This window comes from Accumulibacter sp., from assembly GCF_023806565.1.
In the GTDB taxonomy this organism is placed as follows: Bacteria; Pseudomonadota; Gammaproteobacteria; order Burkholderiales; family Rhodocyclaceae; genus Accumulibacter.
The window spans coordinates 1-57,475 of sequence record NZ_JAMTDV010000121.1; the positions used below are offsets into that span (position 1 = coordinate 1).

Sequence of the window (57,475 nt, forward strand, 5' to 3'; positions counted from 1 at the left end):
CTCGTCCAACAAACGGTTCAGATCGTGGCTGCGCACGATCTAACCTTACTCGTTATGCCTTATTGTCACGTTTACCAATGGCATCTTTTGCTCCGCCCGGCAACTCGGAAAACAGGTTGGCAACGTGCTTGGGTTGGGAAATCTGGTTATCAACAATGAGGTTGACGAGCCCAAATAGCGCCAATGCGGTTTTGGGTTGATCATCGATATTCATTTCTCCGGGATGAACCGCGTTGTTTCCGACAACCCTCACGACATCAAGCGCCTGCTGAACGCGAACGGGAAGCCCGTTCTTTACCAAGTGGGCAATGTCTTCGTTAATGTTCTTTCCATCTCCGCCAAGATGCACGGCAAGTTTTTGAACGCATAGCCGCAATAGGGCCGCCGCGCCGCGAGGAGACTTCTCGACGATGGCGCTGGCCTCAAGATAGTCTTTCATGCATTCAGGTGGTAGGTCTTCATTCGGGCGTGGCGCAATTGAGGAGCTTGGAAACACCATGAATTGGCCACCGTACTCTTCTTTATCTATCCATACCGAATCCCTATTGCACCGATGACAGGTTGCGACACTAAATGGCTTCCAATCCCGTTGCGCCATGAGTAAAGCCCATTGCATCGCGGCGAATGCTCCACAGTGCGGACAGGTGAATGCGTTTTTATTGAGTTCTGGTGATTCAAAAGCGACAGTCATAGGTCACCTGAATAAGGCATAACGTTTAGTGAACACCGATTTCGGTGCAGTTCACGCCCTCGGAAGGTGTGTTCCGAGGTGCAACTCCTGCAACCGGTCGGTGGATACTACGCCCATGTCCATGCACCTCGCTGATTGTCAAGGATTTTCTCGACATGAACACCCCATTCCCTCCGACGAATACGCCCCCGGTTCCCCAATATACACCCGGGGATACCGGAAATGCCCCTCGGAACCCAGGCTGCTCGACCAGTTGCGGGCTCGGATCCGCTTGCGCCGTTACAGCATCCGCACTGAATCACAGTAGGTGCAGTGGATCAAGCGCTTCGTACTGGTCCATCAGAAGCGCCATCCTCGAGAGATGGGGGCAGCGGGGGTCGAGGCATTTCTCGCGCGTCTCGCGGTCGACGGACAGGTGGCATCGGCGACGCAGAACCAAGCGCTCTCGGCGCTGTTGTTCCTCTACCGTCAGGTGCTCGGAGTCGAGCTTCCCTGGCTGGACGAGGTGGTGCGGGCCAAGCGACCGGCACGTTTGCCGGTGGTGCGCACGCGCAGCGAAGTCCAGCGGGTGCTGGAGCGAATGGACGGCGTCCATGGCCTGTTGGCGCGCATGCTGTACGGCACGGGGATGCGCCTGATGGAAGTGATTCGCTTACGGGTCAAGGATGTCGATTTCGCGCAAGGCGAGATTCTGATTCGTGACGGCAAGGGTGCGAAGGACCGCGTGACGATGCTGCCGGAGGCGATAGCTGGCGATTTGCGTGACCACCTCCGGCGGCGAAAGCTGGTCTTCGAGGACGATTTGCGGGCTGGCAAGGCCACGGTCTACTTGCCCGAGGCGCTGGAGCGCAAGTATCCTGCAGCGAACACGACCTGGCCCTGGCAGTACGTCTTCGCTTCCGGGAGTTACTCCGTCGATCCGCGCAGTGGAGTCGAGCGCCGTCATCATCTGGACGAGAAGCTGCTGCAGCGCGCGATGAAGAAGGCGGTCACCGCCGCCGGCATCGACAAACCGGCGACGCCGCACACGCTGCGCCACTCGTTCGCCACGCATCTGCTCGAAAACGGCTACGACATTCGCACCGTTCAGGAGCTGCTCGGCCACGCCGACGTGGCGACGACGATGATCTACACGCACGTGCTCCATCGCGGCGGTCGGGGCGTTCGCAGTCCGCTCGACGCGCTGCTCTGAGCATGTGTCCGCTTGAGAAAGAAAGGCCAGGCTGCTTGTCTCCCGGCGGGGGTTGGAAGTCTTCGGGAGGGATGGCGGTGTGCCTGGCAATACGCGCAAGCATTCGCGGGCAGATTTCTTCGCCGTCGTGAACAGCGAAGACTACGTCCGGCCAGCCTTCGCGGGGCAGTATGCGGTGGGAACGGGACTGCCGTTTCCGTCTCCGTCCAATGCCAACAGCACCGCGAGCACTCGTCTGGCTTGGATGGATGGCCACTGGCTCACGCGACGACGGGAAGGGAAAACTCGTTGCTGGACGAGTCTACGCCGAGGGCTCGCTACGCCGCGCCGAGCACCCGCCGCGGTTGCAACTTGCCCAGATCGTCGAGTTCGCCCAGGCCGAGCAGGCGATCCTCGGCGTAGACCCGGCATTTCCCCAGCGGGCCGTCGACCGTTACCGGATTGCCATGCAGGAAGCGCTGGCCTGCGGGATCGTCAAGGTAAACCGCCGGCAGGCTTTGCAGCAGGGCATCCGGCGGCAGCAGCCAGGCTTCCCGCTGCTCCTCGGAAAGCGCAACGAGCCGGTCCAGGGTGACCGCGTCGGCAATGCGCAGGGGGCCGACGGCGAGCCGGCGCAGCGCGGTCAGGTGCGCGCCGCAAGCGAGCGCAGCGCCCAGATCCTCGGCCAGGCTGCGAATATAGGTGCCCTTGCTGCAGGCGACCAGCAAACGGCAGCGATCGCCGGAAAAATCCAGCAACGAGAGCTCATGGATCGTCACCTGGCGCGCCTCGCGCTCGACCGCCCTCCCCTGCCGGGCCAGTTCGTAGAGCGGCCGGCCGTCGCGCTTGAGCGCGGAGTACATCGGCGGGACCTGTCGAATCGGGCCACGGAAGCCGGCGAGCGCGGTCTCCAGTTCGGCCCGCCCGAAGCCGACGGCGCACTCCCTGACGATGGCGCCGTCGGCATCGCCGGTGTCGGTCGTGACGCCGAATTGGAGTTCGGCCTCGTAGGTCTTGTCGGCCAGCAGCAGGTCGGCCGAGAATTTCGTCGCCTCGCCGAAGCAGAGCGGCAGCAGACCGCTGGCCATTGGATCGAGCGTTCCCGTGTGTCCCGCCTTGGCCGCCGAGAAGAGCCGGCGGGCGGTCTGCAGCGCCGCATTGGAAGACATGCCGCGCGGTTTGTCGAGGAGCAGGACGCCGTCGACCCGGCGCCAGCTCTTGCGCGGGCGCAACTCAGCTCTGGTCTGGCTGATCGTGATGATCCGAGAGCGCCGCCGCCTCGCCGATCAGCTTCGACAGCTCGGCGCCGCGCTCCAGCGACTCGTCAAAGACGAAATGCAGTTGCGGCGTCATGTGGATGCTGATGCGCTTGCCGAGCTCGCTGCGCAGGAAGCCGGAGGCCTGCTGCAGCCCTTCCAGCACGAGATCGACACCGGCGCGGCCCGCCAGGCTGCTGAAGAACACCTTGGCATGCGCGTAGTCGGGGCTCAGCTCGACCTCGGTGAGACTGATCATGCCGACCCGGGGATCCCGCAGTTCGCTGCGCAGGATCTCGGCGAGCTCGCGGCGGATCTGCTCGGAGATCCGGTCGCGGCGAGAAAATCCCCTGTTGGCCGGCATTTAGAGCGTCCTCGCGACTTCCGTCACATCGTAGGCCTCGATCTGGTCGCCTTCCTGATAGGCGTTGAAGTTCTTCAGCGAAAGGCCGCATTCGAAGCCCGCGCGCACTTCCTTGGCATCGTCCTTGAAGCGCTTGAGCGACTCGATCTCGCCCTCCCAGACGACGATGTGATTGCGCAACAGACGCGCGCGCGAACTCCGCTTGACGACGCCTTCGAGAACATAGCAGCCGGCAACGGTGCCGATCCGGCTCGCGCGGAAAACCTGCCGGATCTCGACCAGGCCGGTGACGTCTTCGCGCTTCTCCGGCGAAAGCATGCCCGAGAGCGCAGCTTTCACCTCGTCCACCGCGTCGTAGATGATGTTGTAGTAGCGGATATCGACCCCGGCGCTTTCGGCCGCCTTGCGCGCCCCGGCGTCGGCACGGGTGTTGAAGCCGATGATCACCGCTTTCGAGGCCTGTGCCAGGTGCACGTCCGATTCGCTGATCGCGCCGACTGCCGCATGGATGACGTTTACCTTCACCTCGGCGGTTGACAGCTTCTGCAGCGATTGCACCAGCGCCTCCTGCGAACCCTGGACATCGGCCTTGATGATCAGGGCCAGGACCTTGGCCTCGGCTTCGGTCATCTGTTCGAGGATGCTTTCGAGACTGGCTGCCTGCTTGGTGGCCAGCTTGACGTCGCGATACTTGCCCTGGCGGAAGAGTGCAATTTCGCGCGCCTTGCGCTCGTCACCGAGGACCACGGCTTCCTGCCCGGCGGCGGGCACGTCGGAGAGACCGAGGATCTCGACCGGAATCGACGGGCCGGCTTCCTTGATCACCTTGCCGTTTTCGTCGAGCATCGCGCGTACCCGGCCGAACACTTGCCCCGCCAGCAGGACGTCGCCCTGGTGCAGCGTTCCCGACAGCACCAGCATGGTCGCCACCGGTCCACGTCCACGATCCAGTCGTGCCTCGATGATCAGTCCCTTCGCCGGCGCCGTGCGCGGCGCTTTCAGTTCGAGCACTTCCGCCTGCAGCAGGACGTTCTCCAGCAGTTCGTCGATGCCGACACCGGTCTTTGCGGAAACCGCCACGAAGGGCGCATCGCCGCCATACTCTTCGGGCACCACCTGCTCGCCGACCAGTTCCTGCTTCACCCGCTCGGGCTGCGCTCCCGGCTTGTCGATCTTGTTTACCGCCACGACCATCGGCACGCCGGCGGCCTTGGCGTGGTGAATCGCTTCCCGGGTCTGCGGCATGACTCCATCGTCGGCGGCGACGACCAGGATGACCAGGTCGGTCGCTTTCGCACCGCGAGCGCGCATCGCGGTGAACGCCTCGTGACCGGGAGTATCGAGGAAGGTCACCATGCCACGGTCGGTCTGCACGTGGTAGGCACCGATGTGCTGCGTGATTCCGCCTGCTTCGCCACTGGCGACGCGGGTGCGGCGAATGTAGTCGAGCAGCGAAGTCTTGCCGTGATCGACGTGTCCCATGACCGTGACCACCGGCGCACGCGGCTCGAGCGGCACGTCCTTCTGCTCCGCCGCACTGTCGTCGAGGAAGGCATCGGGATCATCGAGCTTGGCCGCGAAAGCCTTGTGGCCCATTTCCTCGACGATGATCATCGCCGTTTCCTGATCGAGCACCTGGTTGATCGTCACCATCGAGCCCATCTTCATCAGCGCCTTGATCACCTCGGTCGCCTTGACCGCCATCTTGTGCGCCAGATCGGCGACCGAAATCGTTTCGGGGACGTAGACCTGATGAATCAACGGTTCGACCGGCAACTGGAACGAGTGCTGCTCCTCCTCGTCGCCGCCGCTACCGCGACCGGGTCGCTTGCCGTGCTTGTTTTCCCGCCAGCCGGTGCCACCGGTAGCGCCGCGCGTTTTCAAGCCGGGCCGCTTGCTGGCGCCTTCGCTCTTCCACTGGCCTTTCTTGTCGGGGACCTTCTTGTCCGGAGACTTCTTGTCGGCGACCTTCTTGTCCGTCGTCGCCGGCTTGCCCGCCGGCTTGTGCAGCGTCTTGTCCTCCGCCGGGCGATCGCTCGCCGTCTGCGCCGCGACCTGTTTGGCAGCGCCGGCCGCCTTCGCGGCTACGGCCTTCTCTTCGGCATCCTGCTTGAGACGCGCGAGGTCGGCGCTGCGCTGCTGCTTGTTCCGGAATTCTGCCTCCTGACGCGCACGCAATTCGGCGTGGCGTCGCTCTTCTTCGGCGCGCAGCCGCTGCTGTTCTTCGCCAATGATCGACGCACGCGTCACCACCTTCTTGGCGCTCGCTTTGGCCTCGGGCACCGCCGCTTCCGCCTTCGCTTCGACCGCACGCGCCACCGGTGCCTCCGGCGGTGGTGCCGCCACTTCGACGGCGGCGGGAGCTTTTGCCTCGACAACCGGTTCCTTCGGCAGTTCGCTGACCGGCTTCACCGTGACAATCTCCGGCGCCGGTGCAACCGGCTGGGCAGGCGCCGCCGGCGGCGGTGGCGGTTCGACGCGCACTTCCGGCGTGTCCCGCTTGACCAGCACACGCTTCTTGCGCACCTCGACCTGCACCGTGTGCGATTTGCCGTGCGAACCCTGCTGCCGGATCTCGGTCGTTTCCTTGCGCGTCAGGGTGATCTTGGTCTTGGCTTCCGGCTGACCATGCGAGCGACGCAGGTACTCCAGCAACTTCGACTTGTCCTGCTCGGACAGGACATCATCGAGCTGCCGTTTGCTCACACCGGCTCTCTGCAACTGCTCGAGCAGCAAACCAGCGGGCATCTTCAGCTGGGTGGCAAATTGGGCAACACTTGTTTGCGCCATATCGATTCCTTTTATTCCGCCTACTCGAACCAGTGCGCACGCGCGGTGGTGATCAGTTGTTTTGCCCGCTGGGCATCGATTCCGGTCATCTCGGTCAGTTCGTCGACGGCGAGATCGGCGAGATCGTCGCGCGTCTTGATGCCATGGCCGGCAAGCTTGCCGGCCAGCGGCTTGTCCATTCCTTCGAGGTTCAGCATGTCCTCGGCAACGTCGCCGATGTTCTCCTCGGTGACGATCGCCTCGGTGAGCAGAACGTTGCGTGCCCGCTCGCGCAGCTCCTGCACGGTTGCCTCGTCGAAGGACTCGATCTCGAGCATCTCGTGGAGCGGCACGTACGCAACTTCCTCGATGGTCGAAAAGCCTTCGTCGATCAGGATGTTCGCCACATCCTCGTCGACATCGAGCTTTTCCATGAACAGCACGCGGATCGCTGCCGCCTCGGCATCGACCAGCGTCTTCGCCTCTTCCTCGGTCATCAGGTTGATCGTCCAGCCGGTCAATTCCGAAGCGAGGCGAACATTCTGGCCGCCGCGACCGATGGCGATCGCCAGGTTCTGGTCGTCGACGACAACGTCCATGCTGTGCTTTTCTTCATCGACGATGATCGAGCTGACCTCTGCCGGGGCCAGAGCGCCCACCACGAACTGCGCCGGATCGGCCGACCAGAGGACGATGTCGACGCGCTCGCCGGCCAGTTCATTGGTCACGGCCGTTACCCGCGAACCGCGCATGCCGACGCAGGTGCCGATCGGGTCGATGCGCTGGTCGTTCGACTTGACGGCGATCTTGGCGCGCATTCCGGGGTCGCGAGCGGCCGCCTTGATCTCCAGAAGACCATCGTCGACTTCCGGCACCTCCAGCGCAAAGAGCTGGATGATGAACTCCGGTGCGGTGCGCGAGAGGATCAGCTGCGGGCCACGCGGCGAACGATCGATGCGCAGCAGATACGCCTTGACGCGATCGCCGATGCGCAGATTCTCACGCGGAATCATCTGGTCGCGCGGCAGCAGCGCTTCCATCTTGCCGGTCTCGACGATCGCGTTGCCACGCTCCATGCGCTTGATCGTGCCGGTCACCAGATGCTCCTTGCGCGCCAGGAAATCGCTCAGCACCTGTTCGCGCTCGGCGTCGCGAATCTTCTGCAGGATCACCTGCTTGGCGGCCTGCGCGCCGATCCGGCCGAAGTCGATCGGTTCGAGTGCCTCTTCCAGATAGTCGCCGACCTCGACGTCGGCATCCTGCGTCTGTGCTTCCGACAGCGGCACCTGCTGCTGCTCATCGAGAAAGTCCTCGTCGGCAACGACTTCCCAGCGGCGGAAGGTTTCAAAATCACCGGACTCGCGATCGACCGCGACGCGGACGTTGGCGTCGTCGTGGATGCGCTTCTTGGTAGCCGACGCCAGCGCCAGTTCCAGGGCTCCGAAGACGATGTCCCTGGTCACGTTCTTTTCACGCGCCAGGACATCGACCAGCAGCAAGATTTCGCGGCTCATTTCCTCATCACCTCCTCGACGAGCTTCTCACCCGACTTCATCAACCCATCGAACCTGGGCACCACCCGCGCTTTGTCGAGGTTGCCCCGATCGAATTCCATCTCGCCGGCAGCGGTCCGCAGGCGCACCTTGCCCTCCCGCAAACCCAGCAGGACGCCACTGAAGTTGCGCCGACCCTCCAGCGGCAGGCGCAGCCTCAGGGTGACCTCCGAACCCGAGAAACGCTCGAAATCGGCATCCTTCTTCAGCGGCCTGTCGATTCCCGGTGACGACACTTCCAGACGCTCGTAATCGACATTTTCCACGGTCAACACGCGCGAAAGCTGGTTGCTGACCAGCGCACAATCATCGATGTCGACCCCGCGGGGCTTTTCCGGCTTGTCGATGAAGACGCGCAACACGCGGCCGCGCGGACTGCGTTCGACGTCGACCAGCTCGTAGCCGAGGCCAGTCACCGTCACTTCGAGTAGTTCGTGCACATCCATGGCTGCAAACAAAAAATGGGCGAAATGCCCATCCCCGAAAAAATGCCCCCTGGGGGGCGAGCGGAAAACCGTTGGATTATAACGAAAATCCTGGCAAGCGTAAATCGCTGTGCGATCGTCGAGGATAGCTCAGGATTCGCGCGGTCGGCGGGGCGGGTGACCGCCTGCGGGCACCGTCATGCCGAACTCGGCAAGGAGCTTGCGAACTTCCGCCTCCGGCAATTCGCAGACCTGTCCGCGTTTCAGACCGGGCGGCAACAGGAAAGGACCATAACGCACGCGCATCAGACGACTGACCACGACACCGACTGCTTCGAACATGCGCCGCACCTCGCGGTTGCGCCCCTCGAACAGCGACACGCGGTACCAGCGGTTGGCGCCCTCGCCGCCGGCTTCCTGGAAACTGGCGAACCTGGCCAGTCCGTCCTCGAGTTCGATGCCATCGAGCAGACGCTGGCGTGCATCGTCGGGCAGTTCGCCGAGAACGCGCACGGCATACTCGCGCAACAACCGATAGCGCGGATGCATCAGTCGGTTGGCGAGATCCCCCGAGGTCGTCAGCAGCAGCAAGCCGCTTGTGTTGAAGTCGAGCCGACCGACCGCAACCCAACGGCCAGCCGCCATGCGCGGCAGCGAGGTGAACACCGTCGGCCGATGATCGGGATCGTTGCGTGACACGATCTCGCCCTCGGGCTTGTGATAGAGAATCACGCGCGGCAGGCGGTCGGAAAAACGCAATTGCACCAGCTTGCCATTGACCTTGACGCGGTCACCCGGGCCGACCGTCTGACCGACGCGTGCCGCCTCCCCATTGACCAGGATGCGCCCGGCAGCAATCAGTTCCTCCATTTCCCGCCGCGATCCGACGCCGCTGTTCGCCAGCAGTTTGTGCAGGCGCTCGGGCTTGCCGGCAGGCTCCGCACGGCGACCGCGTGCAGCCGACTCGCCGGGGTTGCTGCGCGAGGCCAGACCCGTGCCCGTCACCGACCGCCCGGGCGAGGCTGCCGGCGGCCGCCGGCCGGCAGCCGACGGCAACGGTGGGCGGGGCGACTCAGCAGCTCGGCGTCTTGGATTGCGCATCGGCAGGTTCCAGGTTGGGGTTGATCTGTTCGAGCGCCGGCAGCTCGGAGAGGCTGCGCAGGCCGAGGTCGTCGAGGAACTTCCGCGTGGTGGCGAGCAGAGCCGGCCGCCCGGGCGTGTCGCGGTGGCCGACGACGTCTACCCAGCCGCGCTCCTCGAGCACCCGGATCACCTGCGTGGCGACCGTGACGCCGCGAATGTCCTCGATGTCGCCACGCGTCACCGGCTGACGATAGGCGATGATGGCCAGCGTCTCGAGCACCGCGCGCGAGTAGCGTGGCGGTTTCTCCGGGTGCAGCCTTTCCAGATAAGGGAGGTATTCGGCGCGCGTGCGGAAGCGCCAGCCGCTGGCCACCGGCAGCAGCTCCAGCGGTCGCTCGGCCCATTCCGCACGCAGTTCGTCGAGCAGCGGGCGCAGCACCTCGGGCCCGATCTGGTCGGCAAAAACCTTGCGCAGATCGGTCAGCGTCAATGGCTCGCGAGTGCTCAGCAGGACCGCTTCGAGCACGCGCTTCAGTTCGGCGGGGGTGGCCGGCGCCACCGCCGGACTTCTATCGGGGTTCGCCGTACCCATCCGTCAATCTCAGGTAGATCGGAGCGAATGCCTCGACCTGGGTCATTTCCAGCAAGTGCTCGCGCGCCAGTTCGAGCAGCGCCAGGAAGTGAACGACGACGACTGCTGCCCCGAGCGTCGCATCGAACAGATCGACGAACTCGACAAATCCGCCCGCCGCGCGCAGGCGGCGCAGGATCGACCCCATGTGCTCGCGTACCGAAAGTTCCTCGCGCTGCACCAGATGACGGGTGTGCAGCCGCGCCTGCTGCAGGATGCCGCGCCAGGCATTCTGCAGGTCGACGGCATTGACCGCGGGCAAGCGACGCAGCAGGGTCTTCTCGACCCAGACCTCAACCCACTCGAAGTCGCGCTCGGCCTGCGGCAGCGCGTCGAGCGCATGCGCGGCAAGCTTCATCTGCTCGTAGTCGATCAGGCGGCGCACCAATTCGGCTCGCGGATCGCCTTCGTCGGCGCCGTCGCCGGCGACCGCTTTCGGTCTGGGCAGCAGCATGCGCGACTTGATCTCGATCAGCATCGCCGCCATCACCAGGTAGTCGGCCGCCAGTTCGAGGTTCTGCGCGCGCATCGCCTCGACGTAGAGCAGATACTGCTCCGTCAGCGGCGCCATCGGAATGTCGAGCACATTCACGTTGGCCTTGCGAATCAGGTACAGCAGCAGATCCAGCGGTCCCTCGAAGGCGTCCAGCATGACCGCCATGGCATCGGGCGGGATGTAGAGGTCATGCGGCATCTGCGCCAGCGGCTCGCCATAGATTCTCGCCGGCGGAGCGGCGACGCCGCTCGGCGGGACAGTCAACTGTTCGTTGACGATGTTCATCGCTGCCTGCCGGACTGCTGCATCGGTCAGCGGTAATCCAGTCCCATCGCCTGACGGACGTCGCGCATGGTTTCGCGGGCGAGGTGACGCGCCTTGCCGTTGCCGTCGGCGATGATCGCGCGTACCAGCTGCGGATCGTCGAGGAAGGGCTGCGCGCGCTCGCGCATGGGTGCCTGCTCGCGCAGGATGCCGTCGATCACCGGCTGCTTGCAGTCCAGGCAGCCGATGGCAGCGCTGCGGCAACCCTGCTGCACCCACGCCTGGCATGCTTCGTCCGAATACACCTGATGCAGTTGCCAGACCGGGCATCGGGCCGGATCGCCGGGATCGCTGCGGCGAATCCGCGCCGGGTCGGTGGGCATGCGCCGCAGCTTGTGCGTCACCGAAGCCGCATCCTCGCGCAGCGTGATCGTGTTGCCGTATGACTTCGACATTTTCTGGCCATCGAGGCCGGGCATGCGCGAGGCTTCGGTCAACAGAGCGCCGGGCTCGACGAGGATCATCTTGCCGGTACCTTCGAGGTGGCCGCAAAGCCGCTCGCGGTCGGCATGTGACAGATCCGGGACTTCGTCGAGCAAGGCGTGCGCGCGCTCGATCGCCGCCTGCTCGCCGTTCTGCTGAAAGCGCGTACGCAATTCCGCATAGCGTCGGGCGCGCCGCGACCCAAGCCGGCTCACGGCCTCGGCGACCTTCTCGGCGAAACCTGGCTCGCGGCCATAGAGATGATTGAAGCGGCGCGCCACTTCGCGCGAGAACTCGATATGCGGTACCTGATCCTCGCCTACCGGCACCTTGTCGGCGCGATAGATGAGGATGTCTGCCGCCTGCAGCAGCGGATAGCCGAGAAAGCCGTAGGTCGACAGATCCTTGTTCTCCAGCTTTTCCTGCTGGTCCTTGTAGGTCGGGACGCGCTCCAGCCAGCCGAGGGGGACCATCATCGACAGCAGCAGATGCAGTTCGGCGTGTTCGGGCACTTGCGACTGGATGAACAGCGTCGCCCGCGCCGGATCGACGCCCGCCGCCAGCCAGTCGATCACCATGTCCCACGAAGCGTCGACGATGCCCTGCGGGTCGTCGTACTGCGTCGTCAGCGCGTGCCAGTCGGCGACGAAGAACAGGCAGGGATACTGGTCCTGCAGACTGACCCAGTTCTTCAGGACGCCGTGGTAATGACCCAGATGCAGGCTGCCGGTCGGCCGCATCCCGGAGAGGATTCGTTCTGCGTACATGATTCGACGATTCAGGAAGGGAGTTGGAAAAGGGTCTCGACCAGCGCATCGACGAGTCCCATCACCGGCGTCAAGAGCGAACCGAGCACACCGGTGAACAGCAGCAGCAACAGGATCGGAAAACCAAAGCGTTCGAGCTGCGCGAAACGCCACGCGGCCTCCCGCGGCAACAGGCTGACGGCGATTCGCCCGCCGTCGAGAGGAGGCAGCGGAAACAGGTTGAGCACCATCAGCGCGGTGTTGATCGACATGCCGACCTCGGCCATCCGTGCCATCGGGAGGCTGAAGAAATTGAGCGGCAGCAGCCAGGCCAGCTTCATCAGCGCCGCCCAGAACAGGAGCATCGCAAAATTCGCTGCCGGCCCGGCCGCGGCCACCCACAGCATGTCGCTCTTCGGGTGCCGCAGGCGGCCGAAATTCACCGGCACCGGTTTCGCCCAGCCGAAGAGAATGCCGCCGGTCGATAGCAGCAGGATGATGATCGGCACCAGGATGGTTCCGATCGGATCGACGTGCTTGAGCGGATTGGCCGTGATTCGGCCCTCCTGCCAGGCCGTCGGATCGCCAAAATGGCGGGCGGCATAACCATGCGCTGCCTCGTGCAGGGTGATTGCCAGGATCACCGGCAAGGCGGCGATGGCGAGGGTCTGGATCAACGACTGCATGCTTCTTTCCTCAATCGAGACCAAGCGGAGCCAGGGCTCCGAGTCCGGCGCGAATCAGCACCGGCAGCGGGCCTGTGAGATCGACGACCGTGGTCGGTTCGACGCCGCAATAGCCGCCGTCGAGGATCAGTGCGAGCTGGCTGTCGAGCCGATCGCGGATTTCCCAGCCTTCGATCAACGGCGCTTCGTCCCCGGCAATGATCAGCGTCGAGGTCAGCAGCGGTTCGCCGAGAACCGCGAGCAGCGCCAGCGTGACCGAGTGCGCCGGCACGCGCAGACCGATCGTCTTCCGTTTCGGGTGCAGAACGCGTCTCGGCAGTTCCCGGGTCCCTTCCAGAATGAAGGTGTAGCTGCCCGGCGTCGTTGCCTTGAGCAGGCGGTAGCGCGCGTTGTCGACGCGCGCGAACTGCCCGATCTGCGACAGGTCGCGGCACATCAGCGTCAGATGGTGGCGCTCGTCGACCCCGCGCAGGCCGCGAATGCGCTCGACCGCCGCCTTGTCGCCAAGATGGCAACCGAGCGCGTAACTGGAGTCCGTCGGCAGGGCAATGACGCCGCCCCGGCGCACGACTTCCGCTGCTTTCTGCAGCAGGCGCTCCTGTGGGTTGTCGGGGTGGATCGCGACGTACTGTGCCATGACAGCCAACTTCAGAACACCTGCCAGACGGGCTGCAGACCCTCCGGCAGCGGCGGCAATCTGCCCAGATCGACGTGACTCTCCCCCGGTCCGTGGAAATCCGATCCGCGCGACGCGAGAAAACGGAATTCCCCGGCCAGGCGGCCGAAGGTTTCGACATGCTCCTGGGTGTGACTGCCGGACATCACTTCGATCGCCTGTCCACCGAGATCCTTGAAATCGCCAAGAAAGCGCCGCATGTCGGCACGCGAGAGCTTGTAACGCCCCGGGTGAGCCACCGCCGCGACGCCTCCGGCGCCGACAATCCAGCGCAGTGAATCGTCGAGAGTCGGCCAGCGATGGGCAACGTAGCCCGGCCGGCCGGGGACCAGATACGACTCGAAGACGCTGCGCAGGTCCTTGCAGACGGCAATCTCGACCAGGTACCGGGCGAAGTGCGCGCGGCTGATCAGGCTCGGATTCGCGGCATGGCGCATCGCGCCCGCGAAGGCGCCGGTGATGCCAACCTTCTCCAGTTCGGCCGACATGCGCCGCGCACGCTCGATGCGACCGGAGCGAATCGACTGCAGACCCTGGTTCAGCGCCGGATCGCCACGGTCGAAAGCGTAACCGAGGATGTGGATCTGCAAACTCTCCCACTCGATCGAGATTTCGACGCCATCGACGAAAGCCATGCCCAGCTCGTCCGCCACGAGACGCGCCGCCGGCAGGCCGGCGAGGTCATCGTGGTCGGTCAGCGCCAGCATATCCACGCCATTCGCCACTGCCCGCCGAGCAAGCTCCGCCGCGGACAGGAGACCATCCGAGCAGATCGAATGACAATGAAGATCGCAGTTGAGCATGTCCGCCGTATCGGCAATGGAAATAACCGCACATGATACCACAGCCAGATCTCCCCTTCAGGCTCGGGAAAAGTCAGCGGGCAACAGCGGCAGCGTGGCTCCTACGGGTACCCGAGCAGGCAGCAGCAGTCGTTGCGATTACGCACTGCCATCGCTTCGTGTCACTAGAGCTGGCCATCAGCTTCCAGAAGCCGGTTGCATGCGCGCAACTGCATCGAGAGCATCGGCCAGATTGCGCACCGTGCGGTCCGGATTGTGGAGCTTTTCCAGGCCGAAGAGGCCGATCCGGAATGTGCTGAAGTCGGCTGGTTCGCCACATTGCAGGGGCACGCCAGCGGCGGTCTGGACACCGACCGCGACGAACTTCCTGCCCGACTGAATTTCAGGATCGTCGGTGTAACTGACGACTACGCCAGGTGCCTGAAAGCCTTCGGCGGCGACGCTTCGGAAGCCCTTGCCGGTAAGCAGCGCGCGCACGCGCAGGCCGACTTCGAGCTGTTCTTGGCGTACCCGCTCGAAGCCGTAGTTTTCGGTTTCACGCATCACGTCGCGCAAGGCGGCCAGTGCGTCGGTCGGCATGGTCGCATGATATGCATGCCCGCCCATTTCGAATGCCTCCATGATCTGCATCCACTTCTTGAGATCGCAGGCAAAACTGGTGCTCACGGTGGCATCTATCCTTTCCCGTGCGCGTTCGCCGAGTACGACCAGAGCACAGCATGGCAGCCCCGTCCAGCCCTTCTGCGGAGCGCTGAGCAGCACATCGACGGCATTGGCAACCATATCCACCCACATCGCGCCGGAGGCGACGCAGTCGAGAACGAAAAGGCCATCGACGGCACGTACGGCTTCGCCGACCGCGCGCAGGTAGTCGTTGGGCAGGATCATCCCGGAAGCGGTTTCGACGTGCGGCGCGAAGACGACGGCCGGTCTGTCGGCATGGATGCGGGCAACGACTTCGTCGATCGGCGGCGGTACGAACGGCGAAAGTGGCTCCTCGCTCGTGCTCCGTGCCGCCAGGACGGTGTTCGCCGAGGCGATTCGCCCCATCTCCAGAATCTGCGTCCAGCGGAAACTGAACCAGCCGTTACGGATGATCAGGCACTGCCGGTCGGTGGCAAACTGACGCGCGATCGCTTCCATGCCGAAAGTGCCGCTGCCCGGCACCACGATCGCGGTCTTGCCGTTGTAGACGGTTTTCAGGATTCGTGCGATGTCCTTCATCACGCCCTGGAAACGCTGCGACATGTGGTTCAGAGAGCGATCGGTATAGACCACCGAGTATTCGAGCAGTCCATCGGGGTCAGGTTGCGGCAGCAGTGCAGGCACAGTTGTCTCCGGGTTGGTGGAAGGAATGCGTCCATTGCGTTGGCGGGAGCGATGGCGAGGATAACGCCTGTCGACATTCGGCGCCAGTCGCGCCAGAGCAGTCGCGCCACGGCCGTTCGCCCGGCACCGCCAGCGGGCGCCTCGAAAAGAATGGCGCGCAGCCGGGACGGACCATCGCAACCATGGCCCGATGCAGTGACGGCCGGATGCCCAAACTCATGCCGATAGGCTATCATGGCCACCATCTTCTTGCCCTGGACACGATTACCTGTCGCCGATCCGACGTCCGCACGGTGCGGAGCCAGGAAAGGCCGGCGTGGCATCGATCCAGCAAGAGAGTTGTTCCCGCCACCGCTTCGTCGCCAACAAAGGAGATCACCATGGCACGCAACAAACTGGTGCTCAGCATGCTCGCGCTGTCGTTCGCGGCGGCCGGTATCTGCGCAGAGTCCGCTCCCGCAGGTACCTCGCCGACCGTCGCCAACGCAGTTGACACCGCCTCGATTCAGGCGTTAAGAAAAATGGGCGCTTTTCTGCAATCTCTGCAGCGCTTTCAGGTGAGGACCGAACTGTCTTCGGAACAGGTTCTGGAAGACGGGCAAAAACTGCAGCAGAGTTCGTCGGCAGAGATCCAGGTGCAGCGGCCCGACAAGCTGCGTGCGTTGATGTGGAGCGCCCGCGCCGAGCGCGAGCTGGTCTACCGGGGAACGACGGCCACCCTGTACACGCCAGCCCTGAAGTACTACGCCACCGCCGAAGTCCCCAACAACATCCGTGGCTTGATCGAGCAACTGGCCACCAGGTACGGCGTGCAGGTACCAATGGCGGACCTGTTTCTCTGGGGGACCGACGATGCTCCGCTCGACGATATCGAGTCGGCAATGAACGCCGGCCAGGATTTCATCGGCAAGGATCTGTGCGATCACTACGCCTTTCGCCAGGGCAAGGTCGATTGGCAAATCTGGATCAGCGCCGGGGATTCGCCGCTACCCCGCAAGCTGGTGATTACCAGCCGCTTCGACGAAGCCCGGCCGCAGTCGGTTTCCTACCTGTTTTGGAACCTGAAGCCGGCCTTCAAGGATGCAATCTTCCAGTTCACGCCACCCAAAGACGCCCGCGCAATTGGCATCCGTCCGCTGGACAGCAAGTAAAGGAGGTCCCAACATGAAAAAATCATTCGGCAAATGGTTCGCGGTCCCCTTGAGCACCGTGCTTCTGGCCAGTTTCGTCCTTGTCCCCGTGGTCGAGGCTCGCGGCGGCGGCGGCGTTGGTGGTGGCGGTGGTGGTCGTGGTGGCGGGGCAGCAGCCACCGGTGGTGGTGGCGCTCGCGCTGGCGGAGGTGCAGCAGCCGCAGGCGCCAGTGGCGCCCGCGGCCGCGATGTGCAGGTAAACAACAGCAATCGGGATGTGCGCGCCAACGACGTTCGCAATACCAGCGTGAACAACGTCAACGTCAACCGCAACGTCAATGTCAATCAGGGCGGGGGCGGCTGGAACAACAACTATCATCCGGTCGCGACCGCCGCCGCAGTGACGGCCACCGTCGCGGTAACCGCCGCCGTCGTCGGCTCGATCGTTCAGACGGTGCCGCCAAACTGTTCGCCATACAACTACAATGGCATTGCCTACCAGCAGTGCGGCAGCACCTGGTACCAGCCGCAGTATGTCGGCAACCAGGTTCAGTACGTAGTGGTCAATCCGCCGAACTGACCGATCGCAGGGAGGATCCTGGCGAAGAGATCCGCCCACCGGGAGCAATCTCCCGGCCAGTCTAACGAAATCGGGCCGCATTGCGGCCCGATTCCATGGATCACCGAAAAAAACTTAATCGGGAATGGAACCGAAGAGGAAACAGGCTTCCAGGACGGGTCCCGGTTTGCCCAGAGCGCCGAACCAGTTCTGGAAGATCTCGCCAATCGCGCCGCTCCGGTAGATCTGCGACAGCGCCGCATTGACCGCCAGGCGAAAATCGTCGTCGCCACGTGGCAGCGTAATTGCATAGGGCTCGAATGACAGGTCTTCCAACAGGAGAGAAATCTTCTTCGGGTCCTTCGCTTTCGACCCCAGGCCCAGGAGCAGCACCCTGTCGCTGGCGAACGCATCGATCCGGCCCGCCTCGAATTCTGCCAACCCCTCTTCGCGTGTCTTGACAGGAACCACGATCGCGTTGATCACGCTGCGCTTGAGAGCGGCGTTAAGCGCGGCTTCGTTGGTCGTGCCCGGCATGACCCCGATCTTCTTGCCACCGAGGTCGGCAAGCTGGCGCACGTTCGAGTCGGACTTGATCAGCAGACCGGTCCCGTCCACGAAGATGAAGCTGGAGAAGTTGACCTGCTGCATGCGCGACAGAGTCACCGTTGTCGAACCGCACTCCATGTCCGCCTGGCCCTTCTGGATTGCTTCCATGCGCGATTGCAGAGTGACGGGCACCCACTTGATCTGAACGCCCTCGACACCGATCCGCTGCGCCAGGACGCTGACGACACGGCGGCAGAGATCAATGCTGTAGCCGGTCGGCTGCTTGGTTGCGTCGTCAATGAACGAGAATGGAAGGGCATCGCTGCGATATGCGATGGCGACCGTCTTGCTCTCCTTGATCTTCTTGAGACGCCCATCGCCCACCTGTGCGGAGGCAAATGCAGGGGCCAGCAAAAGTGCAATTACAAATGCGGCGGAACGGAACATGGGTTGGCTTTCCTTGAGATGGTGAAGGGACCGGATGTTTGGCGGCCGGCTGCAAGGCGGGCCAACTCGGGCGCGGAGTATATTTTGCGCCAGCCTCGTCAGTCAATCGCGGATTCGCACTTCCGGCCACGCATCATTCCTGCCGCTTGCCCACTTCAGGCCCACCCTCACCGTGGCGACTCGCCTGGAAGAAAAAACTGTACAAATATTCAGTATTCGGTTATTCTGGTTCCCATGGTTGTGAAATCCGATCAATTCAACCCGACAGAGGAGTCAATCGCCATGAACCGAATCCAGAAATGGCTTGAGCAGATTGCCGGCGCATCCCGGGACGAGCGCCATCGTTGGGCGCTTGCCCAGGAGATCTTCGTTGCGCAGCGCCTGGACATTTCCGCCTTGCAAAAACCCGCCTGCTGGCGCAGGAAGGGTCACTCAATCAGCGTGCGACGCTAGGCAAGGCAGGCGGCAATCACGTCGCTGATCCGCGGTAAAATAGGGCCGAGCATGGGAGGGAGTCATGATCGGTCGAGAAGCCGCGGGTAGCGAGCAGGTGTGACGGGTGAATGCCCGCGCCCGCCTGATAGTTTCTATCGTCGTTCTCGGACTGCTGATGACCGGGCCATTCCTGGTCACGGCAGTCCTGGTCTGGGCCAGCGCGCAACCGGCCGAACAGGCGCTGCTGCTCCAGCTGATTGCGCCACACCTTTCTCTCGGCGCGCTGATGACCGCCTTCGGCTTCGCTGTCGGCTTGCTGGTCATCCGCTACCTCTTCCGCGAGTACGTTCACGGCCTGCTGAAGATGGTGGAGAACCTGCGCCTGATGCTCTCGGCCAACCGCAATTTCCGGGTCACGCCCGAAGGTCCGCCAGAAGTGCAATTGCTGGCCATGGCGACCAACGACCTGGCGCAGCAGCGCGACGGACTGATGGACGATGTCGACGCGCAGATCGCTGCCGCCAAAGCGTCGGTAGAGGAAGAAAAGAACCGTCTCGCAGCGCTGATGTCCGAACTCGCGCAGGCGGTCGTGGTGTGCAACCTGGACGGCCGCATCCTGCTCTACAACAGCCGTGCCCGGCTCCAGTTCAAGGCGCTGGCACAAGGCAGCACTGCGGGTGTCGGTGGCGCGCTGATCGGCCTCGGCCGTTCGATCTTCTCGATTCTCGAACGCAACCAGATCGATCACGCGCTCGAGGTGGTTCGTCAGCGACTGCACAAGGGGACCGCGACGGCCATCGCCAATTTCATCACGTCGGCGCGGGGCGGCCAGCTCCTGCGCGTGCAACTGGTGCCCGTGCTGTCGACCGGTGAGGCTTCTGAGAAGCGCGAAATGAGCGGCTACGTGCTCACCGTGGAAAATATCACCCGCAGCCTCGAACAGGAATCGCGTCGTGACCAGGTGCTGCAATCGCTGACCGACGGCAGCCGGGGCAGCTTGGCCAACATTCGGGTAGCGGTCGGCAACCTGATGGACTATCCGGACATGGACGGGGAAATTCGCGAACGTTTTGTCGGCATCATCAGCGATGAAGTGGTGCGAATGAGCCAGCGCCTTGACCAGACGATGAGCGAGTTCGCCGATTCCCTGAAGACCCGGTGGCCGCTCGAAGACGTATTGGGAGGCGACATCATCGCCGCTGCCCAACGCCGCATCGAGCAACATTTGAAGCTGCCGAGCAAGACCGAGGAAGTCGATGAAGCGCTGTGGCTTCGCGCGGACAGCTTCTCGCTGGTCTTCTCCATGTGCTTCCTCGCCTCCCGGCTCGTCGATCACTACGAGATCAAGGACTTGCGCTTCCGGCTCATGCCCTCCGGCAAGCTCGCCTACCTCGATCTGATCTGGACCGGACACGCTATGTCGTCCGAAACCTTCTACACATGGGAAACCGACGCCATGCAGGTTGGCAGCGAGAGCTCTCCCCTGTCCTTGCGTGACGTGATCGACCGCCACGGCGGTGAAATCTGGTATGACCGGGAGAAAGCCGCGCATCGCGCTTTCTTCCGTTATGTCCTGCCGCTGGCCTCCCCCGAGAACATGGCGCCGGGAGAGACGATCGACGACATCGGTGTCCGGCCAGAGTATTACGACTTCGACCTCTTTCATTTCAGTGATCAGAACATCGACCTCGATCGGCCGCTCACCGACCTCGCCTATACCGTTTTCGACACCGAGACTACCGGCCTCCAGCCGGCCGCCGGGGATGAGATCATCCAGATCGGCGCGGTGCGCATCGTCAACGGCCGTTTGCTGGGCAACGAGAATTTCGACCAACTGGTGGACCCGGAGCGTTTTCTCCGGCCAGAGGGAATCCGCATTCACGGAATCACCGACGACATGGTGCGTGGGCAACCACATATCGACGTGGTTCTTCCAGCTTTCCACGACTTCTGCAGCGACACCGTGCTGGTCGCGCACAATGCCGCCTTCGATATGCGCTTCCTGCAACTGAAGGAAGCGCGTACGGGGGTAGTTTTCAACCAACCGGTGCTCGACACCTTGCTGCTTTCCGCAGTGCTGCATCCGAATCAGGACTCGCACCAGCTCGACAGCATCGCGGAACGCTTGGGAATCGTGGTCGAAGGCCGGCACAGCGGTCTGGGCGACGCCTGCGCCACTGCCGAGGTGTTTCTCAAGATGGTGCCCTTGCTGGCCAGGGCGGGAATCGTGACGCTGCGGCAAGCTCTGGATGCTTCCGAGAAGACCTATTTCGCACGAGTGAAGTATTGACGCTACCACACCCGCTTTCGTCCCACTGCCGGACCCTCCGTCGGTTGACCAGGCATTCGTTCGCACCCATTGGCACCAACGGCGAGTTCGAGAGGTCGCTGCCACGAGGCATGGCAACGGTTCCATGCGCGATCCGGTCCACGACGTCTACGGCAACTCCGGCCCTTGCGTCTTCTACCCGACCCAGGGCCGTGCTAATCTCGCGGGAACGGACGGCAGGCTCACAGGTATCAAGCCGAGGTGTCGCCGCTTTCCTTAAGGACCGATTCAGCAGCGTTCGGAGATAATGGAGGGCGGCGCCGATCGCCGCCGACGATGCCGAAAGCGGCGAGGAAGAGTATCATCGACGTCAAGTGTGGTTCCTGTCGCGCGTGCCGGCCCGGCCACGACTCCTGTTCGCAGATGGCATCCGGCAGCGCGTGGCAGTGAAAACTTGACGTTCAGATCCAGGGAGGATTCGCGAGATCACGATGAAGTTGCGCGACCAAATGTCTGCACCGGGCGACCGGAAGGCCGCGCGCCAACAGATATCGGCAACCGTGCTGTTCGCCGACATCTGTGGCAGCACCCGCCTGTTCGAAATCCACGGCGACTGGCAGGCGCGTCAGATCGAGAGCCGAGTGCTCGATCTGCTGAAAGGCAAGACCGCCGAGTTCGGCGGTACGGTGATCAAGACCATCGGTGACGAAATCATGAGCCGCTTCCCCAGCGCGGAGCGGGCCTTGAACGCCGCCTGCGAGATGCAAGCCGGTATCAAGGACGACCCGGCGTTGATGGAATTCAACATTGCCATCAAGATCGGCCTGCAGCACGGCCCCGTGCTGGTCGAACACGACGATCTCTTCGGCGACGCCGTCAATGTCGCAGCCCGTATGGTTTCCTTGGCCAAGGCCGAGCAGATCATCACCACCCGCGAGACCGTTCGCCACCTGCCAGCCGATCTCCAGCAGATGACTCGCAGTCTCGGTTGGTCGCGGGTCCGCGGCAAGCAGGACGAGATTGAGATCGTCGAGTTCATCTGGCAGGAATCATCGAGCCTGACGCAACTCGTCAGCGTCGAGCAACAGGAGGAGTTGCGCAGTCTGCTTTTCGCCCGACTGGTACTGACGCATCGTGGGACGACTTTCGAGGTCTTGCCCGACTCGCGCGTATTCACCCTTGGACGAGGCGAAAGGAACAACCTGGTGGTGGACCAGGACCTGGTGTCACGCAGCCATGCCGATATCGAGTTCCGTCAGGGCAGGTTCATTCTCGTCGATGGCAGCACCAACGGCACCTATCTCCTGCTGGAGAACGGTTCACGCTTCTTCGTGCAGCGCGAGGAGTTCACCCTGCACGACCGCGGGATCATCTGTCTGGGCCAAGTGGTCGTGGAAGGCGACCCTGACCTCATTTACTACGATTGCGTCAAGCCGTGACTGTGGCCCGCCATCGCCGTCATCCGAGCACAGTCTGCAGCAGCAGACCGCCGACGGCGCAGACAAGGATCACGTGGATGACATTCGTCTGATAGCGAAAGAGTGCGGTCGCCGCAAGCAGCGCAATCGACGCGGATAACCAGTCGAAGCTCCCGGCAAACCCCTTCGGCCAGAGAACATGGTAGCCGAAGAACAGCCCCAGGTTGAGAATCACACCGACTACCGCCGCCGTGATCGCGGTCAGCGGAGCGGTAAACTTGAGGTCATCGTGCGTTGATTCGATCAGCGGCCCGCCGGCGAAAATGAAAAGAAATGACGGCAGGAAGGTGAACCAGGTGACCAGCGAAGCCGCCACCGCCCCGCCCAGGAACAATGCATCGGGACCACACAGCGCGCGGGCATAGCCACCGACGAATCCAACGAAGGCCACCACCATGATCAGCGGTCCCGGCGTCGTCTCCCCGAGCGCCAAGCCATCGATCATCTGCGTCGGGGTCAGCCAGCCATAGTGCCCGACTGCCCCCTGATAGACGTAGGGCAACACGGCGTAGGCGCCGCCGAAGGTCAGCAAGGCTGCCTTGGTAAAGAACCAGCCCATCTGCGTCAGGGTGTGCTCCCAGCCAAGCAGGGTGATCAGCAGCCCCATCGGCAGCAGCCACAGCAGGCTACCAACGATCGCCACGCGCAGCAGGCCCGACCAACTGAAGCGCGCGTGCTCCGGAGGCGGAGTGTGGTCATCGATCAGCGCCGGACCGAAGGATCTGTCGGCCTGGCGATGCCCGCCGCCGGCCGTGAACCTGTCGGGCGCCACGCGCCCGCCGCAAAGCCCGATCAGCCCGGCGCATGCGACGATCGCCGGAAACGGCATGGAGAGGACAAAGATGGCTACGAAGGAAGCGGCCGCTACCGCCCACAGAACCCAGTTTCGCAAGGCACGAGTACCGATGCGATGCGCCGCCTGCAGCACGATCGCGGTAACCGCCGGCTTGATTCCGTAGAACAGACCGGCGACCAGCGGGGCCTCGCCGAAAGCGACGTATACCCACGACAACCCAATCAGGATTACCAGCGACGGCAGTACGAACAGCGTGCCGGCGACAATGCCGCCACGGGCGCGATGCATCAACCAGCCGATGTAGGTCGCGAGCTGTTGTGCCTCCGGCCCGGGAAGCAGCATGCAGAAGTTCAGCGCATGCAGAAAGCGTCGCTCGGACAGCCAACGTCGCCTCTCCACGAGTTCCTGATGCATCAGCGAGATCTGCCCCGCCGGCCCGCCGAAACTGAGGAAGCCAAGCTTCAGCCAAAAACGGATCGCATCCACGTAGCGAACGCCCGCCGGCGGCGTGCTCGGGACCGGGTCGTGGATCGATTGTGGTTCGCTCGTCGGCATCGCTACTCGAAAGTTTTCCGGCCAGGCCGTGTTTGCCACTCGTTAGACACGGCGAGCCGCGCGCATTGTAACGCAGCGCAACCAGACTGGCTCACCCTCTTGCTTGCCCTTCGAAATTCGCTATAATGCGCAGCTTGCGCGCCGCGAGATGTGGAACGGAGAACTGACACACCACGTTTCTCTACAACGTTTGACTTGGACGGCGCCCAGCACGGAGTGGTAGTTCAGTTGGTTAGAATACCGGCCTGTCACGCCGGGGGTCGCGGGTTCGAGCCCCGTCCACTCCGCCAGCATCCCTGACAAGAAGCCCGGCCCGCGCCGGGCTTTTTTTCGCCGCACGGCCTGCACCTTCCCGCTGCGGCTGGCAGGCCAGCAATTTTCTGCAAAATTGCCATCCACTTCGCCGAGGTCTTTGATCTATAATGGTCGGCTTGCAGCCTCACCATTCGACCAGGTGATCCCACGCAACCGGGATGAACTGGCGCCCACCCGAAAACGAGAACAGGATGTTACGGATGACGCCACGAATCGCGCTCGCTATTGCTTTTGCCCTTGCCTGCGGTGCTGCGTCGTCGGACGAAACGGCCAGTCAGCGTTCCGCTCCGAATTCCACCCCAAATCCCCGGTCGCCAGAGTCGGCTGCAACCGATGCCGCCTGGCGGATCGATCCCGGCGGAGTACTGCCGGTCTTCGAGCTCGTCACGCCGACGCAACTGCCCGAAACCATTGATCTGACTTCCGAACCCGAAGAGTTGTTCCAGCGCATACGGCGTGGCTTCTCGATGCCGAACATCAACAGTTCGCTCGTTCTGCATCATCAGCAGTGGTATCTCAATCACCCGGAATCGCTGCGCCGCATGGTCGAGCGCAGCAGCCGCTACCTTCACCATATCGTCGAAGAGATCGAGAAGCGCGGCATGCCGACCGAACTGGCCCTGCTGCCGATGGTCGAGAGCGCTTACAATCCAGCCGCCTACTCACGCAGTCATGCTTCCGGCCTGTGGCAGTTCGTGCCTTCCACCGGCAAGCAATACAAGCTCGAACAGAACTGGTGGGTCGATGAGCGCCGTGACATCGTCGCCTCGACCGCTGCTGCACTCGACTACCTGCAATACATCTACGATCTGCATGGCGACTGGCATCTCGCCCTTGCGTCGTACAACTGGGGGGAAGGCGCGGTCGGCAAGGCGATCAACCGGAACAAGGCGAACGGGATGCCAACCGACTACCTGAGCCTGACGATGCCCGAGGAAACGCGCAATTACGTTCCCAAGCTGCAGGCGCTGAAAAACGTCTTCAGCAACCCGAACATCCTCGCCAGCCTCAATATCCGCGGGGTCCCCAACCGGCCCTATTTCACCACCGTAACCAGCAATGGCAACATCGACGTCAAGCTGGCGGCGCAACTCGCCGAGATGCCGGTGCGGGAGTTCGTCGCACTCAACCCGGCGCACAATCGCCCGGTCATCAAGTCGGAAACGCCGATGGTCATTCCGGCACACAAGGTCGACACCTTCATCAGCAATCTCGAAGCGCATGAGGAGAGTGAAAAGCCACTGAGTTCCTGGCAGGCGTACACGCTGCGGGCTGGCGACAAGCTTGAAGAAGTGGCTCCACGCTTTGGCATGACCGTCGCCAATCTCAAGGCGGTGAATGGCATCAACGGCCGCATCAAGCTGGCACCCGGACTGACGCTTCTGGTCGCCGCACAGGAGGGGGCTGATCCGTCCGACGTCGCCGGACTGCCGGAAGCGCAGCCAGCTGCCGAACCGCCGCGCCTGCCGCAGCCTGAACCCGCGCCTGCGGTCGTCACGCGTACGCATACCGTGGCGAAGGGGGAAACCCTGCTCAACGTGGCACAGCACTATGGCATGAGTGTGGCCGAGCTCAGGCACCTCAACAAGCTGCACGCCAACCAGGTGGACGCCGGCACCAGACTGACCGTGACCGCGTCGGCGTCCGGCAAGCTGACGCTCGCGGCAGCCGAACCGAGCAGGCCGGCAGCCGGACATACGCCGGCTGACGCCGACGGCAAACGTATCGAGTCGCGAGCGGAAGCGGTGGTCGTGGCCGCCACACGCAACCACACCGTGCGCAGAGGCGAAACGCTGACCGAGATCGCCGAACGCTACGACATGAGCGTTGCCGACCTCAAACAACTCAACAAGCTGCGGACCAACCAGGTGAACGCCGGCAGCAAGCTGCTGGTGAGCGCACCGGAAAGCGCCAGGCCGGCCACCGCGGCGGCACGAACCGTCATCGCCGAGAATGAGCGGCCAGCCGCTGCTCCCGGCACGCGGACGCACACGGTACTCAAAGGTGAGACGCTGGCACAGGTGGCCAGCCACTATGGCATGACCGTCGCCGAACTGAAGCAGCTCAACAAGCTGCGCGCGGATCAGGTCAACGCTGGCAGCAAGCTCGCCGTGGCAGCGCCCGAAGCGGCGGCCAGACCGGCGAGCGGCAGGTCGCGCAGCGAAGTCGCAGAAGTGGAAAGCCGCCAGACCTTGGCACGAGCCGATGGCAGAAGGAAAGCCGAAGATTCCCCAGACCACTCCCGGCAGGCAAGCAAGAAATCCGCGAAACTCGCTCAGTACACCATTCGCCGTGGCGACACTCTGGTATCGATTGCCAAGCAATTCCGGGTCGAGAAGGATGACCTGCTGCGCTGGAACCGCATCCACGGCAATGACCTCAAGCCCGGACAGACGCTGACCATTCAACTCGTGCAGAACACGCTGTAGTCTCCCAACGGTGCCGAGAACGAGGACGTCGCGGGACGACGTCCCGGCCTAGGGATACAGGTGGCAGCTCACGCTATGCGTCCCCGACAGCGCAGTCTTCTGCGGATAGCGTGCACCACAGGTCACCATGGCTTGTCTGCAGCGCGGATGAAAATGACAGCCGGCCGGCGGGTTGGCGGGTGACGGGATTTCCCCCGGCAGGCGAACGAACTCCGGCTGCTCTTCCAGGCGAAGGCTCGGCACGGCTGACAACAGCGCCCACGTATAAGGGTGTTGCGGCGAGCGCAGCACCTCATCCACCGTCCCCTGCTCGACGATGCGGCCAAGGTACATCACCGCCACCAGATCTGCGAGATGGTCGACCACGGCGAAGTTGTGGGTGATGAACAGGTAGGCGAGTCCGAGTTCCACTTGCAGGCTTGCCAGCAGATTGAGAATCTGGGCCTGCACCGAAACGTCGAGCGCCGAGGTGGGCTCGTCACAGATCACCAGGTCCGGCTGCACGGCCAATGCCCGGGCAATCGCGATGCGCTGACGCTGCCCGCCCGAGAATTCGTGCGGGTAACGCTCGGCGGCCGCTGGATCGAGGCCCACCTGTTGCAACACGGCGGCGATTGCCGCCGCTTCGTGACGCCGATCGACAGTCGTCCCGAGCGCGCGCATGCCCTCGCCGATGATCTCGCCGACCGCCAGGCGCGGGTTCAGCGACGCGAAGGGATCCTGGAAAATCATCTGCATGCGTCGCCGCAGTTGGCGCAGCGCAGCGCGTGAGCAAGCGCCGAGTTCCTCGCCCAGCAAGCGGACGCTGCCGCCAGCGACCGGGAGCAGTTGCAGCACCGCCTTGCCGACGGTCGTCTTGCCACAACCGGATTCCCCGACCAGCGCCAGCGTCTGGCCTCGCGCCAGTTCGAGCGAAACGCCATCGACCGCACGCACATGACCGACGGTACGCTGCAGCACGCCGCGCCGGATCGGGAAATGCACGCACAGATCCGTCACCGAGAGCACCGACGGCGCCGGCGGTGAGCTGCCTGCCGGCGCCGACGCTACCGGCGAAGCGGCTCCGCCGATCTGCGCCGCCAACCCGTCGACTAGATGGCAGCGCACGCGATGAGCAGGTCCCACGAGCCGCCAATCCGGCGCCTCCTCGCGGCAGTGCTGCCAGGCATGCGCGCAGCGTGCCGCGAAACGACAACCAGCGGGCATCCCGGAAAGGGGCGGCACTTGTCCGGGAATCGTCTCGAGCCGACCACCGCGTCGCGCCAGATCGGGCAAGGCGGCAAACAGCTTTTGCGTGTACGGATGCCTTGGCGAGGAAAAGAAACTGTCGCGGGGTGCTTCCTCAACGATCTCCCCGGCATACATCACGCCCACCCGAGTCGCCAACTGCGCGACGACGCCAAGGTCGTGAGTGATCAGCAGCATGCCCATCGCACGTTCCACCTGCAAGCGGCGCAGGAGTTCCAGAATCTGCGCCTGCATGGTCACGTCGAGCGCCGTCGTCGGTTCATCGGCAATCAGCAGGCGCGGATTGGCGGCCAGAGCGACAGCGATCATCACCCGCTGCTTCATGCCGCCCGAGAGCTGGAAGGGATACTCGTCGAGCCGGCGCGCCGCATCGGCAATCCCGACCGCCGTCAGCAGTTCGAATGCGCGCGCGCGCGCCTCCGACCCCGCCAGGCCAAGGTGACGCACAAGCACTTCGGCGACCTGGTGACCGATGGTGAGCACCGGATTGAGGCTGGTCGCCGGCTCCTGGAAAATCATCGCCATGCCACCACCGCGCACGCCACGCATTTCGGTTTCCGGCAGCGCGAGCAGATCGCGACCGGCAAACGACACCTGACCGCCGACAATGCGGCCGGCGGCCGGCAGCAGGCGCAGCAGCGCGAGCGCGGTTGCCGACTTGCCGCAACCCGATTCGCCGAGCAGCGCCAAGGTTTCCCCCGTGGCAACGTGCAAGCCGACGCGATCGACGGCCATCAACAGCGAGCGACCGCTGGCAAAGGCGATCGAGAGATCGCGTACCTCGAGCAGCGTTTCCTTCTCCTGCGCGTGCGGCGCCCGGTTCATGCGGCCCCTGCCAGCCGAGGATCGAAAGCATCGCGAACGGCGTCGGCGAGCAGGTTGGCGGCCAGGACCAGCGTGAACATGAAGACGAAAGCAGCCGCCAACGACCACCAGACCGCCGGCTCCCGCGCCAGTTCCAGGCGAGCATTGTTGATCATCGTTCCGAAGCTGATCATCGTCGGATCGACGCCGATGCCGACGTACGAAAGCACGGCTTCCGCCAGTACCAGGCTGGAGAAATCCATGACCAGGGCGATGATCACGATGTGCATCAAATTGGGCAGAATGTGCCGCGCGAGGATGCGCAGGTCGGAAACGGCGAAGGCTTGCGCCGCCTGGATGTATTCGAGTTCGCGCAGCTTCAGCGTCTCGCCGCGCAAGAGGCGGCACAGGCCGGTCCAGCTGGTGACTCCAAGGATGAAGCACAGCGCCAGCAGACGAAGGTCGGCGCGTTCGGCGGCAGTCGCGAACCACTGTGGATGGGTGTCGATCACCACCTGCATCATCAACACGGCGGCGGCGATCAGCAGCACGCCGGGAATCGAGCTGAGGGTCGTGTACAGGTACTGGATCAGGTCATCGACCCAGCCGCGAAAATAACCGGCAACGACGCCGAGAAAGACTGCCAGCGGCAACATCACCAGCGTCGTCACCAGACCAATGACCAGCGCCGTGCGCACACTCTTGAGCACCTGATAAAGGACATCCTGTCCCACCTTGTCGGTACCGAAAACATGGTAATCGACGGCAAGCTGACCGAGCGCAATGCCCACCAGCAGCAGCGCAGCGATCACCGCGAGCACCGCGTTGCAGGCAAAACCGGTCTCGTTGCACCAGATGCGCCGCCAGGCCTCGACGTGCGAGCAGGCCTCGATGCGTGCCAGAGCGGTTGCGGTTGCCGCGGCCAGCGCCCACCAGACGAGCAGCGCGATCGCCAGCGCGCGCAGCAGTCGTTCGCCGATGTCGGCGTCGCGTCGCGTTTCGTCGGCGCCGAGATGGGCACCACCGTACTGCAACCGAGGGTAATCACGGATCTGGCGAACACGGCCACTGGCGTCGCGCAGCTCGATCGCTTCCTTCGCGTGCGCTCTCGTCGCCAGCGGTTCCGAGTAGGTTTTTTCACTGCGCGTGCGCAAGGGGCTGAGAACGGCGTCAAGCAGCGAGAGAACCTGCACCGCATACACCGCCGGCTTTCGCTCGCTGCTGGCGGCGATCTGCGTCTCGCCGCTTTCCAGACGCGGCCGGAAATGCAGCGAATCGAGCAGACCGACGCAAACGTAGAACAGCAGCACCGTCGCCGACGCCATTCCCGTCCGACTCCGGCCCACTCGCTGCCATGCAGCGCGCAGCAGCGGATTGCGCCGCGACCCCCAGGCGAACGCCAGTGCAGCGGCCACCAACAGCCAGATCAGTGCGTCCGACCAGAGAACGACCGGTGCCATCAGTGGAAACGAATCCTCGGGTCGACGAAGGTGTAGGAAATATCCGTGAGAATCAGCCCCACGATATACAGCACCGACCCGATGAAAACCATCGCACGCACCACGGCAAAGTCTTGCGCATTGATTGCGTCGATCGTATAGCTGCCGAGCCCGGGAACTCCGAAAAACGATTCGGTGAGCAGCGAGCCCATGAACAGCAGCGGAATCACCACCACGACGCCGGTCAGAATCGGAATCAGCGCGTTGCGCAGGACGTGCCGGAAAAGCACGGTCAGCTCGGACAGCCCCTTCGCACGCGCAGTGCGGACATAATCGCGTGCAATCTCTTCGAGAAAGATCGTGCGGTACCAGCGCGTCGAGGAACCGATCCCCGAGACGACTCCGATCACCACCGGCAAAATCAGGAACTTCCATGCATCCAGACCACCGCCATAGCCGGAAATCGGTACCAGCCGCCAGACCTTGCTGACCAGGTACTGACCACCGATGATGTAGAAGAGGCCCGAGATCGACATCATCGCGACGCAAAGCACGACACCCCAGAAATCGAGATAGCTGGCACGGAAGAAAGTCAGCAGAAGAGCAAGGGAAATCGTCACCAGCAGGCCGAGAAGGAACGTCGGCAGCGCGATCGCGAGCGATGGTCCCATGCGCGAAACGATCTCCCTGGCGATGTCTCGGCCGTCCTCGGCTCGCCCGAAATCGCCGGCGAACATGCGTGCCGACTTGCTGAAGAAAATGGTATCGGTAAACACCGCGGTACCATTGGCCGCCTCGTTGATGAACAACGGCTTGTCGTAGCCGCGTTCCGCCTTCCAGCGGGCAATCGCTTCCGGCGTCACGCGCTTGACACCGAGCTGCATGCGCGCCATGTCGTCCGGACTGTTGACCACGAAGAACAGCGCGAAGGTGACGAGGTTGACACCGATCAGGATCGGCAACGCATACAGCAGACGGCGAACGAGGTAGGCGAGCATGGTTGGCGAATATACCTCAAGGCGCGCCGGGCAGCGTGACGCTGCGCAGGAACGGGTTCATCCGCGCGCCGTGCGGCGTTCGCGGCGACGGTAGGCGATCACCGCCGGCAGGACGGCGGCGACAAGCGCGACGGCGAACACTGCCAGCGGCCAGAGCACCGGCCGATTCCACTGCTGCCGCAGCCGTAGTCGCTCGGCGACATCGATGCGCTGATACTTCAGAATATTGTGACCGACGTCGGTCGGCTTGCGATTGCGCAGCCAGACATGGCCAAGCGTGTAGCTGGTCGGATGGAAGCCGTAGATCCACGGCGCGTCATGTTGCAGCAGCGCCACCGCCTGGCGGATGATCGACAGCCGCTGGACCCCACGCGGTCCCTCGCTCTCCATGTTCTTCATCTGGTCGAAGAGGCGATCGAACTCCGGGTTGGCGTAGTTGGACGCATTTTCCCCACCTCTGGCAACCTTGCCTTCGCCACCGGCGAGCAGGAAAAGGAAGTTCTCGGGGTCAGGATAATCGGCGTTCCAGCCCAGATAATAGAGCTGCACCGCTCCCTTGCGAATTTTCTCCTGAAAGCGGTTGAAGTCGGTCGAGCGCACGACGAGTTGCACGTCCAGCTTGGCAAGCTGGCGGGTCAGCCAATCGAGCCGCGACTTGTCGCCCATGCCCCCGCTCGTCGTGTCCAGGTTGAGTACCAGCGGCTCGCCGGTCGTCGAGTTGCGGCCGTTTGGCCAGCCCGCTTCGGCCAGCAGCTTCTTCGCGACCTCGATCGACTTGCGCTGCGCCCGCCCGTCGACCCAGTCGTAGACCACCGGGTTGCTGCCCGCTTGGCCCTCGACGTACCCGAAAATCCCCGGCGGCAGCGGGCTGGTCGCGGCAATGCCACGCCCATTCATGAAGATCGAGATGAATTCTTCCTGATCGATGGCGATCGACAGAGCCTGGCGCAGCTTGGTTGGCTGCTCGGCAAGGCCGCCGACCACCGGATCGAGCATGTTGAAACCCATGTAGAAGATCGAAGCGCGCACACTGGTCAGCAGGCGAATCCCCTTCTCGCGCATTTCGTCGGTGAGCTGTACTTCACTGCCGACACCGAGCCGCACCGCCTGGTCAAAGCTGTCGGACGAAATTCCCGAAGCGTCGTAATAGCCTTGCAGGAACTTGTTCCAGTACGGGATGCTCTCCTTTTCGCGCGAGAACACCGCCTTGTCGATGAATGGCAGTCGCTTGCCGCAGTCGTCCAGCAGGCCGTCCAGCGCGTCTTGCGGCTCGCCCTGGCAAGGATAGGTCTCGCCATGAAAATTGGGGTTGCGCTCGAGAACCATGCGGCTGTTTGGATCGTTCCGCGTCAACATGAACGGCCCGGTGCCCACCGGATACCAGTCGAGTGTCAGATTCTTCGCGGCCATTCCCGGCAGGTGATAGAAGCGGTCGACCTCGCGCGGTACCGGTGCGAAAAATGGCATCGCCAGCCAGTAGACGAACTGCGGATACTTGCCGCGCAGCTTGATGCGGTAACGGTAGCGATCGACGCGGGTGACGCCGGTCAGCGGAAAGCGGTCGAGATCCAGCCAGGTACCCGGCGGCAGGCCGTTGGCTTCCTTCTGCAGCGTGGCGCCGAGTTCGCGCAGGCCGACGATGCGTTCCGCCATCATGCTGAAAATCGGCGAATGCACGTGCGGATGCGCCAGGCGCTTGATCTCGTAAATGTAATCGTCGGCGATCAATTCTCGGCTGGCGGTTCTGGCGAAGTCGGCAAGCGTCTCGATGCCGCGCAACTGCCCGTCAGCAAGATCCCGATAGAACGCCTGGCCGGTCTCGTCGACGGCGAAAGCGGGATGCGGCTGGTAATGAATACCCGGACGAATCCGGATTTCATAAACGCTGAAGGCGATCTTTGCCGCCGGCGCATCGGCCACCAGTTCGCGACCCTGCTCGTCGTAGTAGCGCGGCACCGGCACGGCGTCGCTGGTCAGGGGAATCAGCGTATACGGCCGCTTCAGGTAGTGGTACTGCAAAGGCGGCTCGTAGATTTGTGCCGTGAACACGATCTCGTCCTCGGTGTACGACTGCACCGGATCGAGATGCTTCGGACGCTCGGTGAATGCCGAATAGAGTATGTTCTGGCCGCGCTCGGCGTTCGGATAGGGATCATTCTGCTCGCTGCCACAGGCGACGAGCAGGACCAGCACGGGTAGCAAGAGCGAGCGAAGAGCCGACATGAAGCGAAGTGTAGCGCGAACTCGTCGGATCCGCTGCCGCTGCCCGCCCGCGCTGGCAGCCCTGGCGCCCGTCGCGCACTCCCGACGAATCGCCGGATCGTTCGGCAAATCCTTTATAATGCTCCGGTTAAGCTGATCCAAAAACCGCAACTCCAGCCAACCTTAGTCACGGAGAACTCATGGGATTCCTCGCAGACAAGCGCATCCTGATCACCGGCGTGCTCTCCAAACACTCGATCGCCTACGGTATCGCCAGAGCCTGCCATCGCGAAGGAGCTCAACTCGCTTTCACCTACCAGAGCGAGCGCTTCAAGGATCGCCTCGCCAAGTTCGCCAGGGAATTCGACAGCACGCTGATCTATCAGTGCGACGTCTGCGAAGATGCCGAAATCGATAATCTTTTCGCAGCACTGGCGGAGCACTGGGACGGCCTCGACGGCCTCGTGCATTCGATCGCCTACGCTCCCGGCGAAGCGATCGAAGGCGACTTCCTCGAAGGCATCACGCGCGACGCTTTCCGCATCGCCCACGACGTGTCTGCGTACAGCTACCCGGCGCTGGCCAAGGCAGCCCGGCCGCTGCTCCTGCGTGGTCACCACCCTGCCCTGCTCGCCCTCTCCTATCTTGGTGCCGAGCGCACCATGCCCAACTACAACACCATGGGCCTGGCCAAGGCCAGTCTCGAGGCGGCTACCCGCTACCTCGCCTTCTGCCTCGGTCCGCAGGGGATTCGCGCCAACGCCATTTCCGCCGGCCCGATCAAGACGCTCGCGGCATCCGGCATCGGCAACTTCTCGCGCCTGCTCGCCTACAACGCGCACAATGCACCACTGCGCCGCAACATCACCATCGACGAAGTTGGCAATGCCGCCGCTTTCCTGCTCTCCGACCTTGCCAGCGGGATCACCGGCGAGATCATGTACGTGGATGGTGGGCTGAACACTACTGCCCTCGGCAACCCGGAGCCATTGCCGGCGTGAACAGCTCGTCTACCGGGTGGGCTCGGGTCCACCCGGGGGAGCAAGCACTCAGCGGGCTCGATACGCAACCAAGCCACTGCCGCCCCCAGCAAACCGTTGTCTGGTCGGCCTCTCCTTGAGAACTGGTGGCATGGTCCGCAATTCCGGGAATTCCTGGAAAAACGCTTCCCGGTCGGCTTCTTCGAGAATCAACACGACCTCATCACCGATCGCAACCAGTTCCGACCTGGAATTGATCGTCGGAATCGCTTCCTTGGCATTCAGGTAGAACGCAAGAGTCGTGTTCTTCTTGCGGTAGAAAGCCAGCCGTCGATCATCTCCGATCTGCCCGGCCAGCGACAGTGCAAACGGTTTTTGCTGCCGGTAGCTGTCCGCTCCGGGAAGAACTAGGCCAAACACTACGGCCATTTCCAGTGCAGCGAGCAGCAGGGCCAGGGACAGCGGCGAGGGAAAGCGGGAATCGATGCAGGTCAGGTTCTGGAGGATCGCCACGCGATTCCTTCCCAGCAACGCGATGCCGGCGCCACCCACGCCGATTGCGGCGGAGCCGATCAGGAACTCGTTCGGCATCGCAACATCCCCCGCGTACACGGCAACCGCGAAGGGGAAGAGCAGCAGCACGAGCGCAATCACCAGCAGCACGAACACCGTTGCGATCATCGCCCGCCGGCGCCATGCATCGCTACTCGCCTCGTCCATGTAGGCGGCGACCAGAATCATGCAGAACGGCGTGATCGGCAGGATGTAGTACCAGCGCCTTGAGCCGGAAAGGGTGAAGAAAAGAAAAATGAGGACAATGGCTTGCAGCAGCCAGCGCAGGCTTTCATCCAGTTGCCTGTAGCGCGACGCGTAGCGTGCCAGAGCGGCGAAAAACAGAAACATCCATGGAAAGAGAATCCTTGGCAGTTCATACAGGTAGCTGTAGAAAGGATCGTCGTGGTCGAATGGTTGGAAGAATCGCACGATGTTCTCGCGGATCAGGAGATCGAGACCCGACAGGTGATTCCGCTGTGCCTGGACAGCCGCGGGCAGTGGCTGCCACCCGGCGAGCAGGTAGGGAAGCAGAAAGACGCCTGCGGCAAGCACGATGGCCAGCAAATGGGCAACGTTGACATGCTGTTTCCAGCGCCCGCCACGCAGCACGTAGGGCGCGACCACGAGGAGCGGTACGGTTATCGCCGTGAGTCCCTTCAACTGACAGCCGACGGCGCAGAGCAGATAAAAGATCAGATACGAGGAAAAATCGGCGCGATCCCGGCGATGCACGAACCAGGCAGTCGCAGCGGCGATCAATGCCAGATTGGACAGTTCCGCCGATGCAGTATGGGACCAGAACAGGAACCCGTAGCTGGTAGCGATCAGACATGCACTCAGCCAGGCAACACGAGCGCCGAAAAGATCGCGGGCGATCCGGTGGCTGCAGAACAGGGTCAGCAAGGCGGCGACTGCTCCCGGCAGCCTCACGACAAATTCGTTCAAGTCATTCGCACAGAGGGAAGCAAGGACGATCAGCCAGTACGACAACAGGGGCTTGTCGAAATATACCTCGCCGTTGATTACCGGGTGAAACAGGTCGCCGTGCAGCAGCATGTTTCTGGCAATTTCTCCCCAGCGGTCTTCGGATCCGGCAAGAGCTCTCTGGCCAAGAGAATGAAAAATCAGAAAGTAGGCAGACAACAGTAGGAACAATACGGTGCCAAGGGTCTGCAGCGACCACTTGTCTGCCGGCTGACAAGGACGATTCATCGTCATCTCCCGAGCTTCGACGGTCGCAGCTAGAGTTCGAGCTCGGCGATCAGGGGCGCATGGTCAGAGCAGCGCGCCCAAGCCAGACCCTGAGGGACGTGCATGTCGAGCACCCGGAAGCCGCGCACGTAAATTCGGTCCAGAGTCAGCCACGGGGCGAAACTGGGGAAGGTGCGCGAAACGCCAACCAGTGCGTCACGCGCCGATCGCCACGCCAGCAGGCGGCTCAGGAAATCGAGTTTCGATGGCGGTGGCGTCGCGGCGACTGCCACTTCATTCACGGCGAGCCGTTCGCGCAACAGGACGTCGACGCGCTGCTGCCAGTCGTTGAAATCGCCGGCGATAATCAGCGGCGCCTTGACGGGAACTTCGCGGTGCACGAAGTCGGCGAGATACGTCGCCTGGCGAAGCCGACTGCGCTTGATCAGTCCGAAGTGGACGCAGATCAGGTGCACTTCTTCCCTGCCCTTGCTGCGGCCCACCTGCGTCACGGCGTGCAACAAGCCGCGCCTCTCCAGCAGATGGTCGGAGATGTCGTGGTTGCTGGAGTTGACAATGCGATGACGCGAGAGGATCGCGTTGCCATGGTGACCGTGCGGATAGATCGCGTTCATCCCGTAGGCACGATGGGCGTAGGCACCGGTGGCGAGAAAATCGAGTTGCGTGCCGGAGACTGGATAGCCCGGCTTGCGCGCCAGACGTTCGTTGCGATCCTGCACCTCCTGCAGGAAGACGATGTCGGCATCGATCGCTTCCAGTGCCATGCGGACGTCGTGGATGCGCGGGCGCCCGCGGATTCCCGTCACGCCCTTGTGGATGTTGTACGTGGCAACCCTGAGTTTCATGGCCGTGCCCAGTGGCCGCCGGCTTGCGCGTGGATCACGGCAATTCCTCGAAATAGCGATCGATCAGCAAGGGATCGTCGAAATGACGACGTCCGACGAACGCCGTCGCGTGCCGGCCCCATTGCCGCATTTGCCCGGCGCTGGCGATCCCGGTCGGCCAGAAGTAGAAACGTTCGAGCCGCTCGCTGCCGGCAACCAGCCCATCGGGAGCAAAGGCACTGTGCGTGCCGCCTCCCGGCAATGGTAGCATCCTCAATTCCTCGTCGTCGCGCAACGCCAGGGAAAGACCTGCGTCGCCGGCCGCGGCAGCGATCTCGACCCGTTGCAGGTAATGGGTGCCGGGGGCCAGCTTCAGCACGACGCGTTCGTCCACAGCTGGCGCTGGCAGCGTCTGCGGAACGAACAGACCCTCATCGATGCCATCGGCCTGCGGCCGCGCCCGCACGTGCTCAGTGGGGATGAACAGGTGATAGCAGCCACAGGGATGGATCGTATCGTACAGCAAGGGAGTTCCGTTCTCAGCCACGGTGACGCGCCACAGCAAACCGTCGAGTCTCCCGGCAAGAACGTCGTAGGCGTGCGCCGACGGACGCGCCGGAAACCACAGAGTGTATATCAGCTGCAAGCGCCAGCGGCCACCGAAACGCGTCTGTCCACTGCGCACGTACAACGCCGGCTGGTCGGCGGCAACTCCGACTTGCCACCGCGTTCCTGCATCACGCTGCCAGACGAGAGCGCCGGGAAGATCGTCGTTGGTTGACGTGGCGATTGCGAACCGCGGGGCATGGCGCACGATCAGGCGGGCGAGGGTGTCGCGGGCAATCGTCGGCATGGCGGGTAGCGACAGGTCCCCGAACAGCGGCACATCTGCTGACTGCTCGGCGACGCCGTAGTGTACGCGCGGCGGACCCGGCGGGTCGCTCGCCGCGTGCGCGGCGAAGACGGCCAGCGTGTTGGTCTGCCAGTTACGGATTCCCGCGGCAAAAGCGTAGCGCGTCAACGGATACAGCCCAAGCAACCGCATGCTGCTGGAGTAGTCGTCGGGCACCTTGGCAGCGTCGACCAATGCGGGCAGATCCGCCTGGTCGGCGGCCGCCAGCAATTGCCGGCACTTGCCGAGCAACTCGATCGAAACTGCGGCATCGGGACCAGCGTTCAGCAATTCAACGCGCCGACCTGCCTCGTCCAGCGCCGCCAGCGCCTCCCGCCAGACCAAGATTTGCCGCGCATTCTGGGCGCCACTTTCCGCGACCAGCTCGGCAAGTACTCGATCGACTCGCAGGTGCGGAAATCCGGGCACGCGATGCGCCTGCACGTCGCGGGTGCCTGCCGCGTCGATCAGGAGATCACTGTTCTGAAAGAGCCGCGTGCAAACACCCACTTCGTCACTGCGTTGCAAGCGTTGCATGACAGGTGGAAGTCCGTAGGGATCGACACTGGCACAACCGGCGAGCAGGCACGATCCCAGAGCGACAACGAGAAAGCGCGCCATCCGGGTCAGTCACCGGCGTCCACGAGCGCCTGACGCCGCTCGATCTCGCGCAGCATCGCCGTGAACTGCTCGCGCATCGTGCGCCGCACTGCGGCGACTCCGAACAGCGAGCCGATCACGGTTGGCAGCGGCCGTGCAAGTTCGAACTGTGCATCGTAATCAAGGCGAACTCCTTCACGTCGCGAGAGAGAGATTGGGAGCAAGCGGTAGCGCCCAAGGAAGCTGCGCAGCGTCGGGTCGCCGACATCTGCCGGGTCAGCCAGGCGGGCCAGCACCATCGTGTAGGGAGTATGTTCCACCACCAGCCGAAGCCGTACCGGCAGGTCCATGAACAACACCGAGAAGACGCCGACCTGTTCGATGACCAACCGATCGCCTGTACGCTCGAGGACGCGGGCACGCATCACTCCGGGAACGAATTCGCGTAGACGCTCGTAGTCAGTCAGCGTGTCCCAGACGACGCGCCGATCCGCAGCCAGCCGGGCGCTGGCGTTGACGATGTAGGTTGCGCCGTCGAGCGAGACGTCGATCGCGGCGGCCATGCTTCCCTCCGCATCGGCCTGTGCCACCACCCGGCAACCGACGCCCAGCCAGAGCACAGCCACCAAGGAGGCGTAGTAGCGAAGGCGCTTCGTTCGCCGGGCGATGACAGACGGCCGGACAACCGTCGGGACGGCCTGCGGGGACAGGCGGCGCCCGCCAGCCGGAACGTACGAGCGGTCGCACGGCGGGTTGAGCACGGCTCCGGCCGTCTGGTCGACAGGCATGCTGAACGCTGGAGCGCAGCTCGGCCCTTGATTCACGGGTCAATGCGGGGTGGGAGTAGCGATCTGGACGATGGAGCTGCGATCGACACCTGCATTCTTGACGGCACAGAAGGCGGCCGATGGGCGATGCGCAGCGCTGGCACCAGGTCGGGGCGAGATACGCCGGTCACGGCAGCCGTACCGACGCGGCTTCGCCACATCACGAGCGACGCCGATGTGCGGAGTCACGCCTCGGCCTGACGTCGGCTTCTGCTCTCGACCAGATCGGCGAGCAGCGGATGGCGGTGCGGGTCGTCGTCCGCACGCAGGCCGTCGATGACACCGACGCGGTCGACGTCGTTCCGGTTCTGGCTCATTTTCCACTTGCCTTCTATGCGGCAAATGTGGATCTCGATGCCGATCAGCGCCCGTCGCTGCGCCGCGAGGAAATCGGCCGGCGCGTCTTCGGTTGACCATGGCAACGGGCGCCGCCCTTCGTGCAATCGGGTGAGGTCATCGATCTGCCGGCTCAGCCAGCCGTCGTCCGCCACCGTCTCGGGCTTTCCCCAAGCGTGCACGGTCGCATAATTCCAGGTCGGTACGACTTTCCCGTTGATCGACTTGGTCGGATACCACGACGGCGTGATGTAGCCTTCGAGTCCCTGAAAAACGACCAGGCATTCCAAACATTCCACCAGTTCCTTCCCGTGCGGATTCGCCTTCGCCAGATGAGCCCGGAGCACTCCGCGCTGGCCTTCTTCGGAATAGATCACGAACGGCACTGGAGATGCCTGCAGCCCCTGGGGACCATGAGTGACGAGCAGGCCCAGCGGGTGCGCCCGGATCAACCCGTGCATCTGGTCGACGCGCTTTTCGCGGAAAGCGGAAGGAATATACATGGATCTCTGCTCCGGGGTTCGGGAATCGGGCAATGCTCGCAAGGCATTGTAACTCGCGCAACGACGTGCGGGCGGTGCCGCGCTTCCGCCACGGACTCTGCCGGCGAGAGTCGAAGGCTTCGGAAAGAGGTGCCCAGTCGGAGAGGAATCGCACCCTGCTTCGGCTGGCGCTAGGCGACTCGCCGCGAGGCTCGCGCATTGGGGAGTGGCGCCGGACGCCTGCCTGCGCCGGCACGCCGAGGCCGCGCACTGATATACTTCGCAGCCCCGACCATTCCTGCCCCAATGACGGCCATCCATGAAATACCAAATCATCCCGGTCACTCCCTTCGAACAGAACTGCAGTATCCTGTGGTGCGAGCAAACCAAACGCGGCGCGATAGTCGACCCTGGTGGCGATGTCTCGCGCATCCTGCGCGCAGTGGAAGCCAAGGGCATAGAACTCGAGAAGATTCTGGTGACCCATGGGCATATCGATCACGCGGGCGCGGTGGCCGAACTGGCCGAACGCCTATCACTGCCGATCGAGGGACCGCAACGGGAGGATCAGTTCTGGATCGTCGGCATGCCTGCACAAAGCAGGATGTTCGGCTTTGCCAACGTGCGCGCCTTCACACCCGACCGCTGGCTCGAGCAGGGTGACAAGGTGCGCTTCGGAAATGTCGAGATGGACGTCCTGCACTGCCCCGGGCACACGCCGGGGCACGTGGTTTTCTTCTACGCACCGGGCCGGTTGGCAATTGTCGGTGACGTCTTGTTCCAGGGTTCGATCGGCCGCACCGATTTTCCGAAGGGGGACTTCGATACGCTGATTTCGTCGATCCGTAATCGGCTCTGGCCACTCGGCGACGACGTGGCGTTCATTCCTGGTCACGGACCGATGTCGACATTCGGTGCCGAACGCCGCAGCAATCCGTTCTGCGGCGACTAGACCTTTCTCGTCCTAGGCTTGAACAAGCCGAGCAGACCGATACCCAGAAGCAATAGCGACGGCGTAGCCGGCAACGGAAGCACCGCCGCGTTGATGGTGTACGAGAATCCCTCGAAAAAGAAACCGGTGGGCTGAAAACCGCTGAAGGCAATCTCATTGCCGCTGATGTGGCCAGTCAGTGAAGCGATCGGGCCGCTGGTAAATCCTGAACAGAGAGTGTCCGGGCTAGCAGGGAAGGTGCAAGGGTTCGCATCGCCGTCCAGCACATCGCCATTGACGCGAACAAAATAGTTTGGAAACTCAAAGCCATCAGGCGAGATGCTGCCAATCACACTAGGATTGATGAAGCGCGCCCAATGCGAATCGAAGACAAAAGTGCCAAGCGCCCCCACCGGGTCACCGTCCACGAAGTACTTCCACCAGTAATGCGAGAGCTCCACGTCGAAACTCCCGGATACCACAAAGGGTCCCGCCGCGTCCTGAAAAAAGGCAGGGATATAGCTGACGGTACTACCCGTTCCAATCGTGTAGTGTCGGACTTCGCTGTCAACGCCAAAGTCCGTGATGGTAAGCGCGTTGGCCATGCCAGTGGCCAGTACGCCAGCCACGATTCCACAGCGGCGCAAGTTGCGTGCCATAGTTCCAGTCATGTTGTTCTTTTCTTTCATGAAGTGTTAGAGACGTACGTCGCGCGTGGGTGATCCGAATTCGGAAATCAAAGAGGATAGAATCCCCCGTGATCGGGCTAGCGCGCGGAACGCAGCGACGTGGAGCAAAAAACATGCCGTTCGCCATGATCGACGAAATTTCGTCTGCTCATCAATCGCTTGGCGCCGCCGTCCGACCTCTATCAGGCGAGATGAGCCCAGCGGGTGTAACAATTCCCGACATCACCCACGAGACTCCTCGCTGCCGCAAGTCGCGTGCGCGTCCCGCGGTTTACCCTCAGGGCGATGCGATAAGAGCGCAATCACGAAGGCGACGGCAATAGACTGGCGACGTGCTGGGGAAGCGCAAGCGCCATGCACAGTCCGAGAGAGTCGATCAGGGTTGGTGCCAGAAAAGCATGGCGAGGCCAGAGGCACCCTCGCCGATTCTGACACCTGGACCGGAGAGCAGCGGCTAAAAGTGCAGCGGCCTCTTGTCACAGGCCAGAGCTGCTTCGTGCACCACCTCCGACAGCGTCGGATGCGCGTGGCAGATGCGAGCCAGATCCTCGGATGCTGCACCGAACTCCATCGCGACGACACCCTCGGAGATCAGCTCGGAAGCATTCGCGCCAATGATGTGCAGGCCGAGAATGCGGTCGCTCTGCGCGTCCGACAGCATCTTGACGAAACCGCCGGAATCGCCCATGCCGAGGGCGCGGCCATTTGCCGCAAAGGGAATCTTGCCGACCTTGTAGGCCACCCCTTCCGCTTTCAACTGTTGTTCGGTCCTGCCTACCCAGGCAATCTCCGGGCTGGTGTAAATCACCCAGGGGATGGTCTCGAAATTGCAATGGCCGGCCTGACCCGCCATCTGCTCGGCAACCATCACTCCCTCTTCCATCGCCTTGTGCGCCAACATCGGGCCGGCGACGACATCCCCCACCGCCCATACTCCGGGGAGGTTGGTACGGCAATGCGAGTCGACTTCGATCTGGCCGCGGTCCGTCAACTTGAGACCCACCTTGTCAGCGTCCAGGCCGTCGGTGTTGGGGATCCGGCCGATCGAAACGATCAGGCGATCGGCGTCGAGTTTCTGCTCGTTGCCGTCCTTGTCCGTGTAGTCGATCGAGACACCCTTTTGCGATATCTTGACGTCACCGATCTCGATGCCGGTGATGATCTTCAATCCCTGCTTGGCAAAAATCTTGGCGGCTTCCTTGGCGACATCGACGTCGCTCACCGACAGAAAGTCGGGCAGCGCCTCGAGGATCGTCACTTCGGAACCGAGGCGTCGCCAGACGCTGCCCATTTCCAGACCGATCACGCCGGCCCCGATGACCGCCAGTCGTTTCGGAACGGCGTCGATGTCGAGCGCGCCGACGTTGTCGCAAACGATCTCGTTATCGACCGGTACTCCCGGCAGATGCCGCGCCTTGGAACCGGTGGCAAGGATCACCTGCTTGGCCTCGACCAGATCCTCGCCCACCTTGAGCTGCCAGACTTCGTTTCCCGGCGACCCCTTGCAGCCAACGAAGGCGCCATGTCCGTTCAGCAGGGTGACCTTGTTCTTCTTGAACAGCGCCTTGATGCCGCTGGTCAATTGCTTGACGATGCCGTCCTTGCGCCCGATCATCCTGGCAACGTCGATGGTCGGCGCACCGATGCCGATGCCCTGACCGGCAAAGCTGTGAGCGGCTTCCTCGAAGAGATGCGACGTATGCAGCAACGCCTTCGACGGAATGCAACCGACGTTCAGGCAAGTTCCGCCAAGACGCGGCTCGCCCTTGGGATCGGCATAGGCATTCGACTCGCAGCAGGCAACGTTGAATCCGAGTTGCGCGGCACGGATGGCGGCAACGTAACCGCCGGGGCCGCCGCCGACAACCAGAACGTCAAATTGCTTGGACATGTTGGATTCCCTTTCTGACCGCGGAGACACGGCGGGCGCTAACGCCCGCGCTGCCTCGGTGGGGGGTGGTTAAACGCCGAGCAGCAGGCGGGCAGGATCTTCGAGCGCCTCCTTCATCGTCACCAAACTCAGCACCGCTTCGCGACCATCGATGATGCGGTGATCGTAGGACATCGCCAGATAATTGATCGGGCGAATCACCACCTGGCCGTTCTCGACTACCGGGCGGTCCTTGGTGGCGTGGATGCCGAGGATTGCCGACTGCGGCGGGTTGATGATCGGCGTCGACAGCATCGAGCCGAAAACGCCGCCGTTGGAGATCGAGAAGGTGCCGCCGGTGAGTTCCTCCATCGACAGCTTGCCGTCCTTGGCCTTGACGCCGAATTCCCCGATCTTCTTCTCGATGTCGGCAATCGTCATTTGATCGGCGTCGCGCAGGATCGGCACGACCAGACCACGCGGGCTGCCGACGGCGATTCCGATGTCGATGTAACCATGATAGACGATGTCGTTGCCGTCAACCGAGGCGTTGACTACCGGGAATTTCTGCAGGGCGGCGACGGCGGCCTTGACGAAGAAGCCCATGAAGCCAAGGCGAACGCCATGCGCCTTCTCGAAGCGCTCGCCGTACTGCTTGCGCAGCGCCATGATCGGCCCCATATTGACTTCGTTGAAGGTGGTGAGGATCGCATTGGTCGCCTGCGACTGCAGCAGCCGCTCGGCGACGCGCGCACGCAGGCGCGACATCGGCACCCGCTGCTCCGGACGTTCGCCCAGCGGCACTGCCACCGCTGGCGCTGGTGGCAAAGCGGGTGTTGCGGTTGGCGCCGGGGCGGCGGCAGCCGCTGCGGCGGCCACGGGCTTGGCCGCGGGCGCCTGCGCAGCGAGCGCATCCGCCTTGGTGATGCGCCCGCCACGACCCGTTCCGGCAACTTCGCCTGCGGGAATTCCTTTCTCTTCGAGGATCTTGCGGGCTGCCGGCAGCGCGGCGGCCGTCGCCGCTGCCCCTGCCGGCGCCGTTTCCGCCTTCGCGGATGCGGTTTTCGCAGGCGCGGCCTTGGCCGCCGGCGTGGCGACTGCACCGGCCTGAGCAGCGGTGTCGATGCGCGCGATCACCTCGCCGGCAACGACCGTGTCACCGTCGCCCTTGACGATCTCGACCAGCACGCCGCTGTCGGGCGCGGGCAGCTCGAGCACGACCTTGTCGGTCTCGATGTCGATCAGGTTCTCGTCCCGTGTGACTGCCTCGCCGGCCTTCTTGTGCCACGAGACCAGTGTCGCCTCGGCGACCGACTCGGAAAGCTGTGGAACTTTGACGTCGATGATCATGTTCTCTCCGTTCTAGGGCAATTTGTAGTACTCGATCTCACCGAACACGGATTCGATCAGAGCCTTTTGTTGAGCGTTGTGCTTGCTTTGGTATCCCACCGCCGGCGAAGCGGACGCGGGACGGGAGACGAGCAACAAATGCTGCTTTTCGCTGAGCGAGCGTGACAGGTGCTGGCGTGAGGCGATCCAGTACCAGGCACCCTGATTGCGCGGTTCATCCTGACACCAGACCACTTCAGTCGCTTTCGGATACTTCGCAAGTTCTTCCTGGAACGATTCCTGCGGGAATGGGTAGAGCTGCTCGAGGCGGGCGATCGCAACGTGCGCGACCTTTCTTTCGTGGCGTGCTGCGACCAGTTCGTAATAGATCTTCCCAGAGCAGAAGACCACTCGCGTCACCTTCTTGGCGTTGATCGGCTCGACTTCGCCAATTACCGGCTGGAATTCGCCATCGCTTAGTTCGTCCAGCGATGAGGTGGCGTCCTTGTGGCGCAGCAGAGATTTCGGCGAGAACACGATCAAGGGCTTGCGCTGGTTGCGTAGCGCCTGCCGGCGCAACATGTGGAAGACCTGCGCCGGCGTCGACGGTTGGCAGACCTCCATGTTCATCTCGGCGCAAAGCTGCATGTAACGCTCGATGCGCGCTGAAGAGTGCTCCGGTCCCTGCCCTTCGTAACCATGCGGCAGCAGCAGCACGAGGCCGCTCGCGCGCCCCCACTTGGCTTCGCCCGCCGCGATGAATTGGTCGATGACCACCTGTGCCCCGTTGGCAAAGTCGCCAAACTGCGCCTCCCACACCACCAGTTCGTACGGGTTGGCCGTAGCGTAGCCATACTCGAAGGCGAGCACGGCTTCCTCCGAGAGGACCGAGTCGAAACACTGGAAACCGGCCTGCCTTTCCTGCAGATTGGACAGGGGGTAGTAGGTACCGTGGTCCCAGTGCTCACGGTTCTGATCGTGCAGCGCGGCATGGCGGTGGAAGAAGGTGCTGCGACCAACGTCTTCGCCGGAAATTCGCACGCCATAGCCGGAAACCAGCAGCGAGGCATACGCCAGGTTTTCCGCCATACCCCAGTCGACCGGCAACTTGCCTTCGCCCATCAGGCGGCGATCCTCGATGATCTTCCTGACCCGGCTGTGCAGCGTGAAATTGGGCGGAATCGTCGTCAGTCGCTCGGCAAGGCGTCGCAGCTCGGCAACCGGCACCTTGGTGTCGCAGTTCTCGATGTACTTCGGTGAGAGGAATGGCGTCCAGTCGATGGTCATCGGATGCTTGTAGCCGGCCAAGACGGGGTTGTACAGGAGTTCGCCGCGGTCCAGATGAGCGCGGTACTCGGCGACCAACTCGTCCGGCCCCTCGGGATGCAAAACGCCTTCGGCAACCAGCCTGTCGGCATAGAGCTTGCGCGTCCCAGGGTGCATCTGGATCTTCTTGTACATCAACGGCTGCGTGACCATCGGCTCATCCTGCTCGTTGTGCCCGAGCTTGCGATAGCAGACGATGTCGACCACGACATCCTTCTTGAAAGTCTTGCGGTAGTCGACCGCGATCGCCGTGACCAGCGCCACCGCCTCGGGATCATCGCCATTGACGTGGAAGATCGGCGCCTCCGCCATCTTGAAAATGTCGGTGCAATACAGCGACGAACGATAGTCGCGCGGATCCGAGGTGGTGAATCCGATCTGGTTGTTGATCACGATGTGCACCGTGCCGCCGACACCGTAACCACGCGTCTGCGCGAAGTTGAGCATCTCCTGATTGACCCCCTGGCCAGCGACCGCGGCATCGCCATGGATCAGCACCGCCAGGACCTTGTCCTTGCCATCCTCGCCACGACGACGCTGGCGCGAATAGACCGAGCCGACGACCACCGGGTTCACGATTTCCAGGTGCGATGGGTTGAAGGCAAGGGTCAGATGGCAAGGCCCGCCGGGCGTCGAGACGTCGGACGAGTAGCCCATATGGTACTTGACGTCACCAGCGGTGAGTTCCTGCGCTTTCTTGCCCTCGAACTCCTCGAAGAGCATCGCCGGTGCCTTGCCCAGGGTATTGACCAGCACGTTGAGGCGACCGCGATGCGCCATGCCGACGACGATCTCGTCGACTCCGCCGGCACCCGCGACGCGAATCAGTTCGTCCATCGCGACAATGGCGGATTCGCCACCTTCGAGCGAGAAACGCTTCTGCCCGACGTAACGCGTATGCAGGTAGCGTTCGAGCGTTTCCGCGGCGGTCAGCCGCTCGAGCATCCGCTTCCGCTCCTCGGCGGTGTAGCTCGGCTTCGAATGAATTCGCTCCAGGCGATCCTGGATCCAGCGCTTCTCGGCCGTCATGCTGATGTACATGTACTCGACGCCGATCGAACCGCAGTAGGTCGCCTTCAATGCGTCGTAGATCTGGCCAAACGTGGCGCGCTCGGGGGTTCCCTTGAACGAGCCGGCATTGAACACCGTATGCAGGTCGGCGTCGGAGAGCCCGTAGTAGGCGGGATCGAGTTGCTGCACATCGGGGCGCGGGGTGCGCTTCAAGGGGTCGAGATTCGCCCAGCGGTCGCCGATGAAACGGTACGAGGTGATCATCTGGAGAATACTCACCTGTTTTCTGTCGTCCATCGGCGCCACCGCCGCCGCCCGGTAGCCTCCCCGCCTCGCCTGTTCGGCGAAGGCATTGATCACCGGCAGATGGGGAACGTCGCGGGCGACGTAACCGGGCAGTTGCGCCAGCTTGTCGAAATACTCGCGCCATTGTTCAGAAACGGATCCGGGATTGTCGAGATAGTTCTCGTACAGTTCCTCGACAAAGGGTGCGTTGCCGCCAAAGAGTAGGGAGTTACCAAAAAGCTGATTCATCATGGCAGTTACCTGTCGTCACCGTTCTGGTTCGAATTGAAAAGCCTGTGGCGGCGAGACCACAGCATGAAAAAAAGGGCGGCTACTGCCTGCCGCCCTTCGCTCCCACCGGCCTAGCGCTGGCCGACGGCAATCACATCGCGCCGGGCTGGGCCGATGTAGAGCTGGCGCGGACGGCCGATCTTGTACTCCGGATCGTTGATCATTTCTTCCCACTGCGTCATCCAGCCGACGGTGCGTGCCAGCGCGAAGATGCAGGTGAACATCGTGGTGGGGATGCCGAGCGCTTTTTGGACGATGCCCGAGTAGTAATCGACGTTGGGATAGAGTTTCTTCTCGATGAAGTAGTCGTCTTCGAGCGCGATCTTTTCCAACGCCATCGCCAGCTTGAACAGACGGTCGTTTTCCAAACCGAGTTCCTGGAGCACATCTGCACAAACCTTGCGCATCAGCTTGGCACGCGGATCGAAGTTCTTATACACGCGGTGGCCGAAGCCCATCAGCTTGAATTCGTCCGTCTTGTCCTTGGCACGCGCAATGTACTTGCCAACCCGCGACACGTCGTGTATCTCCTCGAGCATCTGCAGGCAGGCCTCGTTGGCGCCGCCGTGCGCGGGACCCCACAGACACGCGATACCGGCCGAAATGCAGGCATACGGATTGGCCCCCGAGGAACCGGAGAGACGGACCGTCGAAGTCGATGCGTTCTGTTCGTGATCGGCGTGCAACGTGAAAATCGTGTCGAGCGCGTGCACAAGCACCGGATTCGGCACGTATTCCTCGCACGGCGTGCCGAACATCATGTGCATGAAGTTGGCCGTGTAATCGAGGTCGTTACGCGGATACATGAACGGCTCGCCCATGTGGTACTTGTAGGCCATGGCGATGATCGTCGGAAGCTTGGCGACGATCCGGTTGAAACTGATGTTCTGGTGCTCCCGATCCAGGAAATTTTCCGCTTCGTGATAGAACGCCGACAAGGCACCGACGACACCGACCAACACGGCCATCGGGTGTGCGTCACGACGGAAACCTTGATAGAACCTCACGAGTTGCTCGTGCACCATCGTATGAAGCTTGATGTTCTTCTCGAAACCGCTTTTTTCGGATGCCGTCGGCAGTTCGCCATTCCATAACAGGTAGGCGACCTCGAGGAAGTTGCATTGCTCGGCGAGTTGCTCGATCGGATAGCCACGATACAGGAGCTCGCCCTTGTCGCCATCGATGAACGTGATCTTCGACCTGCAGCTTGCCGTCGACAGATAGCCGGAGTCATAGGTGAAATGTCCGGTCTTGCTCAGCAGGGCGCGAATGTCGATGCAATCATTGCCGTGGGTAGGCGTCATGATTGGGAATTCGACGGGCGCCCGCCCTTCGATGCTCAAGGTTGCCTTACGTTCCATCGTCATTGGTTATATCCCCGTTCAGGTGGTGAGATCACAGCTACGAACAGGAAGCTGTCAGATTATGGCAGCTTCCTTACTTAACTCTTACGTTGCGCAGCAAGGCAACGACTTCGGCCTGTATCGGATCCGTGCACTCGCGGCTGCCATTGATCAGCGGCCAGAGTTCGAGATCCTCGAGATCCGCGAGCATGACAAAAGCATCCGCCTGGGCAGGGCTCAGACTCGGGAAGACTCGATCGAGAAACTCCCCGAGCAAGAGATCCATCTCCAGCATTGCGCGACGTGTGCAGCGCCAGCGCAGGCGATTGAGTTTCTCCCGGTCCTCCATCAGATTGCGCGACGAACCATCATCTCCTTGATCTTGCCGATCGCACGCGTCGGGTTGAGCCCTTTCGGACAGACATCGACACAGTTCATGATCGTGTGGCAGCGGAAAAGACGATAAGGATCTTCGAGATCATCCAGGCGCTCGTTGGTCGCCTGGTCGCGAGTATCGGCAATGAAACGGTAGGCGTTGAGCAGACCGGCCGGGCCGACGAACTTGTCGGGGTTCCACCAGAACGATGGGCAGGAGGTCGAGCAGCAGGCACAAAGGATGCACTCGTAGAGGCCATTGAGCTCCTCACGCTCCTCGGGGGATTGCAGGCGCTCGCGCTCGGGACGTGGTCCCTCATTGATCAGGTAAGGCTTGATCGAGTGGTACTGCTTGAAGAACTGGGTCATGTCGACGATCAGATCGCGAATCACCGGCAGACCGGGCAGCGGCCGCAGAACGACCGGCTGCTTGAGATCCTTGATTTCGGTAAGACAGGCCAGGCCGTTCTTGCCGTTGATGTTCATCGCATCGGACCCGCAGATCCCCTCACGACACGAGCGACGATACGAAAGCGTGTCGTCCTTCGCCTTCAGCCGGGTGAGGATGTCCAGGAGCTTCCGGTCGATCGAGTAATCGACTTCGACCGACATGTCCTGCATGTAGGGAGCGGCGTCCTTGTCCGGATCGTAGCGGTAGATCTTGAACTGCATGGTACTTGTGGCCATAATCATTGACTCCTTGGCGCTCGATCAGTAGGAACGCGTTTTCAGCGCGATGGATTCGACGGAAAGCGGCTTCATGATCACCGGCTTGTAGCTGAGGCGATTTCCGTCACGGTGCCACAAAGTGTGCTTGTGCCAATTGACGTCGTCGCGGCCGTTCGGATTGGCGGGCGTGTCCGGAGCATCGTCGCGTACGTGGGCACCGCGCGACTCCTTGCGTGCTTCCGCCGAAACCATCGTCGCCTTGGCAACTTCGATCAGGTTGTCCAGTTCCAGCGCTTCCACGCGCGCCGTGTTCCAGACCTGCGACTTGTCCTTGATCTCGGTTCTGGCCACCGCCTTTTCGATGTCGAGAATTTTCGCGACCCCTTCGGCCAACATGTCCTTGAAGCGGAAAACGCCGCAGTGCTTCTGCATCGTGCGCTGCAGTTCGAGGCGGGTTTCGCTGACGTTGCTTCCCCCGGTCTGCGTATTCAGCCGGTGCAAACGCGCCAGCGTGCGATCCGCGTATCCGGACGGCAGCTCCTTGAGGCCAATGGCTCCGGACTTCAGATCGTCGATCACCGAGTCGCCGGAAGACTTTCCGAACACCAGCAGATCAAGCAGCGAATTGGTACCCAGGCGGTTGGCACCATGCACCGACGCGCAGGCGACCTCGCCGGCGGCATAGAAGCCGCTGACCGGAGTGCCGTCGTCGCCGACCACCTGCCCCTTGTAATTGGTCGGAACGCCACCCATCTGATAGTGGCAGGTGGGCACCACCGGAATCGGCGCCTTGATCGGATCGATGCCGGCGAACTGAATCGAGATTTCGCGAATCCCGGGCAGACGCTTCATGATCGTCGCCGGATCGAGGTGAGTGATGTCGAGCAGCACGAAATCCTTGTTGGGCCCGCAGCCGCGGCCCTCGTTGATCTCGGTGACCATGGCCCGCGAGACGACGTCGCGCGAAGCGAGGTCCTTGGCGTTCGGCGCGTAGCGTTCCATGAAGCGCTCGTTGCTCGCATTGCGCAGAATGCCGCCTTCGCCACGAACTCCCTCGGTGATCAGCACACCGGCACCGGCGACACCGGTCGGGTGGAATTGCCAGAACTCCATGTCTTCGAGCGCGATGCCGGCCCGCGCCGCCATGCCCAAACCGTCACCGGTGTTGATGAAGGCATTGGTCGACGAGTAGAAGATGCGGCCGGCGCCGCCGGTCGCAAACACGGTGGCCTTGGCGTGAAAGGCGACGACCTCGCCCGTCTCCATTTCAAGCGCGATCACCCCGAGCACCTGGCCGGAATCGTCGCGAATCAGATCGAGTGCCATCCATTCGACGAAGAATTGCGTATTGGCGCGCACGTTGCGTTGATAGAGCGCGTGCAACATCGCGTGGCCGGTGCGGTCGGCAGCGGCACAGGCGCGGCGTACCGGCTTCTCGCCGAAATTGGACATGTGTCCGCCGAAGGGACGCTGGTAGATCTTGCCTTCGTCGGTACGGTCGAAAGGCATGCCGAAGTGCTCGAGTTCGACCACCACCTCGGGAGCCATGCGACACATGTATTCGATCGCATCCTGGTCACCGAGCCAGTCCGACCCCTTGACCGTGTCATACATGTGCCAGTGCCAGTGATCTTCCTCGGAGTTGCCGAGCGAGGCGGAAACACCGCCCTGTGCCGCCACGGTATGCGAACGCGTCGGGAAAACCTTCGACAGCACGGCCGTCTTCAGGCCGGCTTCGGAAAGCTGGATCGCCGCCCGCAAACCGGAACCACCGGCGCCGACGATGACCGCATCGAACTTACGTACTGGAATGGTTAGCTTGCTCACTTACATTCTCCACAGAATCTGAACCGCCCAGCCGGCATACCCGACGAGCACCGCAGCCGTCGCAATCATCAGCAGCAAACGCAGGCCATCCGGCTTCACGTAATCCATCCAGATGTCGCGGACACCGATCCAGGCATGGTAGAAGACACTGACGAAGAACAGGAATGTTGCGAATTTCATGAAGCCGTTGGCGAAGATGCCGCGCCAGGCTTCGAACGAGTCCGGCCCGACGGCAGCGACCACGATCAGGAAGACGATGGTATATACCGCCATGACGACCGCCGTGGCACGCTGGATGATCCAGTCCTTGAGGCCGTAATGCGCCCCGACAAGAATACGATTTACCATAGCACTCTAGCTCCGATGATCAGGGTCAGTACGATGCTGACCGCAAAAACGATCTTGCTCGACAGGCGTGCCGCATCGAGTTCGACTCCCTTGTGCAGGTCGAGCAGCAGATAGCGGATGCCGGCGCAGAAGTGGTGCATGTAGAACCACAGCAAGCCGAGGAGTACGATCTTCGCCAGGGGATGAGCGACCACGCTCCTGATGCTGGCGAACGTTTCCGGAGAGACCAGACTACCCTGGAAGAGCCATAGCAGGAACGGCAGCAACAGGAAGATCCCTGCCCCGCTGACCCGGTGAAGGATCGAAAGAATACCCGGAAGCGGCAACCGGATAGTGGGTAAATCCAAATTCTTTGGACGCTTTTTCTTGATTGCCATCTCTGCCATGAACGTCATCCCTCATGTGTTATGCGGCCGAGTGCACACCACCCGGCCCCCTCGATACCACCCTCGATTATAAACCATCGAGGCGTGCCTGACTTGCCCGATCGCCCGTCTCCGGGAACTCACCCCAGTTCATTGTGATAATGATGATTGCGTGTCGAATAGAATCCCCGGCGCCATTCGACGGGTTTCTGACCATAGGTGAAAGTCACCCGCTCGACCAGCAGAAGCGGGCTGCCTTCTGCCACCTGCAGCCATTCGGCGCTGATCCGTTCGGCGGAAACGGCGCGCAGCCGCTCATCGGCACGGATCATGCGCACGCCATAACGCGTCTCGAACAGGCTGTACAGCGACTCCCCCGCCCGCAACACGTCGAGCGACAGGTCGGGAAAGAGTTCGCCGGGGAGATAGATTTCGTCGAAGACCACCGGCTCTTCGCCGAACTTCAGCAGGCGGCGAAGAATCGTGATCGGCGCTCCCGTGTCCAGAGCGAGGATGCGCGCGACGTCGGCGCCGGCCTTGGCCCGCCAGCATTCGAGCGGAATGCTCTGGGAAACCTGCAATTCCCCCTGGTTGGGCACCAGCCGGAGAAAGCGATAAAAGGAACCCGGATCCTTGTGCGTGGCGACGAAAGTCCCCTTGCCCTGCTGACGCACCAGGAGGTTTTCGGCAGCCATTTCGTCAATCGCCTTGCGCACCGTCCCCTGACTCACACCAAAGCGCGCCGCGAGTTCGGACTCGCTCGGGATGTGGTCGCCAGGACCCCACTCCCCCGACTCCAGGTGGCGCAGGATCAATTCCTTGATCTGCCGATACAGCGGGCTGAAGGTAGGAGACGGCAATGACGACGAGCGGCTCATGGACGGTCATTTCAGCATAGTTCGGCGCTCGCGTCCATCCTGTTCTGCCTTTTTCATATCTTATATAAAACATAAGATATGTTTGACACCTCGTGGGCTTAGCTCTTATGATCTTTCCGATTTGCCACCCCCGGCGGTTTGCTGCTCGCGGGGCAACGCCGATCGCATTCTGCCCACTTCTCGCTCATCACTAAGAACAGGAGCCGCATCATGTCCAAAGCCCCCATGCGCGTCGCGGTCACCGGCGCTGCCGGTCAAATTGGTTACAGCCTGCTTTTCCGGATCGCTTCCGGCGAAATGCTCGGCAAGGATCAACCGGTCATCCTCCAACTGCTCGACCTGCCGCAAGCCCAGAAAGCGTGTCAGGGCGTGATGATGGAACTGGAAGACTGCGCCTTTCCACTGCTTGCCGGCATGTTCGCGACCGACAATCCGAACGTCGCATTCAAGGACGCCGACGTCTGCCTGCTGGTCGGCGCACGCCCGCGCGGTCCCGGCATGGAGCGCGCCGACCTGCTGACCGCCAATGGCGCCATCTTCACCGTCCAGGGCAAGGCCATCGCCGAGAATGCCAAGGAGGACGTGCGCGTTCTCGTCGTTGGCAACCCCTGCAATACCAACGCGCTGATCGCCGGCGCTGCCGCACGCAAGGTCGGCCGCACCAATCCGGCCAACTACCACGGCATGCTGCGTCTCGACCACAACCGCGCGCTCTCGCAGCTCGCCGCCAAGACGGGCCGAGCCGTGACCAGCTTCAAGCAGCTTGCCGTTTGGGGCAACCATTCGCCGACGATGTATGCCGACTACCGCAACTGCACGTCCGATGGCGACAACGTCAAGGCACTGATCAATGACCCGGTGTGGAACAACGATGTGTTTCTGCCGACGGTCGGCAAGCGCGGGGCAGCGATCATCGATGCTCGCGGTCTATCTTCTGCCGCATCGGCGGCCAATGCCGCGATCGACCACATGCGCGACTGGGTTCTTGGCTCCGATGAATGGGTCACCATGGGTGTCCCCTCCGACGGCTCGTACGGCATTCCGGCCGGCATCGTTTTCGGCTTTCCGTGCGAATGCAAGGGTGGTTCGTTCAAGATCATCCAGGGAATCGAAATCGACGATTACTCACGCGACAAGCTGAACAAGACGCTCAAGGAACTGACCGACGAAGCCGAGGCCGTCCAGGGCATGCTCTGATCAATCGATCGCCCGGCCTCCGGGCCGGTGGAGGCCGCGGCAGGTCCGCGGCTTTTTTTCGCCTCTCTTTCTTCGTCGAACGTCGCTCCTTGCATCGCGGTAGAATGACTGCCCTGTCAATCCAGGAGGCATTGGACCCGCATGCGCCACCCGAACCAGGTTCTCTTCGCCGGCGAGAAGCCGTTTCTCATGATGCCCGCCGTCGACCACTACGCGGGCTCGGAAAAGCTGATGGGCAAGGCCCTCGATCTGCAGAACGAGCTCGGGCCGATATTCGACCTGACCTGTGATTGTGAAGATGGTGCAGCCATCGGCGCCGAGCGGGAGCACGCCGCAATGGTCGCTGCGCTGATTATGAGTGACGCCAACCGGCATGGACGCGTCGGCGTACGCATTCACGACATCGGCAACGCCCACTGGCGCGAGGATATCGAGATCATCGTGCCGCGCGCCGGCCAGCGCCTCGCGTTCCTCACTCTCCCGAAGGTCGCCAGCAGTGAGGATGTGCTCACGCAGCTTCGCGAACTGCGGCGCGTTTCTGCTGTCTCCGAGCTGGAGCGCCGGATTCCCGTGCATGTCCTGATCGAAACCCACGGTGCCCTGCGTGACGTCTGGGAAATCGCCGCGATTCCCGAAGTCGAATCGCTCGATTTCGGTCTGATGGATTTTGTCAGCGGTCACCACGGAGCAATTCCCGGTTCGGCGATGAAGAGCCCGGGGCAATTCGAGCATCCGCTGATCGTCCGCGCCAAGTGCGAAATCTCGGCGGCGGCGCTGGCCAACGGTGTCGTACCCTCGCACAACGTCACCACCGAACTCAGGAACCTCGACATCATCCGCGACAATGCTCGCCGCGCACGCAACGAGTTCGGCTATCTGCGCATGTGGAGCATTCACCCCAACCAGATCGTGCCCATCTTCGAAGCGATGCGTCCGGACTTCTCGGAAGTCGAAAGCGCCGCAGCCATCCTGCTCGCTGCTCAGGACAACGACTGGGGACCGATCCAGTACCAAGGGCAGTTGCACGACCGTGCCTCCTACCGCTACTACTGGGAGTTGCTCGCACGCGCCCGGGCAACCGGCATGTGCGTGCCCGGAGTCGCAGCGCGACGGTTCTTCACCGGATCCCGATGAGTCTGTCGGCGCTGAGCGCCCGCGTCATCGCGTTTCGCGACGAACGAAACTGGGCTCAGTTTCACAGCCTGCGCAATCTGATCGTGTCACTGAATCTGGAAGCCAGCGAGTTGCTCGAACTGACGCAATGGAAGAGCGATGCCGAAATTGCCGGGCTTTCCGCGGACCCGACGATATTCGAGGCATTGCGCGACGAATGTGCCGATGTCCTGATTTACCTCCTGCTGATCGCCGACAACGCCGGCATCGATCTCGAAGCGGCAGCGCATGCGAAGCTCGTCAAGAACGCCAGCAAGTATCCTGTCGAACGCAGTTACGGATCGAGCCGAAAATATTCGCAGTTCGACGAGCGGACGCAGACCTGTCCGTCCCCCGAGGGCGTTCAGGATTCCTGACCGTCGAGCGTAAAACCGGCGCCGGCGTCCTGCCCCAGCAGCTCGACGACACGGGGCATCACCTCCTGCAGCGTGGTCTGCAAGGTCCACGGCGGATTGACGACAAACAGGCCACTGCCGTGCATCCCGAAACCATCGCTGGCCGGCGTCCGGACACGCAAGGTGACGTGCAGCCAGGGCCCGCTCGGCAGCCGCTGCAGGCGCTGCGGCAAAGCCTGCGCCTCGCGCCTGGTGAGCTGTGGATACCACAGCAGATAGACACCACCCGGGAAACGCGACAGGCATTCCCGGAGCGAATGGACCACCCGATCGTAATCGCCCTTTTCTTCGTAAGCCGGGTCGATCAACACCAGCGCCCGCCTCGGCGGTGGCGGCAGCAAGGCCCTGAGGGCAGCAAAGCCGTCGGCCTCCTCGACGATTACCCGTTTGCCGGAATCTCTGAAATTCGCTCGCAGGCGCAAGACCTCGCGGCTGTGCCTTTCGTATAGGCGCAAACGGTCCTGCGCACGCATCGTCGATAGCGCCAAACGAGGAGAGCCGGGGTAGACGTGCAAACGACCATCGGCATTGGCGCCACGTACCAGGTTCACATAGTCAGCGAGAGCGGGCGGCAGATCCGCGCGGCCCCACAGTCGCCCGATACCGTCCCGATACTCGGCGAGCTTGCCTGCCTGCGCCGAATCCAGCGCATAGCTGCCGGCACCGGCATGCGTGTCGATGTACCAGAAAGCCTTATCCTTCTGGCCGAGGTAGCGGGTGAGCTGCACGAGCACGACATGCTTGAAGACGTCGGCATGATTACCGGCATGAAAGGCGTGACGATAGCTCAGCATCGATCAATTCCATCCGGCCGTGACCGTTGCCGCACGGCCCCCGGCCAGCGCACTACTCCGGCACGTTGATCTTGCCGTCGGTGCTGAATTGATAATCATGGAAGATGTGCTCGGCAGTCAGCAAACGATAGCTGCCGTCCGGCAGGCGGCGCGAGGTCTCCTTGAGACGGTACGCATAGTGACCACAGGTCCAGCAATCGAAATTGCGCATTTGCGTACACAAGCAGGTCTTGTCGATCACGGAGATCTTCTTTACGCCGGGATGTGCTGCCACCTCGCGGTTGTAGGCGCTGATATACGAACAATTGCCTGTGCTGTCGAGCAGATAACCATAGGCTTCGCAGTTGGGCCGAATCCCGTCACCGATCGCGGGACTATTGCTCAGCATGCGCATCGGATAACCGGTCGGCGAGATCTGGTTGACTTCGATGGAGTCTTCGCGAGCGTCGAAGTAGCGCTGCTTGACGTCCTCGGGCAAGCCGCACTCCTTGGAGACGGTGAAGCGCGTCGCCACCTGCACAGCCGCCGCACCCTGCTCGAGAAACGACACGGCGTCGCTGCCGGTGAAGATCCCGCCCGCCGGAATCAGCGG

Annotated in this window: 49 protein-coding genes, 1 tRNA gene and 1 pseudogene (1 of these 51 cut by a window edge); 13 read left to right on the forward strand and 38 right to left on the reverse strand. The window is 62.6% G+C overall.

Going from position 1 to position 57,475, the window contains the following annotated elements; all coding sequences use genetic code 11:
* Positions 1 to 52: 52 nt before the first annotated feature.
* Positions 53 to 691: a DUF4145 domain-containing protein gene (locus tag NFV80_RS14015; protein ID WP_295330549.1), complete on the reverse strand. Its 639-nt coding sequence runs from the start codon at positions 689 to 691 to the stop codon at positions 53 to 55.
* Positions 692 to 890: 199 nt separating this feature from the next.
* On the opposite strand from NFV80_RS14015, the pseudogene NFV80_RS14020 reads away from it, so the two are divergent.
* Positions 891 to 1,883, forward strand: a pseudogene (locus NFV80_RS14020) (integron integrase).
* Between the two features lie 317 nt (positions 1,884 to 2,200).
* Here the strand turns inward: NFV80_RS14020 and truB are convergent.
* The 13 genes from truB to NFV80_RS14090 all read right to left on the reverse strand — a co-directional run bounded on the left by truB (position 2,201) and on the right by NFV80_RS14090 (position 15,426).
* A complete protein-coding gene (gene truB / locus NFV80_RS14030) occupies positions 2,201 to 3,094 on the reverse strand; it encodes a tRNA pseudouridine(55) synthase TruB (RefSeq protein ID WP_295330551.1) in 894 nt (297 codons plus the stop codon).
* 1 nt (position 3,095) lies between these two features.
* Entirely contained in the window at positions 3,096 to 3,482 is a 387-nt protein-coding gene (gene rbfA, locus NFV80_RS14035; RefSeq protein ID WP_295330554.1) for a 30S ribosome-binding factor RbfA, read from the reverse strand.
* Entirely contained in the window at positions 3,483 to 6,272 is a 2,790-nt protein-coding gene (gene infB, locus NFV80_RS14040; protein WP_295330557.1) for a translation initiation factor IF-2, read from the reverse strand.
* 20 nt (positions 6,273 to 6,292) lie between these two features.
* Positions 6,293 to 7,765 (reverse strand): transcription termination factor NusA, encoded by a 1,473-nt coding sequence (gene nusA / locus NFV80_RS14045; RefSeq protein ID WP_295330559.1) that lies wholly within the window; start codon positions 7,763 to 7,765, stop codon positions 6,293 to 6,295.
* Positions 7,762 to 8,250, reverse strand: coding sequence for a ribosome maturation factor RimP (rimP, locus tag NFV80_RS14050; RefSeq protein WP_295330561.1), 489 nt, complete (start codon positions 8,248 to 8,250; stop codon positions 7,762 to 7,764). Before rimP ends, nusA begins: the two co-directional genes overlap by 4 nt.
* A 129-nt stretch (positions 8,251 to 8,379) precedes the next feature.
* Entirely contained in the window at positions 8,380 to 9,330 is a 951-nt protein-coding gene (locus tag NFV80_RS14055; protein ID WP_295330563.1) for a pseudouridine synthase, read from the reverse strand.
* On the reverse strand, positions 9,302 to 9,904 hold the full coding sequence (scpB, locus tag NFV80_RS14060; RefSeq protein WP_295330565.1) for an SMC-Scp complex subunit ScpB: 603 nt from the start codon (positions 9,902 to 9,904) through the stop codon (positions 9,302 to 9,304). The genes NFV80_RS14055 and scpB overlap by 29 nt, the downstream gene beginning before the upstream one ends.
* Entirely contained in the window at positions 9,882 to 10,724 is an 843-nt protein-coding gene (locus NFV80_RS14065; protein WP_295330568.1) for a ScpA family protein, read from the reverse strand. Before NFV80_RS14065 ends, scpB begins: the two co-directional genes overlap by 23 nt.
* Positions 10,725 to 10,750: 26 nt before the next feature.
* Positions 10,751 to 11,953, reverse strand: a complete 1,203-nt coding sequence (locus NFV80_RS14070; protein ID WP_295330570.1) for a tryptophan--tRNA ligase — start codon at positions 11,951 to 11,953, stop codon at positions 10,751 to 10,753.
* Between the two features lie 11 nt (positions 11,954 to 11,964).
* A complete protein-coding gene (locus tag NFV80_RS14075) occupies positions 11,965 to 12,618 on the reverse strand; it encodes a site-2 protease family protein (RefSeq protein WP_295330572.1) in 654 nt (217 codons plus the stop codon).
* Between the two features lie 10 nt (positions 12,619 to 12,628).
* A complete protein-coding gene (locus NFV80_RS14080; RefSeq protein WP_296759072.1) occupies positions 12,629 to 13,255 on the reverse strand; it encodes an L-threonylcarbamoyladenylate synthase in 627 nt (208 codons plus the stop codon).
* 11 nt (positions 13,256 to 13,266) lie between these two features.
* Positions 13,267 to 14,097: a 3',5'-nucleoside bisphosphate phosphatase gene (locus NFV80_RS14085; RefSeq protein WP_295330577.1), complete on the reverse strand. Its 831-nt coding sequence runs from the start codon at positions 14,095 to 14,097 to the stop codon at positions 13,267 to 13,269.
* 177 nt (positions 14,098 to 14,274) lie between these two features.
* Positions 14,275 to 15,426 carry an alanine--glyoxylate aminotransferase family protein gene (locus NFV80_RS14090; RefSeq protein ID WP_295330580.1) on the reverse strand — a complete coding sequence of 384 codons (1,152 nt, stop codon included), beginning with the start codon at positions 15,424 to 15,426 and terminating at the stop codon, positions 14,275 to 14,277.
* 380 nt (positions 15,427 to 15,806) lie between these two features.
* Here NFV80_RS14090 and NFV80_RS14095 point away from each other — a divergent pair, with 380 nt between their 5' ends.
* Positions 15,807 to 16,577 carry a DUF2092 domain-containing protein gene (locus NFV80_RS14095; RefSeq protein ID WP_295330582.1) on the forward strand — a complete coding sequence of 257 codons (771 nt, stop codon included), beginning with the start codon at positions 15,807 to 15,809 and terminating at the stop codon, positions 16,575 to 16,577.
* A 13-nt stretch (positions 16,578 to 16,590) separates the two neighbouring features.
* Positions 16,591 to 17,136 (forward strand): hypothetical protein, encoded by a 546-nt coding sequence (locus NFV80_RS14100; protein WP_295330584.1) that lies wholly within the window; start codon positions 16,591 to 16,593, stop codon positions 17,134 to 17,136.
* A gap of 114 nt (positions 17,137 to 17,250) precedes the next feature.
* Here the strand turns inward: NFV80_RS14100 and NFV80_RS14105 are convergent, their stop codons facing one another.
* Positions 17,251 to 18,111: an amino acid ABC transporter substrate-binding protein gene (locus tag NFV80_RS14105; protein ID WP_295330586.1), complete on the reverse strand. Its 861-nt coding sequence runs from the start codon at positions 18,109 to 18,111 to the stop codon at positions 17,251 to 17,253.
* Positions 18,112 to 18,393: 282 nt separating this feature from the next.
* On the opposite strand from NFV80_RS14105, the gene NFV80_RS14110 reads away from it, so the two are divergent.
* The 3 genes from NFV80_RS14110 to NFV80_RS14120 all read left to right on the forward strand — a co-directional run bounded on the left by NFV80_RS14110 (position 18,394) and on the right by NFV80_RS14120 (position 22,254).
* On the forward strand, positions 18,394 to 18,564 hold the full coding sequence (locus tag NFV80_RS14110; protein ID WP_296759076.1) for a hypothetical protein: 171 nt from the start codon (positions 18,394 to 18,396) through the stop codon (positions 18,562 to 18,564).
* Between the two features lie 106 nt (positions 18,565 to 18,670).
* Entirely contained in the window at positions 18,671 to 20,836 is a 2,166-nt protein-coding gene (locus NFV80_RS14115; protein ID WP_295330591.1) for an exonuclease domain-containing protein, read from the forward strand.
* A gap of 470 nt (positions 20,837 to 21,306) precedes the next feature.
* A complete protein-coding gene (locus NFV80_RS14120) occupies positions 21,307 to 22,254 on the forward strand; it encodes an adenylate/guanylate cyclase domain-containing protein (RefSeq protein WP_295330593.1) in 948 nt (315 codons plus the stop codon).
* A 19-nt stretch (positions 22,255 to 22,273) separates the two neighbouring features.
* On the opposite strand, the gene chrA is transcribed toward NFV80_RS14120, so the two are convergent.
* Complete coding sequence (chrA, locus tag NFV80_RS14125) at positions 22,274 to 23,644, reverse strand: chromate efflux transporter (protein WP_295330596.1); 1,371 nt, start codon at positions 23,642 to 23,644, stop codon at positions 22,274 to 22,276.
* A 213-nt stretch (positions 23,645 to 23,857) separates the two neighbouring features.
* Here chrA and NFV80_RS14130 point away from each other — a divergent pair.
* Both NFV80_RS14130 and NFV80_RS14135 read left to right on the forward strand, forming a co-directional pair.
* Positions 23,858 to 23,934, forward strand: a tRNA-Asp gene (locus tag NFV80_RS14130).
* 225 nt (positions 23,935 to 24,159) lie between these two features.
* On the forward strand, positions 24,160 to 26,388 hold the full coding sequence (locus NFV80_RS14135) for a LysM peptidoglycan-binding domain-containing protein (protein WP_295330597.1): 2,229 nt from the start codon (positions 24,160 to 24,162) through the stop codon (positions 26,386 to 26,388).
* Positions 26,389 to 26,436: 48 nt separating this feature from the next.
* Here NFV80_RS14135 and NFV80_RS14140 read toward each other — a convergent pair whose 3' ends face one another.
* The 4 genes from NFV80_RS14140 to NFV80_RS14155 are packed head-to-tail and all read right to left on the reverse strand — an operon-like array spanning position 26,437 to position 33,100.
* A complete protein-coding gene (locus tag NFV80_RS14140) occupies positions 26,437 to 28,461 on the reverse strand; it encodes an ABC transporter ATP-binding protein (protein WP_295330599.1) in 2,025 nt (674 codons plus the stop codon).
* Positions 28,458 to 29,900: an ABC transporter permease gene (locus tag NFV80_RS14145; RefSeq protein WP_295330601.1), complete on the reverse strand. Its 1,443-nt coding sequence runs from the start codon at positions 29,898 to 29,900 to the stop codon at positions 28,458 to 28,460. Before NFV80_RS14145 ends, NFV80_RS14140 begins: the two co-directional genes overlap by 4 nt.
* Entirely contained in the window at positions 29,900 to 30,877 is a 978-nt protein-coding gene (locus NFV80_RS14150; RefSeq protein WP_295330603.1) for an ABC transporter permease, read from the reverse strand. The genes NFV80_RS14145 and NFV80_RS14150 overlap by 1 nt, the downstream gene beginning before the upstream one ends.
* Before the next feature lie 57 nt (positions 30,878 to 30,934).
* A complete protein-coding gene (locus tag NFV80_RS14155) occupies positions 30,935 to 33,100 on the reverse strand; it encodes an ABC transporter substrate-binding protein (protein WP_295330605.1) in 2,166 nt (721 codons plus the stop codon).
* A gap of 179 nt (positions 33,101 to 33,279) precedes the next feature.
* Between NFV80_RS14155 and fabI the strand changes: the two genes are divergently transcribed.
* Positions 33,280 to 34,080: an enoyl-ACP reductase FabI gene (fabI, locus tag NFV80_RS14160; protein WP_295330607.1), complete on the forward strand. Its 801-nt coding sequence runs from the start codon at positions 33,280 to 33,282 to the stop codon at positions 34,078 to 34,080.
* 48 nt (positions 34,081 to 34,128) lie between these two features.
* On the opposite strand, the gene NFV80_RS14165 is transcribed toward fabI, so the two are convergent.
* From NFV80_RS14165 to NFV80_RS14185, 5 genes are all read right to left on the reverse strand, one after another.
* The gene (locus tag NFV80_RS14165; protein ID WP_295330609.1) at positions 34,129 to 35,826 is read right to left on the reverse strand and encodes a glycosyltransferase family 39 protein; all 1,698 of its coding nucleotides are present in this window, start codon (positions 35,824 to 35,826) and stop codon (positions 34,129 to 34,131) included.
* Positions 35,827 to 35,855: 29 nt separating this feature from the next.
* Positions 35,856 to 36,671: an endonuclease/exonuclease/phosphatase family protein gene (locus NFV80_RS14170; protein ID WP_295330611.1), complete on the reverse strand. Its 816-nt coding sequence runs from the start codon at positions 36,669 to 36,671 to the stop codon at positions 35,856 to 35,858.
* Between the two features lie 34 nt (positions 36,672 to 36,705).
* Positions 36,706 to 38,163 (reverse strand): hypothetical protein, encoded by a 1,458-nt coding sequence (locus NFV80_RS14175; RefSeq protein ID WP_295330613.1) that lies wholly within the window; start codon positions 38,161 to 38,163, stop codon positions 36,706 to 36,708.
* A 5-nt stretch (positions 38,164 to 38,168) separates the two neighbouring features.
* Positions 38,169 to 38,930 (reverse strand): SRPBCC family protein, encoded by a 762-nt coding sequence (locus NFV80_RS14180; protein ID WP_295330615.1) that lies wholly within the window; start codon positions 38,928 to 38,930, stop codon positions 38,169 to 38,171.
* 224 nt (positions 38,931 to 39,154) lie between these two features.
* Positions 39,155 to 39,808, reverse strand: coding sequence for an FMN-binding negative transcriptional regulator (locus NFV80_RS14185; RefSeq protein ID WP_295330619.1), 654 nt, complete (start codon positions 39,806 to 39,808; stop codon positions 39,155 to 39,157).
* 298 nt (positions 39,809 to 40,106) lie between these two features.
* Between NFV80_RS14185 and NFV80_RS14190 the strand changes: the two genes are divergently transcribed.
* Complete coding sequence (locus tag NFV80_RS14190) at positions 40,107 to 40,739, forward strand: MBL fold metallo-hydrolase (RefSeq protein WP_295330621.1); 633 nt, start codon at positions 40,107 to 40,109, stop codon at positions 40,737 to 40,739.
* Here the strand turns inward: NFV80_RS14190 and NFV80_RS14195 are convergent.
* The 11 genes from NFV80_RS14195 to NFV80_RS14245 all read right to left on the reverse strand — a co-directional run bounded on the left by NFV80_RS14195 (position 40,736) and on the right by NFV80_RS14245 (position 53,324).
* Positions 40,736 to 41,407, reverse strand: a complete 672-nt coding sequence (locus tag NFV80_RS14195; RefSeq protein ID WP_295330623.1) for a hypothetical protein — start codon at positions 41,405 to 41,407, stop codon at positions 40,736 to 40,738. The two genes, NFV80_RS14190 and NFV80_RS14195, sit on opposite strands and share 4 nt — an antisense overlap.
* Positions 41,408 to 41,861: 454 nt before the next feature.
* The gene (gene lpdA / locus NFV80_RS14200) at positions 41,862 to 43,298 is read right to left on the reverse strand and encodes a dihydrolipoyl dehydrogenase (RefSeq protein ID WP_295330625.1); all 1,437 of its coding nucleotides are present in this window, start codon (positions 43,296 to 43,298) and stop codon (positions 41,862 to 41,864) included.
* Between the two features lie 69 nt (positions 43,299 to 43,367).
* The gene (gene odhB / locus NFV80_RS14205) at positions 43,368 to 44,627 is read right to left on the reverse strand and encodes a 2-oxoglutarate dehydrogenase complex dihydrolipoyllysine-residue succinyltransferase (protein ID WP_296759085.1); all 1,260 of its coding nucleotides are present in this window, start codon (positions 44,625 to 44,627) and stop codon (positions 43,368 to 43,370) included.
* 12 nt (positions 44,628 to 44,639) lie between these two features.
* Complete coding sequence (locus NFV80_RS14210; protein ID WP_295330628.1) at positions 44,640 to 47,480, reverse strand: 2-oxoglutarate dehydrogenase E1 component; 2,841 nt, start codon at positions 47,478 to 47,480, stop codon at positions 44,640 to 44,642.
* A gap of 110 nt (positions 47,481 to 47,590) precedes the next feature.
* Positions 47,591 to 48,886, reverse strand: a complete 1,296-nt coding sequence (gene gltA / locus NFV80_RS14215; protein WP_295330630.1) for a citrate synthase — start codon at positions 48,884 to 48,886, stop codon at positions 47,591 to 47,593.
* 70 nt (positions 48,887 to 48,956) lie between these two features.
* Complete coding sequence (locus NFV80_RS14220; protein WP_295330633.1) at positions 48,957 to 49,211, reverse strand: succinate dehydrogenase assembly factor 2; 255 nt, start codon at positions 49,209 to 49,211, stop codon at positions 48,957 to 48,959.
* Positions 49,211 to 49,924 (reverse strand): succinate dehydrogenase iron-sulfur subunit, encoded by a 714-nt coding sequence (locus NFV80_RS14225; RefSeq protein WP_295330636.1) that lies wholly within the window; start codon positions 49,922 to 49,924, stop codon positions 49,211 to 49,213. The genes NFV80_RS14220 and NFV80_RS14225 overlap by 1 nt, the downstream gene beginning before the upstream one ends.
* Positions 49,925 to 49,948: 24 nt before the next feature.
* On the reverse strand, positions 49,949 to 51,733 hold the full coding sequence (gene sdhA, locus NFV80_RS14230) for a succinate dehydrogenase flavoprotein subunit (RefSeq protein WP_295330638.1): 1,785 nt from the start codon (positions 51,731 to 51,733) through the stop codon (positions 49,949 to 49,951).
* On the reverse strand, positions 51,734 to 52,081 hold the full coding sequence (gene sdhD, locus NFV80_RS14235; protein ID WP_295330641.1) for a succinate dehydrogenase, hydrophobic membrane anchor protein: 348 nt from the start codon (positions 52,079 to 52,081) through the stop codon (positions 51,734 to 51,736).
* Positions 52,075 to 52,467 carry a succinate dehydrogenase, cytochrome b556 subunit gene (gene sdhC, locus NFV80_RS14240; RefSeq protein WP_295330643.1) on the reverse strand — a complete coding sequence of 131 codons (393 nt, stop codon included), beginning with the start codon at positions 52,465 to 52,467 and terminating at the stop codon, positions 52,075 to 52,077. The genes sdhD and sdhC overlap by 7 nt, the downstream gene beginning before the upstream one ends.
* Before the next feature lie 119 nt (positions 52,468 to 52,586).
* Entirely contained in the window at positions 52,587 to 53,324 is a 738-nt protein-coding gene (locus NFV80_RS14245; RefSeq protein ID WP_295330645.1) for a GntR family transcriptional regulator, read from the reverse strand.
* 210 nt (positions 53,325 to 53,534) lie between these two features.
* On the opposite strand from NFV80_RS14245, the gene NFV80_RS14250 reads away from it, so the two are divergent.
* The 3 genes from NFV80_RS14250 (at position 53,535) to NFV80_RS14260 (ending at position 56,050) form a co-directional block, all read left to right on the forward strand.
* The gene (locus NFV80_RS14250) at positions 53,535 to 54,521 is read left to right on the forward strand and encodes a malate dehydrogenase (protein ID WP_295330647.1); all 987 of its coding nucleotides are present in this window, start codon (positions 53,535 to 53,537) and stop codon (positions 54,519 to 54,521) included.
* 141 nt (positions 54,522 to 54,662) lie between these two features.
* Positions 54,663 to 55,655, forward strand: coding sequence for an aldolase/citrate lyase family protein (locus tag NFV80_RS14255; RefSeq protein ID WP_295330650.1), 993 nt, complete (start codon positions 54,663 to 54,665; stop codon positions 55,653 to 55,655).
* Positions 55,652 to 56,050: a nucleotide pyrophosphohydrolase gene (locus tag NFV80_RS14260; RefSeq protein WP_295330653.1), complete on the forward strand. Its 399-nt coding sequence runs from the start codon at positions 55,652 to 55,654 to the stop codon at positions 56,048 to 56,050. The genes NFV80_RS14255 and NFV80_RS14260 overlap by 4 nt, the downstream gene beginning before the upstream one ends.
* On the opposite strand, the gene rlmJ is transcribed toward NFV80_RS14260, so the two are convergent.
* Together rlmJ and NFV80_RS14270 are read right to left on the reverse strand one after the other, a co-directional pair.
* Positions 56,038 to 56,883 (reverse strand): 23S rRNA (adenine(2030)-N(6))-methyltransferase RlmJ, encoded by an 846-nt coding sequence (gene rlmJ, locus NFV80_RS14265; protein ID WP_295330656.1) that lies wholly within the window; start codon positions 56,881 to 56,883, stop codon positions 56,038 to 56,040. The genes NFV80_RS14260 and rlmJ overlap by 13 nt on opposite strands.
* Positions 56,884 to 56,935: 52 nt before the next feature.
* A protein-coding gene (locus NFV80_RS14270; RefSeq protein WP_295330659.1) for a nitronate monooxygenase crosses the window boundary here: on the reverse strand, positions 56,936 to 57,475 show its 3' portion. The gene runs 705 nt beyond the window's last position; the window shows 540 of its 1,245 coding nt (coding positions 706-1,245); the start codon falls outside the window, past its right edge; the stop codon is at positions 56,936 to 56,938.

Coding starts and splice junctions, on each gene's coding strand:
- NFV80_RS14245 (WP_295330645.1), bottom strand. CDS start 53,324: ATGAGCCGCTCGTCGTCATTGCCGTCTCCTACCTTCAGCCCGCTGTAT.
- NFV80_RS14155 (WP_295330605.1), bottom strand. CDS start 33,100: ATGTCGGCTCTTCGCTCGCTCTTGCTACCCGTGCTGGTCCTGCTCGTC.
- NFV80_RS14100 (WP_295330584.1), top strand. CDS start 16,591: ATGAAAAAATCATTCGGCAAATGGTTCGCGGTCCCCTTGAGCACCGTG.
- sdhC (WP_295330643.1), bottom strand. CDS start 52,467: ATGGCAGAGATGGCAATCAAGAAAAAGCGTCCAAAGAATTTGGATTTA.
- chrA (WP_295330596.1), bottom strand. CDS start 23,644: ATGCCGACGAGCGAACCACAATCGATCCACGACCCGGTCCCGAGCACG.
- rbfA (WP_295330554.1), bottom strand. CDS start 3,482: ATGCCGGCCAACAGGGGATTTTCTCGCCGCGACCGGATCTCCGAGCAG.
- rimP (WP_295330561.1), bottom strand. CDS start 8,250: ATGGATGTGCACGAACTACTCGAAGTGACGGTGACTGGCCTCGGCTAC.
- NFV80_RS14185 (WP_295330619.1), bottom strand. CDS start 39,808: ATGTATATTCCTTCCGCTTTCCGCGAAAAGCGCGTCGACCAGATGCAC.
- NFV80_RS14095 (WP_295330582.1), top strand. CDS start 15,807: ATGGCACGCAACAAACTGGTGCTCAGCATGCTCGCGCTGTCGTTCGCG.
- NFV80_RS14070 (WP_295330570.1), bottom strand. CDS start 11,953: ATGTACGCAGAACGAATCCTCTCCGGGATGCGGCCGACCGGCAGCCTG.
- NFV80_RS14055 (WP_295330563.1), bottom strand. CDS start 9,330: ATGCGCAATCCAAGACGCCGAGCTGCTGAGTCGCCCCGCCCACCGTTG.
- NFV80_RS14210 (WP_295330628.1), bottom strand. CDS start 47,480: ATGATGAATCAGCTTTTTGGTAACTCCCTACTCTTTGGCGGCAACGCA.
- NFV80_RS14120 (WP_295330593.1), top strand. CDS start 21,307: ATGAAGTTGCGCGACCAAATGTCTGCACCGGGCGACCGGAAGGCCGCG.
- NFV80_RS14260 (WP_295330653.1), top strand. CDS start 55,652: ATGAGTCTGTCGGCGCTGAGCGCCCGCGTCATCGCGTTTCGCGACGAA.
- NFV80_RS14175 (WP_295330613.1), bottom strand. CDS start 38,163: ATGGCGCGCTTTCTCGTTGTCGCTCTGGGATCGTGCCTGCTCGCCGGT.
- NFV80_RS14195 (WP_295330623.1), bottom strand. CDS start 41,407: ATGAAAGAAAAGAACAACATGACTGGAACTATGGCACGCAACTTGCGC.
- NFV80_RS14150 (WP_295330603.1), bottom strand. CDS start 30,877: ATGCTCGCCTACCTCGTTCGCCGTCTGCTGTATGCGTTGCCGATCCTG.
- NFV80_RS14085 (WP_295330577.1), bottom strand. CDS start 14,097: ATGCTCAACTGCGATCTTCATTGTCATTCGATCTGCTCGGATGGTCTC.
- scpB (WP_295330565.1), bottom strand. CDS start 9,904: ATGGGTACGGCGAACCCCGATAGAAGTCCGGCGGTGGCGCCGGCCACC.
- NFV80_RS14075 (WP_295330572.1), bottom strand. CDS start 12,618: ATGCAGTCGTTGATCCAGACCCTCGCCATCGCCGCCTTGCCGGTGATC.
- nusA (WP_295330559.1), bottom strand. CDS start 7,765: ATGAGCCGCGAAATCTTGCTGCTGGTCGATGTCCTGGCGCGTGAAAAG.
- NFV80_RS14110 (WP_296759076.1), top strand. CDS start 18,394: ATGAACCGAATCCAGAAATGGCTTGAGCAGATTGCCGGCGCATCCCGG.
- NFV80_RS14065 (WP_295330568.1), bottom strand. CDS start 10,724: ATGAACATCGTCAACGAACAGTTGACTGTCCCGCCGAGCGGCGTCGCC.
- NFV80_RS14140 (WP_295330599.1), bottom strand. CDS start 28,461: ATGAACCGGGCGCCGCACGCGCAGGAGAAGGAAACGCTGCTCGAGGTA.
- sdhD (WP_295330641.1), bottom strand. CDS start 52,081: ATGGTAAATCGTATTCTTGTCGGGGCGCATTACGGCCTCAAGGACTGG.
- NFV80_RS14145 (WP_295330601.1), bottom strand. CDS start 29,900: ATGGCACCGGTCGTTCTCTGGTCGGACGCACTGATCTGGCTGTTGGTG.
- odhB (WP_296759085.1), bottom strand. CDS start 44,627: ATGATCATCGACGTCAAAGTTCCACAGCTTTCCGAGTCGGTCGCCGAG.
- NFV80_RS14250 (WP_295330647.1), top strand. CDS start 53,535: ATGTCCAAAGCCCCCATGCGCGTCGCGGTCACCGGCGCTGCCGGTCAA.
- NFV80_RS14225 (WP_295330636.1), bottom strand. CDS start 49,924: ATGGCCACAAGTACCATGCAGTTCAAGATCTACCGCTACGATCCGGAC.
- NFV80_RS14165 (WP_295330609.1), bottom strand. CDS start 35,826: ATGAATCGTCCTTGTCAGCCGGCAGACAAGTGGTCGCTGCAGACCCTT.
- lpdA (WP_295330625.1), bottom strand. CDS start 43,298: ATGTCCAAGCAATTTGACGTTCTGGTTGTCGGCGGCGGCCCCGGCGGT.
- NFV80_RS14180 (WP_295330615.1), bottom strand. CDS start 38,930: ATGCCTGTCGACCAGACGGCCGGAGCCGTGCTCAACCCGCCGTGCGAC.
- NFV80_RS14255 (WP_295330650.1), top strand. CDS start 54,663: ATGCGCCACCCGAACCAGGTTCTCTTCGCCGGCGAGAAGCCGTTTCTC.
- NFV80_RS14220 (WP_295330633.1), bottom strand. CDS start 49,211: ATGGAGGACCGGGAGAAACTCAATCGCCTGCGCTGGCGCTGCACACGT.
- rlmJ (WP_295330656.1), bottom strand. CDS start 56,883: ATGCTGAGCTATCGTCACGCCTTTCATGCCGGTAATCATGCCGACGTC.
- gltA (WP_295330630.1), bottom strand. CDS start 48,886: ATGACGATGGAACGTAAGGCAACCTTGAGCATCGAAGGGCGGGCGCCC.
- NFV80_RS14135 (WP_295330597.1), top strand. CDS start 24,160: ATGACGCCACGAATCGCGCTCGCTATTGCTTTTGCCCTTGCCTGCGGT.
- fabI (WP_295330607.1), top strand. CDS start 33,280: ATGGGATTCCTCGCAGACAAGCGCATCCTGATCACCGGCGTGCTCTCC.
- NFV80_RS14080 (WP_296759072.1), bottom strand. CDS start 13,255: ATGGCACAGTACGTCGCGATCCACCCCGACAACCCACAGGAGCGCCTG.
- NFV80_RS14015 (WP_295330549.1), bottom strand. CDS start 691: ATGACTGTCGCTTTTGAATCACCAGAACTCAATAAAAACGCATTCACC.
- NFV80_RS14170 (WP_295330611.1), bottom strand. CDS start 36,671: ATGAAACTCAGGGTTGCCACGTACAACATCCACAAGGGCGTGACGGGA.
- infB (WP_295330557.1), bottom strand. CDS start 6,272: ATGGCGCAAACAAGTGTTGCCCAATTTGCCACCCAGCTGAAGATGCCC.
- NFV80_RS14105 (WP_295330586.1), bottom strand. CDS start 18,111: ATGTTCCGTTCCGCCGCATTTGTAATTGCACTTTTGCTGGCCCCTGCA.
- NFV80_RS14190 (WP_295330621.1), top strand. CDS start 40,107: ATGAAATACCAAATCATCCCGGTCACTCCCTTCGAACAGAACTGCAGT.